54 protein-coding genes and 1 riboswitch (1 of these 55 only partly in view) are annotated in these 55,389 nt (G+C 68.2%); of the genes, 28 read left to right on the top strand and 26 right to left on the bottom strand.

The window, feature by feature from the left end:
• The 8 genes from AB6A69_RS08140 to AB6A69_RS08105 all read left to right on the top strand — a co-directional run.
• Window positions 1-318 carry the 3' portion of an NnrU family protein gene (locus AB6A69_RS08140; protein ID WP_371060702.1) on the top strand. It extends 228 nt beyond the left edge of the window, so 318 of the gene's 546 nt are visible here — the last part of the coding sequence; the start codon falls outside the window, past its left edge; its stop codon occupies window positions 316-318.
• A gap of 4 nt (window positions 319-322) precedes the next feature.
• Window positions 323-526, top strand: a complete 204-nt coding sequence (locus tag AB6A69_RS08135; protein ID WP_371037391.1) for a DUF1737 domain-containing protein — start codon at window positions 323-325, stop codon at window positions 524-526.
• Window positions 527-528: 2 nt separating this feature from the next.
• Window positions 529-1,581 (top strand): MaoC family dehydratase, encoded by a 1,053-nt coding sequence (locus AB6A69_RS08130; RefSeq protein WP_371060405.1) that lies wholly within the window; start codon window positions 529-531, stop codon window positions 1,579-1,581.
• 352 nt (window positions 1,582-1,933) lie between these two features.
• Window positions 1,934-2,317: a succinate dehydrogenase, cytochrome b556 subunit gene (gene sdhC, locus AB6A69_RS08125; protein WP_371037389.1), complete on the top strand. Its 384-nt coding sequence runs from the start codon at window positions 1,934-1,936 to the stop codon at window positions 2,315-2,317.
• An 11-nt stretch (window positions 2,318-2,328) separates the two neighbouring features.
• Complete coding sequence (gene sdhD / locus AB6A69_RS08120; RefSeq protein ID WP_371060404.1) at window positions 2,329-2,700, top strand: succinate dehydrogenase, hydrophobic membrane anchor protein; 372 nt, start codon at window positions 2,329-2,331, stop codon at window positions 2,698-2,700.
• Window positions 2,701-2,719: 19 nt separating this feature from the next.
• Complete coding sequence (gene sdhA, locus AB6A69_RS08115; RefSeq protein WP_371060403.1) at window positions 2,720-4,522, top strand: succinate dehydrogenase flavoprotein subunit; 1,803 nt, start codon at window positions 2,720-2,722, stop codon at window positions 4,520-4,522.
• Window positions 4,523-4,535: 13 nt separating this feature from the next.
• Entirely contained in the window at window positions 4,536-5,315 is a 780-nt protein-coding gene (locus AB6A69_RS08110) for a succinate dehydrogenase iron-sulfur subunit (RefSeq protein ID WP_371060402.1), read from the top strand.
• A gap of 238 nt (window positions 5,316-5,553) precedes the next feature.
• Window positions 5,554-6,402, top strand: a complete 849-nt coding sequence (locus AB6A69_RS08105; RefSeq protein ID WP_371060401.1) for an urea carboxylase-associated family protein — start codon at window positions 5,554-5,556, stop codon at window positions 6,400-6,402.
• A gap of 3 nt (window positions 6,403-6,405) precedes the next feature.
• Here AB6A69_RS08105 and deoD read toward each other — a convergent pair whose 3' ends face one another.
• The 4 genes from deoD to AB6A69_RS08085 form a co-directional block, all read right to left on the bottom strand.
• Window positions 6,406-7,110 carry a purine-nucleoside phosphorylase gene (deoD, locus tag AB6A69_RS08100; RefSeq protein WP_371060400.1) on the bottom strand — a complete coding sequence of 235 codons (705 nt, stop codon included), beginning with the start codon at window positions 7,108-7,110 and terminating at the stop codon, window positions 6,406-6,408.
• 25 nt (window positions 7,111-7,135) lie between these two features.
• Entirely contained in the window at window positions 7,136-7,414 is a 279-nt protein-coding gene (locus AB6A69_RS08095) for an acylphosphatase (protein WP_371060701.1), read from the bottom strand.
• Between the two features lie 19 nt (window positions 7,415-7,433).
• A complete protein-coding gene (locus AB6A69_RS08090) occupies window positions 7,434-7,742 on the bottom strand; it encodes an H-NS family nucleoid-associated regulatory protein (RefSeq protein WP_371055006.1) in 309 nt (102 codons plus the stop codon).
• Window positions 7,743-7,929: 187 nt separating this feature from the next.
• Window positions 7,930-9,909 (bottom strand): methylmalonyl-CoA mutase family protein, encoded by a 1,980-nt coding sequence (locus AB6A69_RS08085; protein ID WP_371060399.1) that lies wholly within the window; start codon window positions 9,907-9,909, stop codon window positions 7,930-7,932.
• Between the two features lie 161 nt (window positions 9,910-10,070).
• Between AB6A69_RS08085 and AB6A69_RS08080 the strand changes: the two genes are divergently transcribed.
• The 5 genes from AB6A69_RS08080 (at window position 10,071) to AB6A69_RS08060 (ending at window position 15,656) form a co-directional block, all read left to right on the top strand.
• Window positions 10,071-11,417, top strand: a complete 1,347-nt coding sequence (locus AB6A69_RS08080; protein WP_371060398.1) for a 1-acyl-sn-glycerol-3-phosphate acyltransferase — start codon at window positions 10,071-10,073, stop codon at window positions 11,415-11,417.
• A 135-nt stretch (window positions 11,418-11,552) separates the two neighbouring features.
• On the top strand, window positions 11,553-12,839 hold the full coding sequence (ccrA, locus tag AB6A69_RS08075) for a crotonyl-CoA carboxylase/reductase (RefSeq protein WP_371060397.1): 1,287 nt from the start codon (window positions 11,553-11,555) through the stop codon (window positions 12,837-12,839).
• Window positions 12,840-13,208: 369 nt separating this feature from the next.
• The gene (locus tag AB6A69_RS08070; RefSeq protein WP_371037379.1) at window positions 13,209-13,415 is read left to right on the top strand and encodes a hypothetical protein; all 207 of its coding nucleotides are present in this window, start codon (window positions 13,209-13,211) and stop codon (window positions 13,413-13,415) included.
• Window positions 13,357-14,073, top strand: coding sequence for an autoinducer binding domain-containing protein (locus tag AB6A69_RS08065; RefSeq protein ID WP_371060396.1), 717 nt, complete (start codon window positions 13,357-13,359; stop codon window positions 14,071-14,073). The genes AB6A69_RS08070 and AB6A69_RS08065 overlap by 59 nt, the downstream gene beginning before the upstream one ends.
• A gap of 47 nt (window positions 14,074-14,120) precedes the next feature.
• On the top strand, window positions 14,121-15,656 hold the full coding sequence (locus tag AB6A69_RS08060) for an ATP-dependent RecD-like DNA helicase (protein WP_371060395.1): 1,536 nt from the start codon (window positions 14,121-14,123) through the stop codon (window positions 15,654-15,656).
• 25 nt (window positions 15,657-15,681) lie between these two features.
• Here the strand turns inward: AB6A69_RS08060 and AB6A69_RS08055 are convergent, their stop codons facing one another.
• Window positions 15,682-16,704, bottom strand: coding sequence for an NADP-dependent oxidoreductase (locus AB6A69_RS08055; protein ID WP_371060394.1), 1,023 nt, complete (start codon window positions 16,702-16,704; stop codon window positions 15,682-15,684).
• Between the two features lie 149 nt (window positions 16,705-16,853).
• On the opposite strand from AB6A69_RS08055, the gene AB6A69_RS08050 reads away from it, so the two are divergent.
• Both AB6A69_RS08050 and guaD read left to right on the top strand, forming a co-directional pair.
• On the top strand, window positions 16,854-17,252 hold the full coding sequence (locus AB6A69_RS08050; protein ID WP_371060393.1) for a PaaI family thioesterase: 399 nt from the start codon (window positions 16,854-16,856) through the stop codon (window positions 17,250-17,252).
• Window positions 17,245-18,558: a guanine deaminase gene (guaD, locus tag AB6A69_RS08045; protein WP_371060392.1), complete on the top strand. Its 1,314-nt coding sequence runs from the start codon at window positions 17,245-17,247 to the stop codon at window positions 18,556-18,558. The genes AB6A69_RS08050 and guaD overlap by 8 nt, the downstream gene beginning before the upstream one ends.
• Here guaD and AB6A69_RS08040 read toward each other — a convergent pair.
• The 5 genes from AB6A69_RS08040 to AB6A69_RS08020 all read right to left on the bottom strand — a co-directional run bounded on the left by AB6A69_RS08040 (window position 18,548) and on the right by AB6A69_RS08020 (window position 23,385).
• Window positions 18,548-19,612 carry an ABC transporter ATP-binding protein gene (locus tag AB6A69_RS08040; RefSeq protein WP_371060391.1) on the bottom strand — a complete coding sequence of 355 codons (1,065 nt, stop codon included), beginning with the start codon at window positions 19,610-19,612 and terminating at the stop codon, window positions 18,548-18,550. The two genes, guaD and AB6A69_RS08040, sit on opposite strands and share 11 nt — an antisense overlap.
• A gap of 2 nt (window positions 19,613-19,614) precedes the next feature.
• Window positions 19,615-20,463 (bottom strand): sn-glycerol-3-phosphate ABC transporter permease UgpE, encoded by an 849-nt coding sequence (ugpE, locus tag AB6A69_RS08035; protein WP_371060390.1) that lies wholly within the window; start codon window positions 20,461-20,463, stop codon window positions 19,615-19,617.
• Window positions 20,463-21,341 (bottom strand): sn-glycerol-3-phosphate ABC transporter permease UgpA, encoded by an 879-nt coding sequence (ugpA, locus tag AB6A69_RS08030; RefSeq protein WP_371037371.1) that lies wholly within the window; start codon window positions 21,339-21,341, stop codon window positions 20,463-20,465. Before ugpA ends, ugpE begins: the two co-directional genes overlap by 1 nt.
• A 66-nt stretch (window positions 21,342-21,407) precedes the next feature.
• A complete protein-coding gene (gene ugpB / locus AB6A69_RS08025) occupies window positions 21,408-22,724 on the bottom strand; it encodes a sn-glycerol-3-phosphate ABC transporter substrate-binding protein UgpB (protein ID WP_371060389.1) in 1,317 nt (438 codons plus the stop codon).
• A 178-nt stretch (window positions 22,725-22,902) separates the two neighbouring features.
• Window positions 22,903-23,385 carry an SH3 domain-containing protein gene (locus tag AB6A69_RS08020; RefSeq protein ID WP_371060388.1) on the bottom strand — a complete coding sequence of 161 codons (483 nt, stop codon included), beginning with the start codon at window positions 23,383-23,385 and terminating at the stop codon, window positions 22,903-22,905.
• A gap of 165 nt (window positions 23,386-23,550) precedes the next feature.
• On the opposite strand from AB6A69_RS08020, the gene AB6A69_RS08015 reads away from it, so the two are divergent.
• The gene (locus AB6A69_RS08015) at window positions 23,551-24,537 is read left to right on the top strand and encodes a 2-hydroxyacid dehydrogenase (RefSeq protein ID WP_371037368.1); all 987 of its coding nucleotides are present in this window, start codon (window positions 23,551-23,553) and stop codon (window positions 24,535-24,537) included.
• Window positions 24,538-24,548: 11 nt separating this feature from the next.
• The gene (locus AB6A69_RS08010; protein ID WP_371060387.1) at window positions 24,549-25,673 is read left to right on the top strand and encodes a class I SAM-dependent RNA methyltransferase; all 1,125 of its coding nucleotides are present in this window, start codon (window positions 24,549-24,551) and stop codon (window positions 25,671-25,673) included.
• 75 nt (window positions 25,674-25,748) lie between these two features.
• On the opposite strand, the gene AB6A69_RS08005 is transcribed toward AB6A69_RS08010, so the two are convergent.
• The gene (locus tag AB6A69_RS08005; RefSeq protein WP_371060386.1) at window positions 25,749-27,317 is read right to left on the bottom strand and encodes a 2-isopropylmalate synthase; all 1,569 of its coding nucleotides are present in this window, start codon (window positions 27,315-27,317) and stop codon (window positions 25,749-25,751) included.
• Between the two features lie 272 nt (window positions 27,318-27,589).
• On the opposite strand from AB6A69_RS08005, the gene AB6A69_RS08000 reads away from it, so the two are divergent.
• A complete protein-coding gene (locus tag AB6A69_RS08000; protein ID WP_371060385.1) occupies window positions 27,590-28,261 on the top strand; it encodes an SDR family NAD(P)-dependent oxidoreductase in 672 nt (223 codons plus the stop codon).
• The gene (locus tag AB6A69_RS07995) at window positions 28,258-29,784 is read left to right on the top strand and encodes a cryptochrome/photolyase family protein (protein WP_371060384.1); all 1,527 of its coding nucleotides are present in this window, start codon (window positions 28,258-28,260) and stop codon (window positions 29,782-29,784) included. The genes AB6A69_RS08000 and AB6A69_RS07995 overlap by 4 nt, the downstream gene beginning before the upstream one ends.
• A gap of 1 nt (window position 29,785) precedes the next feature.
• On the opposite strand, the gene AB6A69_RS07990 is transcribed toward AB6A69_RS07995, so the two are convergent.
• Genes AB6A69_RS07990 through AB6A69_RS07980 form a run of 3 tightly spaced genes read right to left on the bottom strand, consistent with a single transcriptional unit; the run spans window position 29,786 to window position 32,950 of the window.
• The gene (locus AB6A69_RS07990) at window positions 29,786-31,258 is read right to left on the bottom strand and encodes a sodium:solute symporter (RefSeq protein ID WP_371060383.1); all 1,473 of its coding nucleotides are present in this window, start codon (window positions 31,256-31,258) and stop codon (window positions 29,786-29,788) included.
• 1 nt (window position 31,259) lies between these two features.
• Window positions 31,260-31,439 carry a hypothetical protein gene (locus tag AB6A69_RS07985; protein ID WP_371060382.1) on the bottom strand — a complete coding sequence of 60 codons (180 nt, stop codon included), beginning with the start codon at window positions 31,437-31,439 and terminating at the stop codon, window positions 31,260-31,262.
• A gap of 50 nt (window positions 31,440-31,489) precedes the next feature.
• Window positions 31,490-32,950 carry a 2-isopropylmalate synthase gene (locus AB6A69_RS07980; RefSeq protein ID WP_371060381.1) on the bottom strand — a complete coding sequence of 487 codons (1,461 nt, stop codon included), beginning with the start codon at window positions 32,948-32,950 and terminating at the stop codon, window positions 31,490-31,492.
• Window positions 32,951-33,105: 155 nt separating this feature from the next.
• On the opposite strand from AB6A69_RS07980, the gene AB6A69_RS07975 reads away from it, so the two are divergent.
• Entirely contained in the window at window positions 33,106-34,776 is a 1,671-nt protein-coding gene (locus AB6A69_RS07975) for an NAD+ synthase (protein ID WP_371060380.1), read from the top strand.
• A 13-nt stretch (window positions 34,777-34,789) separates the two neighbouring features.
• On the opposite strand, the gene AB6A69_RS07970 is transcribed toward AB6A69_RS07975, so the two are convergent.
• Both AB6A69_RS07970 and AB6A69_RS07965 read right to left on the bottom strand, forming a co-directional pair.
• Window positions 34,790-35,185 (bottom strand): metallopeptidase family protein, encoded by a 396-nt coding sequence (locus AB6A69_RS07970; protein WP_371054990.1) that lies wholly within the window; start codon window positions 35,183-35,185, stop codon window positions 34,790-34,792.
• Window positions 35,186-35,505: 320 nt separating this feature from the next.
• The gene (locus tag AB6A69_RS07965; protein ID WP_371060379.1) at window positions 35,506-36,435 is read right to left on the bottom strand and encodes an MBL fold metallo-hydrolase; all 930 of its coding nucleotides are present in this window, start codon (window positions 36,433-36,435) and stop codon (window positions 35,506-35,508) included.
• A 158-nt stretch (window positions 36,436-36,593) separates the two neighbouring features.
• On the opposite strand from AB6A69_RS07965, the gene gltX reads away from it, so the two are divergent.
• Window positions 36,594-37,919 carry a glutamate--tRNA ligase gene (gltX, locus tag AB6A69_RS07960; protein ID WP_371060378.1) on the top strand — a complete coding sequence of 442 codons (1,326 nt, stop codon included), beginning with the start codon at window positions 36,594-36,596 and terminating at the stop codon, window positions 37,917-37,919.
• Between the two features lie 70 nt (window positions 37,920-37,989).
• Here the strand turns inward: gltX and AB6A69_RS07955 are convergent, their stop codons facing one another.
• Window positions 37,990-38,565 carry a gamma-glutamylcyclotransferase family protein gene (locus tag AB6A69_RS07955; RefSeq protein WP_371060377.1) on the bottom strand — a complete coding sequence of 192 codons (576 nt, stop codon included), beginning with the start codon at window positions 38,563-38,565 and terminating at the stop codon, window positions 37,990-37,992.
• 95 nt (window positions 38,566-38,660) lie between these two features.
• On the opposite strand from AB6A69_RS07955, the gene AB6A69_RS07950 reads away from it, so the two are divergent.
• The 4 genes from AB6A69_RS07950 to gcvP all read left to right on the top strand — a co-directional run bounded on the left by AB6A69_RS07950 (window position 38,661) and on the right by gcvP (window position 43,861).
• Complete coding sequence (locus AB6A69_RS07950) at window positions 38,661-39,107, top strand: Rrf2 family transcriptional regulator (RefSeq protein ID WP_371054986.1); 447 nt, start codon at window positions 38,661-38,663, stop codon at window positions 39,105-39,107.
• A 47-nt stretch (window positions 39,108-39,154) separates the two neighbouring features.
• A riboswitch (glycine riboswitch) is annotated at window positions 39,155-39,243 on the top strand.
• A 160-nt stretch (window positions 39,244-39,403) separates the two neighbouring features.
• A complete protein-coding gene (gene gcvT / locus AB6A69_RS07945) occupies window positions 39,404-40,528 on the top strand; it encodes a glycine cleavage system aminomethyltransferase GcvT (RefSeq protein ID WP_371060376.1) in 1,125 nt (374 codons plus the stop codon).
• Window positions 40,529-40,558: 30 nt separating this feature from the next.
• Window positions 40,559-40,918: a glycine cleavage system protein GcvH gene (gcvH, locus tag AB6A69_RS07940; protein ID WP_371037643.1), complete on the top strand. Its 360-nt coding sequence runs from the start codon at window positions 40,559-40,561 to the stop codon at window positions 40,916-40,918.
• 99 nt (window positions 40,919-41,017) lie between these two features.
• Window positions 41,018-43,861 (top strand): aminomethyl-transferring glycine dehydrogenase, encoded by a 2,844-nt coding sequence (gene gcvP / locus AB6A69_RS07935; protein WP_371060375.1) that lies wholly within the window; start codon window positions 41,018-41,020, stop codon window positions 43,859-43,861.
• A 392-nt stretch (window positions 43,862-44,253) separates the two neighbouring features.
• Here gcvP and AB6A69_RS07930 read toward each other — a convergent pair whose 3' ends face one another.
• The gene (locus AB6A69_RS07930) at window positions 44,254-46,782 is read right to left on the bottom strand and encodes an ABC transporter permease (RefSeq protein ID WP_371060374.1); all 2,529 of its coding nucleotides are present in this window, start codon (window positions 46,780-46,782) and stop codon (window positions 44,254-44,256) included.
• Window positions 46,779-47,474: an ABC transporter ATP-binding protein gene (locus AB6A69_RS07925; RefSeq protein ID WP_371037351.1), complete on the bottom strand. Its 696-nt coding sequence runs from the start codon at window positions 47,472-47,474 to the stop codon at window positions 46,779-46,781. Before AB6A69_RS07925 ends, AB6A69_RS07930 begins: the two co-directional genes overlap by 4 nt.
• Before the next feature lie 17 nt (window positions 47,475-47,491).
• Between AB6A69_RS07925 and AB6A69_RS07920 the strand changes: the two genes are divergently transcribed.
• Window positions 47,492-48,175 carry an arylesterase gene (locus AB6A69_RS07920; RefSeq protein ID WP_371060373.1) on the top strand — a complete coding sequence of 228 codons (684 nt, stop codon included), beginning with the start codon at window positions 47,492-47,494 and terminating at the stop codon, window positions 48,173-48,175.
• 320 nt (window positions 48,176-48,495) lie between these two features.
• Window positions 48,496-48,927, top strand: coding sequence for a thioredoxin domain-containing protein (locus tag AB6A69_RS07915; RefSeq protein ID WP_371060372.1), 432 nt, complete (start codon window positions 48,496-48,498; stop codon window positions 48,925-48,927).
• Here AB6A69_RS07915 and AB6A69_RS07910 read toward each other — a convergent pair.
• The 7 genes from AB6A69_RS07910 to AB6A69_RS07880 form a co-directional block, all read right to left on the bottom strand.
• Window positions 48,924-50,126, bottom strand: coding sequence for a geranylgeranyl reductase family protein (locus AB6A69_RS07910; RefSeq protein WP_371060371.1), 1,203 nt, complete (start codon window positions 50,124-50,126; stop codon window positions 48,924-48,926). The genes AB6A69_RS07915 and AB6A69_RS07910 overlap by 4 nt on opposite strands.
• Before the next feature lie 19 nt (window positions 50,127-50,145).
• Window positions 50,146-50,388: a hypothetical protein gene (locus AB6A69_RS07905; RefSeq protein ID WP_371037347.1), complete on the bottom strand. Its 243-nt coding sequence runs from the start codon at window positions 50,386-50,388 to the stop codon at window positions 50,146-50,148.
• A gap of 103 nt (window positions 50,389-50,491) precedes the next feature.
• The gene (locus AB6A69_RS07900; protein WP_371037642.1) at window positions 50,492-51,055 is read right to left on the bottom strand and encodes a L,D-transpeptidase; all 564 of its coding nucleotides are present in this window, start codon (window positions 51,053-51,055) and stop codon (window positions 50,492-50,494) included.
• Between the two features lie 232 nt (window positions 51,056-51,287).
• On the bottom strand, window positions 51,288-51,602 hold the full coding sequence (cutA, locus tag AB6A69_RS07895; protein WP_371060370.1) for a divalent-cation tolerance protein CutA: 315 nt from the start codon (window positions 51,600-51,602) through the stop codon (window positions 51,288-51,290).
• Window positions 51,603-51,710: 108 nt separating this feature from the next.
• On the bottom strand, window positions 51,711-51,917 hold the full coding sequence (locus tag AB6A69_RS07890; RefSeq protein WP_371037345.1) for a cold-shock protein: 207 nt from the start codon (window positions 51,915-51,917) through the stop codon (window positions 51,711-51,713).
• 285 nt (window positions 51,918-52,202) lie between these two features.
• A complete protein-coding gene (locus AB6A69_RS07885) occupies window positions 52,203-52,409 on the bottom strand; it encodes a cold-shock protein (RefSeq protein WP_371037344.1) in 207 nt (68 codons plus the stop codon).
• Window positions 52,410-52,610: 201 nt separating this feature from the next.
• On the bottom strand, window positions 52,611-54,275 hold the full coding sequence (locus AB6A69_RS07880; protein ID WP_371060369.1) for an AAA family ATPase: 1,665 nt from the start codon (window positions 54,273-54,275) through the stop codon (window positions 52,611-52,613).
• 87 nt (window positions 54,276-54,362) lie between these two features.
• On the opposite strand from AB6A69_RS07880, the gene AB6A69_RS07875 reads away from it, so the two are divergent.
• Window positions 54,363-55,389, top strand: a 1,027-nt coding sequence (locus tag AB6A69_RS07875; RefSeq protein WP_371060368.1) for an IS1380 family transposase, incomplete at its 3' end; no start/stop codon positions are given.

Genomic DNA, 55,389 nt, shown 5'->3' with positions numbered 1-55,389 from the left:
GCCGTGTATCTCTTCGCCGCCTCGGGGATGAAGACGCGGATCACGGCCGGGATCCGCCACCCGCAGCTGACCGCCGTCAAGGCGTGGGCGGTGGGCCATCTGCTCGTCAACGGCGATCTTCCCTCGCTCATCCTGTTCGGCGGGCTGCTCGGCTGGGCCGTGTGGGAGGTCATCCTGATCAATCGCGCGACGGAGCGTCCGGCGCCGCCGCCGCCCGCCTCGATGGGCAAGGAGATCGGCGCCGTCGTCGGCACGCTGGTGGTCTACGGCCTGATCGCCTGGGCGCATTACTGGTTCGGCTATCCGGCATTCGGGTGACGCGATGCGCCTCTACCGCTTCCTGACCGCCGACGACACCTCCGCCTTCTGCCACAAGGTGACCGCCGCGCTGAACGCCGGTTGGGATCTCTACGGCGCCCCCGCCTACGCCTACGACGAAAGCAACGGCGTGATGCGCTGCGGGCAGGCGGTGGTGAAGGAGGTGGAAGGCACCTACCACCCCGACATGAAGCTGGGAGAGCAGTGAGCATGCCGAAGGACAAGCCCAGCCGGATGAAGACCAACCCGGGCCGCTTCTTCGAGGATTACACCGTGGGCGAGGTGATCCCCCATGCCGTGCCGCGCACGATCTCGGGCGGCGAGCGGGCGATCTACCACGCGCTCTACCCGGCGCGCCACGCGCTTTACTCGTCGGACGAGTTCGCGCGGGTCTGCGGCCTTCCGGCCAGCCCGGTGGACGATCTGGCCGCCTTTCACATCGTTTTCGGCAAGTCGGTGCCCGACATCTCGCTCAACGCCGTGGCGAATCTCGGCTATGCCGAGGCGCGCTGGCTGCGGCCGGTCTATGCCGGCGACACGCTGCGCGCTTCGTCCGAGGTGATCGGGCTGAAGCAGAACTCCTCCGGCAAGACCGGTGTGGTCTACGTGAAGACCACGGGCTTCAACCAGCACGGGCTTCCGGTGATGGAGTTCAAGCGCTGGGTCATGGTGCGCAAGAAGGACCCCGGGACGCCGGCCCCCGAAGCGGTGGTGCCCGAGACCGCGCCGCATGTCGCGCCGGGCGACCTGGTCATTCCGGCCGGGCTCGACTTCACCCAGTATGATTTCGGCCTCGCCGGAGAACCGCACCGCCTGTCGGATTACGAGGTCGGAGAAACGATCGACCACGTGGACGGCGTCACGCTGGAAGAGGCCGAGCACATGATGGCGACGCGGCTCTGGCAGAACACGTCCAAGACCCATTTCGACGCCACGCCGCGCGAGGATCGCAAGCGGCTGATCTATGGCGGGCACGTCATCTCCATGGCGCGCGCGCTTTCGTTCAACGGTCTCGCCAACGCGCAGATGATCGCGGCGATCAACGCGGGCGCGCACGCGAACCCCTGCTTCGCGGGCGACACCGTGCGCGCCTGGTCCGAGGTGCTCGACATGGCCGAGACGCCCGCGCCCGGCGTCGGCGCGATCCGGTTGCGTCTGGTGGCGACGAAAGGCGGCGCGCCCTTCACGCTCAAGGGCGAGGACGGCAAGTATCTGCCGGATGTCCTTCTGGACCTCGACTACTGGGCGTTCATGCCGATGTGATCGCCGAAGGCCGGGCCGGCGATCGGGGGCACCGGGGGATCCGGGTGCCGCCGAGACCGGTCTGGCGTGATCACAGGCTGGGCCGGCCTCCTTGAGCCGAAGGGCGGGGCCGTCCCAGGCCGCATCCGAATCCTTGCGCGCTCGGCCCGCATGCACCGCATCGTGCGCCATGGCCGCGCGAAGACGCAGATAAGACAGGTGAAAATTTGCGATCACATGATATCGCTCAGTGATCACGAACGCCCCCGAAGAGGTTGCGTTGCGCAGATTTTCCGGTCATGGCGTGGCTTTGCCCCCATGACAGCGCCGAAAAATGCGCTATCAGTTGGACAGCAGACCGAAAGGACATGCCATGGCCGACGTCAACAGAGGCAACCGCCCGCTCTCGCCCCACCTGCAGATCTACCGCCCGCAGCTCACATCGGTGACGTCCATCTTCGTGCGCATCACCGGAAATGCGCTTCTGGTGGCCGCGCTTCTGGTCGTCTGGTGGTTTCTCGCCGCCGCGACCTCTCCCGAGGCGTTCGCGCGAGCCGACGCGGTGCTGACGAGCTGGTTCGGCGATCTGGTGATGTTCCTGTCGCTCTGGGCGCTCTGGTATCACACGCTCGGGGGCATCCGGCATCTTGTCTGGGACAGCGGGCGCGGCCTCGACCTCGATAGCTCCTACATGATGGGCTATGTGATGATCGGCGGGTCGGTCGTGCTCACGCTCGCCACCGTCTTCGTGATCTGAGGGGGATCGCCATGCATATTCTGACCGCACGCAAGCGTGCCGAGGGCACGGGCGCCGCAAAGACGGGAACCGACCATCATTGGAGCATGATTGTCTCGTCGGCGGCCCTGATCGGGCTCGTGCCGCTTTTCATCTTCACCTTCGGGCAGGCGCTGGGCCGCCCCCATGCGGAGGTCGTGGCCTATTACCAGCAGCCGTTCCCGGCCATGGTGGCGATCCTCACCTTCCTCGTCGGCTTCTACCATTTCCGGGGCGGTGTTCAGACCCTGATCGAGGACTATGTCCACGGCACGCGTCAGAAGGTTCTGATCGTGGCGATGATTTGCCTCAGCTACGCGGCCGCCGCCGTCGGCATTTTCGCCGTGGCGAAGCTGGCGCTTTGAGATAACGGAGCAGCATTCCATGGCAGCATACGACTACGAGACGCACGATTACGACGTGGTTGTGGTGGGCGCCGGCGGCTCGGGGCTTCGCGCGACGCTCGGAATGGCGGAGCAGGGGCTTCGCACCGCCTGCGTCACCAAGGTCTTTCCCACCCGCTCGCACACCGTGGCCGCGCAGGGGGGCATCGCCGCCTCGCTCGGCAACATGGGGCCCGACAACTGGCAGTGGCACATGTACGACACCGTGAAGGGGTCGGACTGGCTCGGTGACGTGGACGCGATGGAATACCTGGCCCGCGAGGCGCCCAAGGCCGTCTACGAGCTCGAGCATTACGGCGTGCCCTTCTCGCGCACCGAGGACGGCAAGATCTATCAGCGCCCGTTCGGCGGCCACACCACCGAGTTCGGCGAGGGGCCGCCGGTGCAGCGGACCTGTGCGGCCGCCGACCGGACCGGCCATGCGATCCTGCACACGCTCTACGGCCAGAGCCTGAAGCAGCAGGCCCAGTTCTACATCGAGTATTTCGCCATCGACCTCCTGATGGACGAGGACGGCGCCTGCCGCGGCGTGCTCTGCTGGAAGCTCGACGACGGCAGCATGCACGTCTTTTCCGCCAAGATGGTGGTGCTGGCCACCGGCGGCTACGGGCGCGCCTATTTCTCGGCCACCTCGGCGCATACCTGCACCGGTGACGGCGGCGGCATGATCGCGCGGGCGGGCCTGCCGCTCCAGGACATGGAGTTCGTGCAGTTCCACCCCACCGGTATCTACGGCTCAGGCTGCCTCATCACCGAGGGTGCCCGTGGCGAGGGGGGGTATCTCACCAATTCCGAGGGCGAGCGGTTCATGGAACGCTACGCGCCCACCTACAAGGACCTCGCCAGCCGCGACGTGGTCAGCCGCTGCATGACGATCGAGATCCGCGAAGGGCGCGGCGTGGGCCCGAACAAGGACCACATCCACCTGCACCTCAATCACCTGCCGCCCGAGACGCTGGCCGAGCGGCTGCCGGGCATCTCCGAATCCGCGCGCATCTTCGCCGGCGTCGACGTCACGAAGGAGCCGATCCCGGTGTTGCCCACGGTGCACTACAACATGGGCGGCATCCCGACCAACTACTGGGGCGAGGTTCTGAACCCCACCGAGGTGGATCCCGACCGCATCGCGCCCGGCCTGATGGCCGTCGGCGAGGCGGGCTGCGCCTCTGTCCACGGGGCGAACCGTCTGGGCTCGAACTCGCTCATCGACCTCGTGGTGTTCGGCCGCGCCGCCGCCATCCGCGCCGGAGAGGCCGTGGAGCATGGAACGCCGGTGCCCGAGGCGCCGAAGGCCGCCATCGAGCAGGCGCTCGACCGCTTCGACGCGATGCGCCACGCCAAGGGCGGCACGCCCACGGCGGAGTTGCGGCTCGAGATGCAGAAGACCATGCAGGAGGACGCGGCCGTCTTCCGCACCGAGGAAACCCTCAAGCAGGGTCTCGAGAAGATGACGACGATCGCGGGCAAGCTCGACGATATCGCCGTCACCGACCGGTCGCTGATCTGGAACTCGGACCTCATGGAAACGCTGGAGCTTGCCAACCTCATGCCGAACGCGCTCGCGACCATCGCGAGCGCCGAGGCGCGCAAGGAAAGCCGCGGCGCCCATGCCCACGAGGACCATCCCGACCGCGACGACGAGAACTGGCGCAAGCACACGCTCGCATGGGTCAACGGCGGCGTGAAGCTCGACTATCGCCCGGTGCACCTCAACCCGCTCATGGGGCACAACGAGGGCGGCATCGACCTCGACCGTATCAAGCCCAAGGCCCGCGTGTACTGAGGAGACGACCGAGATGGTTCAACTGACGCTCCCCAAGAATTCGAAGATCCGCACCGGGAAGACCTGGCCCAAGCCCGACGGCGCGACGAACCTGCGTAAGTTCCAGATCTATCGCTGGAACCCCGACGACGGGGAGAACCCGCGCGTGGACACCTACTGGGTGGACATGGACAGCTGCGGGCCGATGGTCCTGGACGCGCTCATCAAGATCAAGAACGAGATCGACCCGACTCTGACCTTCCGCCGCTCCTGCCGCGAGGGGATCTGCGGATCCTGCGCGATGAACATCGACGGGATCAACACGCTCGCCTGCATCTACGGCATGGAAGAGATCAAGGGCGACGTGAAGATCTACCCCCTGCCGCACATGCCGGTGGTGAAGGACCTGATCCCGGATCTCACGCATTTCTACGCCCAGCACGAAAGCATCATGCCGTGGCTGGAGACGAAGTCGAACGCGCCCGCGAAGGAGTGGCGGCAGTCGATCGAGGATCGCGAAAAGCTCGACGGGCTTTACGAGTGCGTGATGTGCGCCTGCTGTTCGACGGCCTGCCCGTCCTATTGGTGGAACGGCGACCGGTACCTCGGCCCAGCTGCGCTGCTGCATGCCTATCGCTGGATCATCGACAGCCGCGACGAGGCCACGGGCGAGCGGCTGGACGACCTCGAGGATCCGTTCAAGCTTTACCGCTGCCATACCATCATGAACTGCGCGAAGACCTGCCCCAAGGGTCTGAACCCGGCGAAAGCCATCGCCAACATCAAGAAGATGATGGTGGACCGCGTGGTCTGAGGCCTTGTATCGGGCGAGCGGTCGCTGACGCCGCTCGCCCAGGCAGACCCGCAGCCCGTGAGGGTTGCAGCGCGCGGGCGATATGGCGCGATGCATTAGGCCCGGTCCGCACGGCTCGCGCCGCCCCGCTGACGCGGAGGACGCACGCCCGGCTTTGCCGGCCCACGCGATTCCGTGACAGTCCGCGCCACCGGGGCTATGCCTGCGGCGACTGAAAGCACGGGCAACGGAGTATCCAATGGCCAATCCACCCGCCGACGCCGACGCGCGCCGCGCCGTGCCCCCCGTGATCTGCTATCCGGACGACACGCTGCCCGCGCCGGACCTGGCGCTTTACCGCGCGGCGCGGCCGGGGGCGGAAAAGCTGGGCGAGGTCATCGTGCCGCCGCGCGAGGGTCGCTGCTTTCGCGTGGCCGCCGGGCAGTTCCTTCGCATCGCGAGCGTCGAGGGGCCGCAGGTGGGCGACCTGAACCTCTGGAACGCGGGCGATCTGTCCGAGCGCTTCTACTCGGGCAAGACGCGCGCGCTGCACGGCACGCATCTGACGACGGGCGACCGGATGTGGTCGGCCTTTCCGCATCTTCGCCCGATGGCGACCATCGTGGAGGACACGCTCGCCTGGTACGGCACGGATGACTTCGGCGGCCGGGTGCACGACGTGATCGGCACACGCTGCGATCCCTACACCCACGCGCTGCTCTCGGGCGGGGACGCCTACCACCATTGCTGCCACTCGAACCTGACGCGGGCGCTGGCCGGGGAAACCGGGATGGCCGTGACCGAGGCGGAGGGCCATGTGCACGACGTGTTGAACGTCTTCATGTGCACGGGCTTCATCCCCGACACGGGGCAGTATTTCATGAAGGCGAGCCCGGTGCGGCCCGGCGACTACCTCGAGTTCTTCGCCGAGATCGATCTTCTGGGCGCGCTCAGTGCCTGCCCCGGCGGGGACTGCTCAGCCGAACATTCGAGCGACGCGGCGCGTTGCCATCCGCTGCTGGTGGAGGTTTTCGCGCCGCGAACCGGCGCGCTCGAGGGGTGGAGGCCGCCCGCGCCCAACCCCTACGACCGCAGCCACGGAACATAGGGATCAGGCGAAGGCGGCCTCCAGCGCGATCTCGACCATCGCCTCGAAGCCGGTCTCGCGTTCCGCGCTCGGCAGATGCGCGCCGGTCTGGAGATGGTCGCTCACCGTGAGGACGGCGAGCGCGCGTGCGCCGAGCCGGGCGGCGACCGTGTAGAGCTCCGCCGCCTCCATCTCGACGGCGAGCGTGCCGTGACGGGTCAGGATCTCGTTCAGGTCGGGGCGCTCGTCGTAGAACACGTCCGACGAGTAGATGCCGCCGACATGATGCGTGGCGCCGCGCGCCTCGGCGGCGGCCGCGGCCGCCCGCAGAAGCGGCCAGTCGGCGCAGGGCGCGAAGGACAATTCGCGGAACGTCCCGCGCGAGGGCGTCGAGAGGCTCGACGCCGTCATTGCGAGCACGAGATCGCGAAGCGCGACCTGCGTCTGCATCGCGCCACAGGACCCGATGCGGATGAGCGTCTTCGCCCCGTAATCGCGGATCAGTTCGTTGGCGTAGATCGACAGCGACGGCATTCCCATGCCGGAGCCGTGAATCGTGACCGGCTCGCCCCGCCAGATTCCGGTGAAGCCGAGCATGCCGCGGGTTTCGTTCACGAGGCGCGGGGCATCGAGGAAACGCTCGGCCGCCCAACGGGCGCGGTAGGGATCGCCGGGCATCAACACCGTTGGCGCGATCTCGCCTTCGGCCGCGCCGATATGGATCGTCATGCGGAGCCTTTCCTTACGCCGGTTGCTAGCGACGGATCTCGAAATCCCGAAGCGCGGGATCGGCGGCAGTCTCCTCTTCGGAAACCTGCGTCACCCTTGCCGCGGGCGGCCCCTCGCGGAGCCGTTCGAGAAGGCTGGAGACGGCGTCGTCGGGCCCCTGAATCAGAGCCTCGACGCTGCCATCGGAGCGGTTGCGCACCCAGCCGGCGAGGCCGCGGCTGCGCGCCTGCTCCTGCGTCCACGCGCGGAAGGAGACGCCCTGCACCCGGCCTTCCACGCGAGCCGCGATCGCCTTTTCCGCCATCGCCACGCGCGCCCCCGCGTCAGATCGAGAGGTCTTCGAGTGTCTTGCCCGCCTTCAGCGCCTCGTTGACCCACTGCGGCTTGCGCCCGCGGCCGGTCCAGGTCTGGCGCGGATCGGCGGGGTTGGCGTATTTCGGCGGGTTCTTGCTGCCTTTCGGCCCGGCTTCCTTGAGGTCGTTGAGCGAGAAACCATAGGCTTTCGCCGCGTCTTCGGCCGCTTTCAGCGCCTCGGCCTTGCGGCGAACCTCGATCGTCTCCAGCGCCTTGTCGATATCGGCGCGAAGCTGTTTCAGTTCCTCGCCGGACATCTTGTACAAATCGATATTCATGGGCTTTTCCTTTGTTGCGTGGTCGTCTTCTGTTGCGCCACGGTCGCGTGGACATGACTCCTTACCCGCAATTTTCAAGGATACAAGAAAAAAACGGCATTGGAAAACTTTCCGCGCAAAGTCTTTGCGCGGAGTGGTTGTGGAAAAGGCGATGGCGCGCGGAGTAATCGCTGACCCTGCGTAATCCTTATTGCGCAGCGACCGCTTTGGGATCGGCCAGCTCGACGACATCCATCATGATCGCGTTCAATTCGAAATCCTTCGGCGTATAGACGCGCGCCACGCCCATGGCGCGCAGGCGCCTTGCATCCTCCTCGGGGATGATTCCGCCCACGATGACGGGAGTTTCCTCGAGTCCCGCCTCGCGCAGCCGGCCCATCATGTCTTCCACGAGCGGAATATGGCTTCCCGAAAGGATGGAAAGCCCGATGACGTGCGGGGTGTTCTCCTGCGCGGCGCGAACGATCTCTTCAGGGGTGAGGCGGATGCCCTCGTATTCGATGTCCATGCCGCAATCGCGGGCGCGGAAGGCGATCTGCTCCGCCCCGTTGGAATGGCCGTCGAGCCCCGGTTTGCCGATGAGAAAGCGCAGGCGCCGGCCGAGACGCTGGCTGACGGCATCGACCGCCTCGCGGATCTCGTCGAGTCCCTCGGTCATGTTCGAGGGGCTCTTCGACACGCCGGTCGGCCCGCGGTATTCACCGAAGGCCTTGCGCATCTCGGCGGCCCATTCGCCGGTGGTGACCCCCGCTTTCGCCGCCGCCACGGAAGGCGGCATGATGTTGCGGCCCTCGGCCGCGGCGGCGCGCAGATCGGCGAGGGCGGCCGCCACGGCGGCCTCGTCGCGCGCCGCGCGCCACGCGTTCAGCCGGTCGATCTGGTCCTGCTCCACCGCGGCGTCGACGACCATGATCCCGCCCTCCTCGTCCATGAGCGGCGAGGGTTCGCATTCCATCCACTTGTTGACGCCGACCACGACGGTCTCGCCGCGCTCGATGCGGTTGAGCCGCTCCGCGTTGGCGTCCACGAGGCGGGCCTTCATGTATTCGATGGCCGCCACGGCGCCGCCCATGGCGTCGATGCTGGCCAGTTCGTGGCGCGCGCCCGCCTTCAGCTCCTCGACCTTGGCGTCGACAGCCGGGTTCTGGTCGAAGAGGTCGTCGAATTCCAGAAGATCGGTCTCGTAGGCGAGGATCTGCTGCATCCGCAGCGACCATTGCTGGTCCCACGGGCGCGGCAGTCCCAGCGCCTCGTTCCAGGCCGGCAACTGAACCGCCCGTGCCCGCGCTTTCTTGGACAGGGTGACGGCGAGCATCTCGATCAGGATGCGATAGACGTTGTTCTCCGGCTGCTGCTCCGTCAGCCCGAGCGAATTGACCTGCACGCCGTAACGGAAACGGCGGTATTTCGGATCCTCGACGCCGTAACGCTCGCGGCAGATCTCGTCCCAGAGATCGGTGAAGGCGCGCATCTTGCACATCTCGGTGATGAAACGGATGCCGGCGTTCACGAAAAAGGAAATGCGGCCGACGAGCAGCGGGAAATCCTCGTCCGGCACCTTGCCCTTCAGGTCGTCCAGCACCGCCGTGGCGGTGGCGAGCGCGAAGGCGAGTTCCTGGTCGGGCGTCGCGCCGGCCTCCTGCAGGTGATAGGAACACACGTTCATCGGGTTCCATTTCGGAATCTCGCGGTAGCAATAGGCCGCGACGTCCGTGATGAGGCGCAATGACGGTTTCGGCGGGCAGATATATGTCCCGCGCGAGAGGTATTCCTTTATGATGTCGTTCTGCACCGTGCCCTGGAGTTTCGACACGTCGGCGCCCTGTTCCTCGGCCACCGCGACGTAAAGCGCCAGAAGCCAGGGCGCTGTCGCGTTGATGGTCATCGAGGTGTTCATCTGGTCTAGGGGAATGTCCTCGAAGAGGGTGCGCATGTCGCCCAGATGGGCGACGGGCACGCCGACCTTGCCCACCTCGCCCCGGGCGAGAACGTGATCGCTGTCGTAGCCCGTCTGCGTGGGCAGATCGAAGGCCACCGAAAGGCCGGTCTGCCCCTTGGAGAGGTTGCGGCGGTAAAGCGCGTTGGAGGCTTTCGCGGTGGAATGCCCCGCATAGGTGCGCATGAGCCAGGGTTTGTCTTTCTTGGGCGCGGATCCGGTCTCGGTCATCTGGGGCCTCTCGACTCTGTCGTGCAACTTTGTTGCGTTCGGGCGTGGATACTTGAAACTTTCTGGCCGGTCAATTCGCTGCGCCGCGGCACGGCGCGGGGCGCCATCGCGGCGTCCGTCAAGGATTTACGCGGGGCGGGGGAGCCTTCAATATCCCTGCGATGACCGCGCCCGTGACCCTTCCGCTCTGGCTCTTCCTGCTGATCCTCGCCTTCGCGGGCGTCACGTTCGCCTCGCATTTCCTGTTCCCCTCCGTGCGCTGGTTCTTTCGCCGCCGGCTCGAGCGCGCGGTCGCGCGGCTGAACGAGCGGCTGGAACGGCCGATCCGGCCCTTCAAGCTGGCCGAACGCCACGATACCATCCAGCGCCTGATCTACGACCCCGAGGTGAGCCGGGCGATCGTCGCGACCGCCGAGGCCGAGGGTGTGCCCGAGAACGTGGCCTTCGAGCGTGCGCGCCGCTACGCGCGGGAGATCGTGCCGGCCTTTTCCGCCTCGCTCTACTTCGGCCTGGCCATCCGCCTTGCGCGGTGGCTGTCGGGCAGGCTCTACGCCGTGCGGCTGGAACAGGCCGAGGTGGTCGCCCGGATCGACCGCGACGCCACGGTGGTCTTCGTGATGAACCACAGAAGCAACATGGACTACGTGCTGCTGACCCATCTCGTGGCCGAAACCTCGCCGCTGGCTTACGCGGTAGGGGAATGGGCGCGCGTCTGGCCCGTGTCACGGCTGATCCGGGCGCTGGGCGGCTACTTCATCCGCAGGCGCGAGGGCAACATGCTCTATCGCCGTGTGCTGGCGCGCTACGTCCAGTTGGCCACCGAGGGCGGCGTGACGCAGGCGCTCTACCCCGAGGGCGGGCTGAGCCTGACGGGTGGGCTGGGGCCGCCGAAGCTGGGCCTTCTGAAATACATCGCCGAGGCCGAGACGGCCGGGCGTGACGTGATCTTCGTGCCCGTGGGGCTGAACTACGACCGAGTGCTGGAGGACCGGCTGCTCACCTCTGCGGGGCAGGCCGGCACGCGGCGCTTCCGGGCGCGCCCCCTGGCGATCGCGCGCTTCGTGTTCGGGCAGCTCTGGTTCAAGATCACGGGCCGGCACCGCCGCTTCGGGCAGGCGGCGGTGCGCTTCGGGCGGCCCCTCTCGCTTGCGGACTTCCGGGGCGCGCATGACGCTGACCCGCGGGCGCTGGCCGAGGCGCTGATGCGCCGGATCGGCGCCGCGGTGCCGGTGGTCCCCGTCCCGGTCGTCGCGCATCTTCTGCGCAGCGACGGGGCGATGCCGCGCGCGGCGCTGCATCGCAGGGCCGCGGCGCTGACCGAGGGGCTGGGCGTGCCTGCTTTGACGCCTGCGGCGCTCGAACAGGCGGTGGGCCAGCTTGCCGCGCGGAAGATCGTGGTGGAACAGGGCGACACGCTCGCCCCGGCGGAGGACGAGACCGTGCTGCTCGACTTCTACGCCCGCTCCATCGCGCATCTTCTGCCCCCCGATGCTGCGGCTGCGGAATAGTTTTCTGCACACGCTCGGTCATAAAGTTTCAATCGGGCCCCGCAGGGTGTTGCATTGTTGCGCGACCGGCGCTATCCCCGAGGCGTCGCCGGCAACTCGGCAGTGCGGCGAGACTCATTTGCGAAGGAGGCCCCGATGGCTCTGGATTCCGACACCGGCATCGCCGCCTACGAGGCACCGGAAAAGGATCTCTACGAGATGGGCGAGATGCCGCCCCTCGGCTACGTGCCCGAGAAGATGCACGCCTGGGTCCTTCGCCAGGAACGCCACGGCGAGCCCGACAAGGCGCTTCAGAAGGAGGTCGTGGACGTCCCCGAGATCGACAGCCACGAAGTGCTGGTGCTCGTGATGTCCGCGGGCGTCAACTACAACGGGGTCTGGGCCTGCCTCGGCCAGCCGGTCAGCGTCTTCCTCGGCCACAAGGCGCCCTATGCCGTGATCGGCTCGGACGCCGCCGGGATCGTGTGGAAGGTGGGCGACAAGGTGAAGCGCTGGAAGGTCGGCGACGAGGTCGTGGTCCACTGCAACCAGGACGATGGCGACGACGAGGCATGCAACGGCGGCGATCCGATGCTCTCGCCCAGCCAGCGCATCTGGGGCTACGAGAGCGCCGACGGCTCCTTCGCCCAGTTCACCCGCGTGCAGGCGCAACAGCTCATGCCGCGGCCGAAGCACCTGACATGGGAAGAGTCGGGCTGCTACACGCTGACGCTCGCCACTGCCTACCGGATGCTCTTCGGGCACGAGCCGCATGATCTGAAACCGGGCCAGAACGTGCTTGTCTGGGGGGCGTCGGGCGGGCTCGGCTCCTTCGCGATCCAGCTCATCAACACCGCGGGCGCCAACGCCATCGGCGTCATCTCCGAGGAGGACAAGCGCGAGTTCGTGATGGACCTGGGCGCCAAGGGCGTCATCAACCGCAAGGATTTCAACTGCTGGGGGCGGCTGCCCGAGGTCGGCACCGAGGAGTACAAGGAATGGTTCGCCGAGGTCCGCCGGTTCGGCAAGGCGATCTGGGAGATCACCGGCAAGGGCGTGAACGTCGATATGGTCTTCGAACACCCCGGCGAGGCGACCTTTCCCGTCTCGACCTTCGTGGTGAAGCGCGGCGGCATGGTGGTGATCTGCGCCGGCACCACGGGATATAATTGCACCTTCGACGTGCGCCACATGTGGAGCCACCAGAAGCGGCTTCAGGGCAGCCACTTCGCCCATCTCAAGCAGGCGAGCGCGGCCAACAAGCTCATGCTGGAGCGACGGCTCGATCCCACGATGTCCGAGGTGTTTACCTGGGACGAGCTGCCCCAGGCGCACATGAAGATGCTGCGCAACGCCCACAAGCCCGGCAACATGGCCGTTCTGGTGCAGGCCCCGCGCACCGGGCTGCGCACCTTCGAGGACGTGCTCGAAGCCGGACGCTGACTTTCCGCGGCCGGCCGGCCTACCCGATCGTCGGGCGGGCCGGCCGATCCCTGCCCGGGCGGGCGCTGCGCGCGCCTCCCGGGCAAGGCCGCCCGCCACGCGAGGGCCCGATCGCGCATCCCCTGCCGTATTCGCCTCGCCGCGCGGCCGGTCGCAGGCTTCCTCCCACCTCGCGGCGTCGGTCCGCACCCGACATCGCCCTTCACCGAAAATTCGCTCGACAGGCTTGGCATGTTGCCGCGTCCCGCCCGCCGTGAAGATTGTCAACTCACTGGAAACGGGGAGTTGAATAGTGCGAATACAGTCGCCCGCATGGTTCGTGCTATAATTGCATTAACCATACTTTAACGTGTCGGAACGAGATTTGCGATGAAACACGACTGGATACTCGACGTACTCGCGGACCTGAAAAACTTCTCCAGGGCCAACGGGTTGCCGGCTCTGGCCGAGCGTCTGGACGACACGCGCCTGCTCGCCATGGCCGAGATCGCGTCGCAAAGCGGAAGGGCGCCGCGCGGTGACCGGCTTACGGCTGGATGGCATTCTGAAACGCCTGGAGACGGCAGCCGGGACTGACGAGCTGCAAACGGCGATCGAGGCGCTGGGCGAGCGGCTCGGGGTCGGGCAGGTCGGCTACCGCTGGGTCGGCCCGGAGGGGGAGCGCTATCGCCTGGGAACCTACTGTCCGGCCTGGCTCAAGCGCTATGCCGAGATGGGATATCTGCGGATCGATCCGGTGGTGCGGGGCTGTCTCGATCATGTCCATCCGGTCGACTGGAAGCGCCTCGACTGGCGCGGCAAGACCGCGCGCGCCTTTCTGGAAGACGCCCTGCGCCACGGGGTCGGACAGCAGGGCGTCTCGGTGCCTCTGCGCGGGCCGAACGGACAATTCGCGCTTCTCACGGTGAACCACGACTGCGACGACGTGGACTGGCGCGCCTTCAGCGAGGCGCATCGCCGCGACCTGATCCTGCTGGGACACATGGTCAACCAGAAGGCGCTGGAGCTCGACGCGTCGCGCGCGCCCGTGCGGGCCTGCGCGCTCTCCCCGCGCGAGGTCGACGCGATGACGCTGCTCGCCGCGGGCTACAGCCGGGCGCAGGTGGCCGAAACGCTCGCGATCTCCGAACACACCCTGCGGGTCTATATCGAAAGCGCGCGCTTCAAGCTGGGCGCGATCAACACCACCCATGCGGTGGCCCGCGCCATGAGCCGCGGGCTCATCATGCCCTGAGCGCGGTGGTTCTGGCGTCCGGCTCGGGGCAGGGCTAGGGTCGCGCCATGACCGCTTCTGCCCTGACCCTTTCGGCCGACCAGGCCGAGGCCCACGACCGTGTCGCCGAGCTTCTGCGCGCGGCGGGGATCGACCTCGACGCGGGCCGCCTCGCCCCTCCGCGCGAAGGTCGGGCCCAGGTCATGGCGCTGGTGGGGAAGGCGGGGTCCGGCAAGACGCTGCTTCTGGCCGAGCTTTGCCGCGCGCTCGCGGATGCGGGGGTAGAGACCGTCTCGGGCGACTGGGAAGGGCGGCGGCGCCGCGACCGGCGCACCCTTGCCGTGCTCGCGCCCACGAACAAGGCCGCGAGCGTGCTGCGCCAGCGCGGCGTGCCCGCCACCACGATCCACCGGATCCTCTATACCCCCGTCTACGATCCCGATTACGAGCGGATCGCGGAATGGCTGGCGGGCGAGGGGGAGCGCCCCGAGATCGCGGAGCTGGGCGACGCCGCGCTCGACCGGGCCGCGGCCTTCTACGCCCGCCACGCCTCGGTGCCGGGGGCGCTCGCGGCGGCCGGTTTGCGCGGGTCGGACTTCATCACCGGCTGGAAGCGCCGGGAGGATCCGCTCGACGTGGGATTCGTGGACGAGGCCTCGATGCTCGACGCGCGCCAGTTCGACGACCTGCGGGAGATATTTCCGACGCTTCTGCTGTTCGGCGATCCCGCGCAGCTCGCCCCCGTCGGGCAGTCGGGCGAGATGATCTTCGACCGGCTGGCACCGGAGCAGACGATGGAACTGCACCGCATCCACCGGCAGGAGGCCGACAACCCGATCCTCGACCTCGCCCACGCCCTGGCCGGTCCCGCCCTCGGCTTCGCGGAGTTCGAGGAGATGATCCGCGCCGCCGCCGCGCGCGACGATCGCGTCGTCTGGAGCCAGCGGGTGGAGGTGGACCTGATGGCGCGCAGCCCCGTGCTCGTCTGGCGGAACGCCACGCGCATCCGTCTCATCGATGCCTTCCGCAAGGTGCATGACGCACCCGAGGACCGGCTGCTGCCGGGCGAGCCGCTGATCTGCGATGGGATCGAGCTGCCGCTCAAGCACCGCAAGAAGCGGCTCGACCTCGAGGCGCGCGGGCTCATCAAGGGGGCGCAGGTGATCTACAAGGGGCCGGGCAAGCGTCCGGGCTTTTCGCGGCTCCATGTCGTGGGCGCGGAGGAGCCGCAGGTCTCCGCCGCCTCGATCGTGAAGATCGAGAAGCCGGGCGAGGAGGAACCCTTCCTGCCCTATGCGGCGCATATGGGCGCGGTGTTCCTGCACGGCGCGGCCGTGACGATCCACAAGGCGCAGGGCTCGCAGTGGGACACGGTGCAGGTCTTCGCGCCCGATCTTTTCGCCGCCGCGCAGGCCGGGCGCAGCGAGGCGGGCCAGCCGCTCTGGAAACGGCTGGCCTATGTCGCGATCACGCGGGCGCAGGAGCGGTTGATCTGGGTGGTGCGCAATCGCCTCGCGCGGCCTTCCGCGGCGCTCTCCGCCGAGGACCTGGAACGCCCGCCCGCCGCGCCGCTCGCCCTCGAGGCGCAGGAGGATGGCCCCTGACGGGCGCGATCCTCCGTGCGGAAGGTCAGCCGACCCGCACGAGCTGCTTGCCGGTATTTCCGCCTTTCAGCATGGCGACGAAAGCCCCCGGCGCGCTCTCGAGGCCGTCCGCCACGTCCTCGAGATGCGCGATCCGCCCCGCCTCGACCATCGGCGCGACCTCTTCGAGGAAGGCGTCGTAGCGGTCGTAGTGGTCGAAGATGATGAAGCCGTGCACCGACAGCCGGCGCACGAGGATGGACCGCCAGAGCATGGGCAGCCGGTCCTGCGCGCCGCCGGCCCCGCCGGAATACCACGCGACCGTGCCGCAAAGGGGCACGCGCGCGTGGTCGTTCAAGAGCGGCAGCACGGCGTCCAGAACCATCCCGCCCACGTTCTCGAAATAGATGTCGATGCCGTCGGGCGCGGCCTCGGCGATCGCGGCCGAGAGCGCGCCCGCCTCCTTGAAGGCGCGGTGATCGATGCAGGCGTCGAAGCCGAAGGTCTCCCGCGCGATGCGGCATTTCTCCGGCCCGCCGGCAACTCCCACGGCGCGGAGGCCCTTGAGCTTCGCGAGCTGGCCCACCATCGACCCCACCGGCCCGGTGGCGGCGGCGACGGCCAGCGTCTCGCCCTGCCGCGGGCGGCCGAATTCGGAAAGTCCGACCCAGCCGGTGAAGCCGGGCATGCCGAGCACGCCGAGGAAGAGTTCGGGCGCGAGCGTGCCGTCGAGCTTGCGCAGCGCCTCCGCGGGCAGGCAGGCGTGATCGGCCCAGCCGGTGATTCCGAGCACCCTGTCGCCCGGTGCGAAGCGGGGCGAGCGGCTCTCGATCACCTCGCCGACGCCCTGGCCGGTCATCGTCCCGCCGATCTCCACGGGGGGCGCGTAGCTTTTCGCGGCGCTCATCCGGCCGCGCATGTAGGGATCGAGCGACAGATACATGACGCGCACCAGCACCTCGCCCTCGGCCGGGCGGGGCAGGTCGGCTTCTTCCAGTCGGAAGTTGTCGGGCACGGCCTCCGCCTCGGGGCGGCTGGCCAGCACGATTCGGCGCATTTCTTCGGGCATGGGATTTCCTCCGGTCGCTCGTGCGCGAGCCTAGGCGCATCGCGCGGCGGGGAAAACCCGCGCCGCCCCCCCCCCCCGCTGGCATGGCCGCGGCGATCCCGCTATGAGGCCCTGAAACGCGGACGCAGCGAGCGAAAGGATATCCGGCCATGGACGAGCGGCTGATCGAGGATCCGTTTCCCTTCCAGCGCCATATGGGCTTCGGGATGGTGGACTGGGGGCCGGATTACGCCCGCTTCGAACAGCCGGTGAGCGACGTTCTCACGAACCGGCACGGGAACATGCATGGCGGCGTCTATGCCGCGATTCTCGACACGGCGATGGGCTATGCGGGGTGCTACACGGGCGATCCCGATCACCTTCGGATGGCGATGACCCTGTCCATGACGGTGAACTTCCTCTCGCGCCCGAAAGGCACGCGGCTCATCGCCGAGGCGCGGCGCACGGGCGGCGGGCGGCGCAGCTTCTTCGCCGAGGCCGAAGTGCGGGACGAGACCGGCGAGCGCCTCGCCACCGCCACCGGCGTCTTCCGGTACCGTGATGGCTGAGCGCGCCCGCCTGATCCGCGCCCGCACGCTGAGCTTCCGCCGCGCCCCCGAGGGGCCGGAGGACGAGGCGGCGCTCGACTACCGCGAGGACGGCGCGTTGCTGATCCGCGAGGGCCGGATCGCCGGCGCGGGGGACTTTCCCGCGATCGCGGCGGGGGCACCCGACGCAGAGGTGATCGACCACCGCCCCCATCTCGTGCTTCCGGGCTTCATCGATCCGCACATCCATTTTCCGCAGTCGCAGGTGGTCGCCTCCTGGGGCGCGGATCTTCTGGACTGGCTCGCGCGCTACACCTTCCCCGAGGAGGCGCGCTATGCCGACCCCGACCTCGCGCGGGCCATGGCGGGGCCCTTCCTAGACAGGCTCGCGGCGGCCGGCACCACGACCGCGGCGGTCTACGGCTCCTCCCATGCCGCGAGCGTGGAGGCGCTATTCGCCGAGGCCGAGCGCCGCGGCGTGCGGCTCGTCGCGGGCAAGGTGATGATGGACCGCGAGGCGCCGGAGGGCGTGCGCGACACCGCGCAATCGGCCTACGACGACAGCAAGGCGCTGATCGCGCGCTGGCACGGGCGCGGGCGGCTCGGCTACGCGATCACGCCGCGCTTCGCCATCACCTCGACGCCCGCGCAGCTCGAGGCGGCGGGCGCGCTGGCCGCCGAGCATCCCGGCTGCCTGCGCCAGACGCACATGTCCGAAAGCCTGGCGGAGATCGCCCGCGTGCGGGCGCTTTTCCCGCAGGCGCGCGACTATCTCGACATCTACGAACAGGCGGGCCTGCTCGGCCCCGAACTGCTGCTCGGGCACTGCATCCACCTGGAGTCGCGCGAGGTTTCGCGGATGGCCGAGACCGGGAGCCGCGCAGTGTTCTGCCCGACCTCGAACCTCTTCCTCGGCAGCGGGCTCTTCGACGCGGCGCGGCTGCACGGCGCGGGCGTGGCCTCGGGCATCGCCACCGACATCGGCGGCGGCACCAGCTGGTCGATGCTCGCGACCCTCGGGGAGGGCTACAAGGCGCTCGCGCTTCGCGGCCAGCGGCTCCATCCCTACGAGGCGTTTCACTGGGCGACGCGGGGAAATGCCGTGGCGATGGGGCTGGGGGATCGGATCGGGACGCTCGCCGCGGGCATGGAGGCCGATCTCGTCGTCCTCGACGCGCGCGCCACCGAACCGATGCGCCTCAGGATGGCGCGGGCGGAAACCCTCGTCGAGGAGCTTTTCGTCCTCCAGATCATGGGCGACGAGCGTGCGGTCGCGCAGTGCTACGTCGACGGGCGGCCGCAGCTCGGACCCGGCGTCACTCGTTGAGCGCCATGACCGCGGCAGCGGGCTCTACCGCGCGCCCGTCTGCGTCGAAGGCGCGGAGCGATCCGGCATCCGGGGCGAGAGAGACCCGGTCGCGCTCGGCAAGGCCGGCCATGGCATGGGCGCGCAGCACGATCGGGGCATCCAGCCCGTCGGGCAGCACATGCGCCAGCATGTCCGCGCCCAGCGCCTCGATCAGCACGACCTCGCCCGCCATGCCGGGCCCCGACGTGACCTGGAGCGCCTCGGGGCGGACGCCCAGCCACCGCGCCTCCGCGGGCGCGCGCCAGCCCGTGGCGAGCGCCTGCGCGGCGGGGCTTTCGGCGGGCAGGATGTTCATCGGGGGTGTTCCGATGAACTCGGCCACGAAGCGGCTCGCCGGACGGTCGTAAAGTTCCATCGGGGTGCCGATCTGCTCGATCCGGCCACCGTTCATCAGCACGATCCGGTCGGCGAGCGACATCGCCTCCACCTGGTCGTGGGTGACGTAGATGAAGGTCGCGCCGAGCCGGCGGTGCAGCCCCTTGATCTCGGTGCGAAGCTGGGTCCTCAGCTTCGCGTCGAGGTTCGAGAGCGGCTCGTCGAACAGGAACGCCTTGGGATCGCGCACGATGGCGCGGCCCATCGCCACCCTCTGGCGCTGCCCGCCTGACAGCTGGCGGGGCCTGCGGTCGAGGTAGTCCTGCAATTGCAGAGTGCGCGCGGCCTCCTCGATGCGGCGGGCGATCTCGTCCTTCGCCATGCCCTGATTCCTGAGCCCGTAGGACATGTTCTGCCGCACGCTCATGTGCGGGTAGAGCGCGTAGTTCTGGAACACCATCGCGATGTCGCGTTCGCCGGGCTCCAGCCGGTTGACCGGCGCGCCGCCGATCCGGACCTCGCCGCCGGTCACCGTCTCGAGCCCCGCGATCATGCGCAGTATCGTGGACTTGCCGCAGCCCGAGGGCCCGACGAGCACGACGAACTCTCCGTCGCGGATGGCGATGTCCACCGCCTCCACCGCCTGCACGCCGCCCGCGTAGGTCTTGGACAGGGCCTTCAGTTCCACCGTTGCCATCGTTATTTCTCGCTTTCCACAAGGCCTTTCACGAAGAGGCGCTGCATCGCGAGCACCACCAGGACGGGCGGGATCATGGCCAGCACCGCGGTGCCCATGATGTAGTGCCAGACCGGCAGCTGCTCGCCCGAGTTCGCCATGCGCTGGATGCCCATCACCACGGTATAGAGGCTTTCGTCCGTGGTCACGATGAGCGGCCACAGATACTGGTTCCAGCCATAGATGAAGAGGATGATGAAGAGCGCCGCGATATTCGTGCGCGAGAGCGGCAGCAGGATGTCGCGGAAGAAGCGCATCGGCCCCGCCCCGTCGATGCGCGCGGCCTCCACCAGTTCGTCAGGCACGGTCAGGAAGAACTGCCGGAAAAGGAAGGTGGCCGTGGCCGAGGCGATGAGCGGCACGATCAGCCCGTGGTAGCTGTTGAGCATGTCGAGCCGCGTGATCACGTCGAAGGTGGGCAGGATGCGCACCTCGACGGGCAGCATGAGCGTGATGAAGATCATCCAGAAGAAGCCCATGCGGAACGGGAAGCGGAAATAGACGATGGCATAGGCCGCGGTGAGCGAGATGGCGATCTTGCCCACCGCGATGCCGAGCGCCATGACGAGGCTGTTCGCCATCATCAGCCCCACCGGCACGCCGCCGGCCTCGGGCAGCCCGGTCGTCAGCAGGGCGCGGTAGTTCTCCCAGCCCCGGTCCCCGAACCACAGCGGGATCGGCGCGCGCGACAGCGCCTCGGGACCGTGGGTGGACGCGACGAGCGCCATCCACACCGGAAAGCACAGGAACGCCACGCCCGCGATCAGCACCGCGTGGGTCAGGAAGGTGCCAAGGGGGCGGTTTTCGACCATCAGTAGTTCACCCGGCGTTCGACGTATCTGAACTGGATCGCGGTCAGCGCGATCACGAGGGCCATCAGGATCACCGACTGCGCCGCGGAGGAGCCGTAGTCCTGCCCGACGAAGCCGGTGTTGTAGACCCGGAAGACCAGGATGGAGGTGGCGTCGGCCGGCCCGCCGCTCGTGGTGGCGTGGATCAGGCTGAAGGTGTCGAAGAACGCGTAGACCAGGTTGATGACGAGCAGGAAGAAGGTGGTGGGCGACAGGAGCGGAAAGGTGATCGACCAGAACCGGCGCCACGGGCTCGCCCGGTCGATCGCCGCGGCCTCCAGCATGGATTTCGGGATCGACTGAAGCCCGGCGAGGAAGAAGAGGAAGTTGTAGCTGATCTGCTTCCACGCCGCCGCGACGGTGACCATCAGAAGCGCCTCGTCGCCGTTCTGGTAGTGGTTCCAGTCATAGCCCGCGAGGTCGAGCCAGTAGGCCACGATCCCCAGCGACGGGTTCATCAGGAAGAACCAGATCACGCCCGCCAGCGCGGGCGCCACGGCATAGGGCCAGATGATGAGCGTGCGATAGGTCGTCGCCGCGTGCAGCACCCGGTTGGCCGCCACCGCGAGCGCCAGTGCGATCGACATCGCAAGGCCGGTCACGCCCAGCCCGAAGATCAGCGTGGTGCGAAAGCTCTTGAGATAGCCGGGATCGTTGAACAGCCGGACGTAGTTCTCGAACCACACGAACTGGCGCGAGAATCCGAAGGCGTCCTCGATGAAGAACGCGCTTTCGACGGCGCGAAGCGCCGGCCAGAAGAAGAAGACGAGCGTGATGGCGATCTGGGGCGCCAGCAAGGCGTAGGGCAGCCACCTCGACCGGAAGAAGACGCGTTTCATGCAGTTCCGAAGGCAAGGGGGCCCGGCCCCGCGCTTGCGGGACCGGGCGGGTGTCGTTTCAACGGATCAGCTGTTCGACTGCTCGAAGCGGCGAAGCAGGTCGTTGCCCCGCTCGACCGCGGCGTCCATCGCCTCTTCGGCCGACTTGGTGCCGGACCAGACGGCCTCCAGTTCCTCGTTGATGATGTCGCGGATCTGCACGAAATTGCCGAAGCGCAGGCCCTTGGAGTTGGGCGTGGGCTCGTTCAGCGAAAGCTGCTTGATGGCCACGTCGGTGCCCGGGTTCTCCTCGTAGAAGCCCTGTTCGCGGCTCAGCTCGTAGGCGGCGGTGGTGATCGGGACGTAGCCCGTCTCCTGGTGCCACGCGGCCTGCTGCTCGGGCTGCGAGATGTAGTCGAAGAACTGCGCGGTGCAGGTGTATTCGGGCGCTTCGTGGCCGGTCAGCACCCAGAGCGTCGCGCCGCCGATGATCGAGTTCTGCGGCGCGTCGGCGACCGCGGTGTCCAGCGGCAGCATGGCTTGCCCGAACTCGAAGTCGGTGATGTCGCTCGCGAAGCCGCCGTAATAGGCCGACGAGTTGATCCAGAGCGCGGTCTCGCCGTTCACGAACATCGAGCGCGAGTCGCCGCGGCGGCCGCCATAGGCGAAAAGCCCCTCCTCGCGCATCCTGGCGATGCGGTCGATGTGATTGACGACATTCGCGTTGTCGAAGGTGAAATCGGTGCCCAGCCCGGCAAAGCCGTTCTCCTCGCTGCCGATCGGCAGGTCGTGCCAGGCCGAATAGTTCTCGATCTGCGTCCAGGACTGCCAGCCGAAACCGAAGGGCGATTTCACGCCGTTATCCTTCAGCGCGCGCGACACCTCGACCACCTCGTCCCAGGTGGCCGGCACCTCGACGCCGGCCGCGTCGAGCGCGGTCTTGTTGTACCACAGCACCGGGGTGGAGCTGTTGAAGGGCAGCGACAGAAGGTTGCCGTCGGTGTCGGTGTAGTAGGAGATCACCGCGGGCAGGTAGTCGGACTGGTCGAAGGCGACGCCCGCGTCCTCCATCAGCTTGTAGACGGGGTAGACTGCGCCGTTGCCCTCGGCGGCCATCATGGTGGCGGTGCCGACCTCGAAGACCTGGACGATGTGCGGCTGCTCGCCGGCGCGGAAGGCCGCGATCGCCTGGGTCATGTTCTCGGTATAGTTGCCCTTGTAGATCGAATTGACCTGGCAGGCGTCCTGGGAGGCGTTGAAGTCGGTGGCGAAGCGGTCGGTGATCTCGCCGAGCTGGCCGCCCATGGCGTGCCAGAAATTCACCTGAGCGCGGTCCTGCGCAAAAAGCGGCGCAGCCGCGACGGTGCAAAGCAGCGTGGCCGCGACAATCGGTTTGCTGGTCATCGTGATCTCTCCTGGTCCCGTCGCGCGGGCCGCGCGCGGGCACATGTTGCGAGTGGTGGGCGAAGAGAGCCTCGCTCTCTGGCCGCATCCGCTAACCGCGTTTGATGACACGCGGATGACAAGCGATTCCAAATTGTTGTGGCACCGGGGGGCGGCGCGTCGCGCGGCTGCGCGTGGCTCAGTCGCGGATCTCGTCCGGGTCGACGCCCCACAGCGCGGCCTTCTCGGCCCAGCCGCGATGGCCGCCCGCGCTCAGCCGGCAATGGGTGCGGTCGCAGGCGCCGAGCCGGGCGACCACCCCCGCCTCGAGACGCGCCACCTCGGGCGCGCGGGCCTCGGGCCGGACCGTCAGCGGCAGCATGTCGTCCACGACGATGACGGTGCGCACGCCCGAAAGCAGCGAGTAGTGCATCCAGCCGCCCGCGCCCTCGCGGTCCTGCACGCGGCGCCAGTGGCCATGCTCGGCGGTAATCATAAGCGGCATGTCGCGGCGCTTGAGCACCCAGTCGATGCGATGGGTCAGCGACGGGCCGCGGCGGACATTGCCTTCGGACGCCTTGAGCGAGACGTAGCGCGGCAGGGGAAGATTGGTGACCGGGCCGCGCTCGGCCGCGACGGCCGGGACGACCGCCAGCCCGCAAAGAAGCGCCGCGATAGCCATGGCGGCCACGCCGCGGCCGCACCTCCGGAAGGATCTGATCATCGCCTGTCCGCTGCCCCGCACCCGCGACGGGTGCCGTTTTCCGGCCGGGGTTCTTGTGCCCCGGCGTCTTCTTCGACACTGTGCCACCGAGCCCGGGCGAGGGGAAGCGAGAGGAGGCGCCCTATGACATCTGAGCGGCTGAGTGTTGTCGTCACGCGACGCCTGCCGGAGCCCGTGCAGGCGCGCATGCGCGACCTCTTCGACGTGCGCCTGCGCGAGGACGACGCGCCCATGAGCAGAGAGGAACTCGCCGCCGCGATGGCCGAGGCCGACGTGCTGGTGCCGACCATCGTCGACGACATCGACGCGCGGCTCATCGCGCAGGCCGGGCCGCGGCTGAAGCTCATCGCCAATTACGGCGCCGGCGTGGACCATATCGACGTGGAAACCGCGCGCTCGCGCGGGATCCTCGTGTCGAACACGCCCGGCGTGATGACCGACGACACCGCCGACATGACCATGGCGCTGATCCTCGCCGTGACGCGGCGCATTCCCGAAGGGCTCGCGCTCATGCAGTCGGGCGAATGGGGCGGCTGGTCGCCGACCGCGCTTCTGGGCGGGCGGCTCGCCGGCCGGCGCCTCGGCATCCTCGGCATGGGGCGGATCGGGCAGGCGGTGGCGCGCCGCGCGCAGGCCTTCGGCATGCAGGTGCATTACCATAATCGGCGCCGCCTTCGCCCCGAGATCGAGGACGCCCATGGCGCCACCTACTGGGAAAGCCTCGACCAGATGGTCGCGCGGATGGACATCATCAGCGTGAACTGCCCGCACACGCCCTCCACCTTCCATCTGATGAACGCGCGGCGGCTGAAGCTCATGAAGCCGGACGCGGTGATCGTGAACACCTCGCGTGGCGAGGTGATCGACGAGAACGCGCTCACCCGGATGTTGCGCGCGGGCGAGATCGCGGGAGCAGGCCTCGACGTCTACGAGCACGGCACCGGCGTGAACCCGCGCCTGCGGCAGCTCAGGAACGTGGTGCTTCTGCCGCATATGGGCTCGGCCACGGTCGAGGGGCGGATCGAGATGGGCGAGAAGGTCATCATCAACATCAAGACCCACGCCGACGGCCACCGCCCGCCCGACCTCGTCGTGCCGGCGATGCTCTGACGCGGCGCGCGATGGCCGACGACCTCCGACCGGACGGCCCGTTCGAGATCTTTCTCGCGGCGCCGCCCGGCCTCGAACCGGTGCTCGCGGACGAGGCGCGCGAAAAGGGCTTCGACGTGACCGCGACGGTCGCGGGCGGCGTGCTGGCGCGGGGCGGATGGCAGGAGGTCTGGCGCGCCAACCTCGAGCTCAGGGGTGCGGGCCGCGTCCTGGTGCGGCTCGTCGGGTTTCCCGCGGTGCACCTTGCGCAACTCGACAAGCGTGCACGGCGCGTCCCCTGGGGCGAGGTCTTTCGCACGGACACGCCGGTGCGCGTCGAGGCAAGCTGCCGGCGCTCGCGGATCTACCACGAAAAGGCCGCGGCCCAGCGCGTGGCCCAGGCGCTGGGCGGCGCGGGCGTTCCGGTGTCGGACGAGGCGGAGTTGCGCGTCCTCGTCCGGATCGAGAACAACCTTGTCGAGATCAGCCTCGACAGTTCCGGATCGCCGCTGCACCGGCGCGGGCACAAGCAGGCGGTCGGAAAGGCGCCCCTGCGCGAGACGCTGGCGGCGCTCTTTCTCCGCGCGGCCGGGTTCGACGGCGCGGAGCCGGTGGTGGACCCGATGTGCGGCTCGGGCACCTTCGTGATCGAGGCCGCCGAGATCGCCGCCGGACTCGCGCCCGGGCGCGACCGCACCTTCGCCTTCGAAAGGCTGGCAGGCTTCGACCCCACCCGCTGGGACGCGATGCGCGCCACGCGCGCGGCGCGCGACGGGCCACTGCGCTTCCACGGCTTCGACCGCGACGCCGGCGCCGTGCGCATGAGCCTTGAAAACGCCGCGCGCGCGGGCGTCGACGGACGCTGCGCCTTCGCCCGACAGGCGATTAGCGATCTCGTCCCGCCCGAGGGGGCGCCCGGTCTCGTCATCGCGAATCCGCCCTATGGCGGGCGGATCGGCGATATGGGCGCGCTGCGCGCGCTTTACGGCCGGTTCGGAGAGGTCATGCGCGCGCGCTTCGCGGGCTGGCGGGTGGCGCTGGTGACGAGCGAGGACACGCTCGCCCGCGCGAGCGGCCTGCCGCTCGGTGCCGGCCCGCAGGTTCCCCATGGCGGGCTGCGCGTCCGGCTTTGGCAGACGGCGGGGCCGCTGGGCTGAGCGCAAGGGCCTTCGAAGGCCCTTGCAAGCCGCTTCGAAGCGGCTTGCACGCGGTCCGGAGACCGCGTGGCGCCCTCAGCCCGCGTCCTTGTAGCTGATTTCCTTCTCGTCCTGCCCCAGCCGGTCCCGGCGGACGAGCAGGCGGTTCAGCGCGTTGACGTAGGCCTTGGCGGAGGCCACGACCGTGTCGGTATCCGCCGACTGGCCGGTGGCGATGTTGCCATCCTCCTCGAGGCGCACGCTGACCGTGGCTTGCGCGTCCGTCCCCTCCGTCACGGCGTGAACCTGGTAGAGCTGGAGACGCGCGTCGTTGGGCCAGATCTCGCGCACCGCCTTGAAGGTCGCGTCCACCGGGCCGTCGCCCCGGGCCGTGGCGGATTTCTCCACGCCGTCCACCGTCATCACGAGTTCGGCCTCCGCCGGCCCGCCGGTGCCGCAGGCCACCCGCAGCGAGTGCACCACGAGATGGTCCTTCGCCGCGTCCTCGCCCGCGCGCATCAGCGCGATGAGGTCCTCGTCGTAGACCTCCTTCTTGCGGTCGGCGAGGTCCTTGAAACGGACGAAGACGTCCTTCAGCTGGTTTTCGCCCAGCTTGTAGCCGAGCTCCTCGAGCTTGGCGCGGAGCGCCGCGCGGCCCGAATGCTTGCCCATCACCAGCGAGGTGGCCGCGAGCCCGATATCCTCGGGGCGCATGATCTCGAACGTGTCGGCGCTCTTCAGCATCCCGTCCTGGTGGATGCCCGATTCATGCGCGAAGGCGTTCTTGCCCACGATCGCCTTGTTGTACTGCACGGGGAAGCCCGACACCGCGGCCACGCGGCGCGAGATGTTCATGATCTTCGTGGTGTCCACGCGGGTCTCGTAGGGCATGATGTCGCCCCGCACACGGAGCGCCATGACGATCTCCTCGAGCGCGGTGTTCCCGGCCCGCTCCCCGAGCCCGTTGATGGTGCACTCGATCTGTCGCGCGCCGCCCGCGACCGCGGCGAGGGCGTTCGCCGTCGCCATGCCCAGGTCGTTGTGGCAGTGGGTGGCGAAGACCACCTCGTCGGCGCCCGGCACCTCGGCGATCAGCCGCCGGATGAGATCGGCGGATTCGACGGGCGCGGTGTAGCCCACCGTGTCGGGAATGTTGATCGTCGTGGCGCCCGCCTTGATGGCGATCTCCACCACGCGCCTGAGATAGTCCCATTCCGTCCGCGTCGCGTCCATCGGCGACCATTGCACGTTGTCGCAGAGGTTGCGCGCGTGGGTGACCGTCTCGTGGATGCGCGCGGCCATCTGGTCCTGGTCGAGGTTCGGGATGGCGCGGTGCTGCGGCGAGGTGCCGATGAAGGTGTGGATGCGCGGGTGCTTCGCGTGGCGCACCGCCTCCCAGCAGCGGTCGATGTCGGTCGGGTTGGCCCGCGCGAGCCCGCAGATCGCCGCGTTGCGCGCGCGCTCGGCGATCTCCTTCACCGCGCGGAAGTCGCCCTCGGAGGCGATCGGGAAGCCCGCCTCGATGATGTCCACGCCCATCTCGTCGAGAAGATCCGCGATCTCGAGCTTCTCGTCGTGGGTCATGGTCGCGCCGGGGCTCTGCTCGCCGTCGCGCAGCGTCGTGTCGAAGATCAACACGCGATCTTTCGTGCTCTGGTCGGTCATGGCTTGATCTCTTCGGTTGTCCTTGGCTTCTCTCCGGCGCGGCACTGCGTCCTCTGAGCGGTCGCGCCGAGCGGCACGCTCAGAGGCGGCTAAGGAGAAGAAGGCCGAGGGCCGGCGCGACGGCACCGACGCGGGAAACGGCGATATGATCCCGGCTCGTCATGGGGGCGAACTATACGCCATTTGGCGTTCGGGAAAACCCCTGAAATGCGCCGGCCTCCCCGGGGCGGCGACGCGATTGACAGCGCGGGCGCCTGCGTTACTTCGCGGCCATGATACCTTCGAACGCACTTGTGATCGGCGCCTCGGGCGGGATCGGCGCGGGCGTTGCGGCCGAGCTGGACCGCCGCGGCGCGAACGTCACGAGCCTGTCGCGATCCGCCGACGGGTTCGACGTCACCGACGAGGCCTCGGTCGAGGCGGGATTGTCCCGGCTCGAGGGCCCCTTCGACCTGATCTTCGTGGCGACGGGCGCCCTCGAACTCGACGGGCACGGACCCGAGAAAAGCCTTCGCCACCTCGACCCCCGGGCGATGATCGACCAGTTCTCGCTCAACTGCGTCGGGCCGGCGATCGTGCTGAAGCACGCCGTCGGGCTGATGCCGCGCGAGGGGCGATCGGTCTTCGCCGCGCTTTCGGCGCGGGTGGGTTCCATCGGCGACAACCGCATGGGCGGCTGGTATTCCTACCGCGTGGCCAAGGCGGCGCTGAACCAGATGCTTCACGGCGCAGCGGTGGAGATCGCGCGCACCCGGCCCGAGGCCGTGATCGCCGCGCTGCATCCCGGCACCGTGGAGACGGCGCTCACGGCGAAATACGCCGGCGGCCATCCCACCGTCACCCCCGAGCGCGCCGCCGAGCGGCTGGCCGACGTGGTGGAGCGGTTGCAGCCGCGCCATTCGGGCGGGTTCTACGATTACGCCTTCGAGGAGATCCCGTGGTGAGCCGTCTCGTCCTCGTCCTCGGGGATCAGCTGACCGAAGAGATCGCGGCGCTGCGCGCGGCGGATCCATCGCAGGATATCGTCGTCATGGCCGAGGTGCGCGACGAGACGAGCTACGTGCGCCATCACCCCAAGAAGATCGCCTTCCTCTTCGCGTCCATGCGCAAGTTCGCCGAGCGGCTGCGCGGGGCGGGCTGGCGGGTGCTCTACACGCCCCTCGACGACCCGGAGAACGCCGGCAGCATCTGCGGCGAACTGCTGCGCCGGGCCGATGAGACCGGCGCCACAGAGGTCCTCGCCACCGAGCCCGGCGAATGGCGGCTGATCGAGACGCTGCGCCATTGCCCGGTGCCGGTCGCGCTCTGCGAGGACGACCGCTTCATCGCCTCTCACGCCGAGTTCGAGAGCTGGGCCGAGGGGCGCAAGTCGCTGCGCATGGAGTATTTCTACCGCGAGATGCGCCGCAAGACCGGTCTCTTGATGGAAGGCGACACCCCCGCGGGGGACAAGTGGAACTTCGACCACGAGAATCGCAAGCCCGCCCCGGACGAGATCGCGAACGACGGGCCGCCGCGGTTTGACCCGGACGCGACCGTGGAGGAGGTTCTGGACCTTGTCGAGCGGGAGTTCGCCAGCAATTTCGGCGATGTCCGGCCGTTCTGGTTCGCCACCGATCGCGAGGAGGCGCGTGGCGCGCTCGATCACTTCGTGACCCATGCCCTGCCGTGCTTCGGCGACTACCAGGACGCGATGCTGGACGGGCACCGGTTCCTTTACCATGCCGTGATCTCTCCCTATCTCAATGCCGGTCTGCTGTCCCCGCTCGAGGTCTGCCGGGCGGCGGAGGCGGCGTGGCGTGACGGCCGCGCGCCCATCAACGCGGTGGAAGGGTTCATTCGCCAGATCATCGGCTGGCGCGAATACGTCCGCGGCATCTACTTCCTCGAAGGTCCGGACTACACCGCGCGCAACGCGCTCGGCCACGACCGGCGGTTGCCGGATTTCTACTGGGGGGCGCGGACGCACATGCGCTGCCTCGCGCAAAGCGTGGCCCAGACGCGGGAAGAGGCCTACGCCCACCATATCCAGCGCCTGATGGTCACGGGCAATTTCGCGCTTCTGGCGGGCGTCGATCCGGCCGAGGTGCACGACTGGTACCTTGCCGTCTATGCCGACGCCTACGAATGGGTGGAGGCGCCCAACGTGATCGGCATGAGCCAGTTCGCCGACGGCGGCATCGTCGCCTCGAAGCCCTATGTCTCGTCGGGCGCCTACATCAACCGCATGTCGGACTACTGCAAGTCCTGCGACTACGCGGTCAGCCGCAAGACGGGGGAGGGGGCCTGCCCCTTCAACCTGCTTTACTGGCACTTCCTCGACAGGCATCGCGAGCGCTTCGAGGGCAACCCGCGCATGGCGCAGATGTACCGCACATGGGACCGGATGGACGAGGACCGGCGCAGGACGGTCCTGCGCGAGGCCGGGGCGTTCCTCGACCGCATGGAGGCCGGCGAGACGGTCTGACCTACCAGACGCCGTGGTCGTCGAGGTCGCGGCGCAGCGCGCGCTTGAAATCGAGCGCCCCGGCGCGCGGTTGCGTCACGAGGCTGACACCCACGAAAAGCGCGACCGTGGTCGAGATCACGCCGAGCGCGAGGCGCGGATCGAAGACGCTGACGCTCGCCCCCATGACGAGCCAGATCGCAAGCCCCGCGCCGCCCAGGAAGGAGGCCAGCACCCCTGCCGCCGTGCCGCCGCGCCAGAAGAAGGCGCCGATGGTTGCGGGCACCGTGACCACGAGCCCGGCCGCCGAAAGCGCCGCGAGCTGGTCGATGATCGGCGCGTTCCTGAGCGCGAAGACGGCCGCGAAAAGCACCACCAGCACCACGACCACGCGGCCGATCAGGATCTGCTGCGCATCGCGTCCCTCGCCCTGGCGCATGAGGTCGCGCGCCACCATTGATCCAAGCGTCAGCGCGATGGAATCGAGCGTCGAGACCGCGGCCGAGAGGATGCCGACGATCAGCAGCAGGCTGACCGGCAGCGGCACCACGCCCGAGCCCAGCAGCGCCGGGGTCGCCCCGGCGGGGTTGTCGAGCCCCGGTTCCAGCACCAGCGCCGCGAAGCCCCAGATCACCGCGATCAGCGTGAAGACGAGCCCGAAGCCCAGCACCCAGAAGATCATGCGCCGCAGCGCGCGCATGTCCTCGGTGACGAAGAGGCGCTGGCTGACCTGCGGGTTGGAGAGCGGAAAGAAGAACCACGGGATCGAAAGCGCGAGGAAGGTGCCGAGGCTCCACAACCCCGGCCCCGGCACGTCGAGCCAGGGCCCGTGTTCCGCGGCGACCCGCTCGACGAAGACGCCCACGCCACCGATCGACGCGACGACGAAGCCCACGGCGAGGAGCGCCGAGACGAGCATCACCGCCGCCTGCACCGCGTCGGTCCAGGCGACCGAGCGCAGCCCGGCGACCAGCGTCCAGAAGATCGCGAGCGCCGCGCCCACCGCGATCGCCTGCAAGAGCGTGATCGCGCCCCCCGTCACGCCCGACAGCAGAAGGCCGATACCCGCCATCTGCGTCGTGCAGTAGGGCATCAGGAAAAGCAGGCTCAGCACCGCCGCCAGCCGCGCCACGTTGCGGTCGCCGTAGCGCGCGCCGAGCATCTCGGCCGGCGTGATGAAGCCCCAGCGCCGCGCCGCGAGCCAGAAGCGCGGGCCGAAGACCACGAGAAGCGTGAGCCCCGAGAAATAGATCAGCTCGAAGCCCAGCGCGCCGACCCCGCCGCGATAGGTCAGCCCGGTGAGCACGACCAGCATGAATGCCGAGTAGGTGGTCGCGGCGTAGGACAGGCCCGACACCATGCCGCCGAAATGACGGCCGCCGAGATAGTAGTTGGCGGCTGTTCCGGTGTTTCCGCGCATGGCGGCGAAGGCGATCGCGCCGCCCAGGACGGCGAAGGCGGCGACGGTCAGCCAGATGACGACGGCCGGGATCATCTCAGAGCTTCCAGCGGGCGACACCGGCGGCGATCAGGCCGATGACGGCCGCGCCGAAGACGCACCAGAAAACGAAGATCGCGAGAGAGGGGGCGCCCCCGCTCAGAATGCCGTAGGGGACGACGATCCCCGCCAGTATGACGAGGGCCACCGCCACAAGCCAGATCCCGAAGCCTCGCATGGCATGTCCCTCGCAGGTTCGACGCGGCGACGCGTCGTTTCGCGGGTGCGCTATTGCGTCTCGTCCCCGTCGGTCAGGGCACCATTCACCCAGGTGCCGCTTTCCTCTTCGCCGGAGGCGTAGCGCATCGTTCCCTCGCCCTGGCGGCGTCCGTCGACGAACTGGCCCTCGTAGACGTCGTGGCCCACGATCTCGCCTGCGTCGTTGCGGCGGGGATAGCGCGCGGTGCCCATGCCCTCGATCTCGCCCCGCGACCAGCTGCCCTCGTAGGTGAAGCCGTCGGGCATCTCGATCCGGCCCTCGCCGTGGCGCTGCCCATCCGCGAACTGACCGACGTAGACGGTCCCGTCGGGATAGGTCGCGGTGCCCTGGCCGTGGCGCTGACCGTCCCGCCACTCGCCCTCGTAGCGGTAGCCGTCGGCATAGGTCATGACGCCCTCGCCGTGGTTGCGGGCGTTCTGGAATTCGCCCTCGTAGACCAGCCCGTTGGGATAGGTCGCGCGGCCCGCCCCCTCGATCACGCCGTCCACCCAGTCGCCCTCGTAGGTGGAGCCGTCGGGGTAGGTGATGCGGCCCTCGCCATTGGCGAGCCCCTCGCGGAAGTCGCCCGTGTAGACCGATCCGTCCGGGTAGGTGACCTTGCCCTCGCCCTCGATCCGGCCCGCGACCCAGGAGCCTTCGTAGACGTAGCCGTCGGTGCCGGTGAAGGTGCCCTGGCCGTGGCGCTGGTCGTTCTGGAACGCGCCCTCGTAGACATCGCCGTTGGCGTAGGTCACCTTGCCCATGCCTTCCCGGCGGCCATTCACCAGCTGGCCTTCGTAGATGTCGCCGTTCGGTTGGGTCAGCGTGCCCTCGCCGTTGATCTGGCCGTCTTTCCAGAGCCCTTCGTAGATCAGCCCCTCGGGCGTGGTGAGCGTGCCCACGCCCTCCCGGGAGCCGCGCACGATGGAGCCCTGGTAGACCGAGCCGTCGGGGTAGGTGATCGTGCCCTGGCCTTCCTTGACGCCGTTCACCCAGTCGCCTTCGTAGACGTAGCCGTTGGGGCTCGACATCGTTCCGCGGCCATGGTGCATGGCGTTGCGGAAGCCGCCTTCGTAGCGGGTGCCGTTGGCGTAGACCGCGATGCCCTGTCCGGTGATCTGCCCGTCCACCCAGGTGCCCTCGTAGGTGGACCCGTCGGCGAAGGTGATCTTGCCCACCCCGTCGGGCTTGCCCCGGGCGAAGGTGCCTTCGTAGACCGAGCCGTTGGGAAAGCGCGCCACGCCCTCGCCGCGGATCTCGCCCTCGACCCACTCGCCGGTGTATTCGTAGCCGTTCGGCAGGCGGTAGGTGCCGCGGCCGTGCTGCAAGCCGTCCTTGAAGGTGCCCTCGTAGACGCCGCCGTCCTCGTACTGCTTCGTGCGGACGTCGCCGTCCTGCGCCTGGAGCGCCGGGGCCCACGCCGCGGTCAGAAGCGCCGCGGCAAACGCCCCGGCGAGCGGCGCGCGTCTGCTGCCTGACTTGCCTGCCATAAGAAGTGTCCGCCCTGTCGTTCCGGATTTCGACCGGTCAGGGGAAAGGGTAAAGGAGCCTCCCGGGGGTGACAACGCCTTTTGCCGCAACCCGCTTCCCCTCGCCCCGGCATCTGCTAAGTGAGGGCCGACACGTCAATTCCGGGGACAGACCCATGGCCGACAGGTTCCGCCTGACGCTCGCGCAGTTCAACCCCACGCTCGGCGACCTCGACGGAAACGCCGCGCGGGCGCGCGAGGCGTGGAAGACCGGCAAGGCCGCGGGCGCCGACATGGTGGCGCTGCCCGAGATGTTCATTCCGGGCTACAACCCCCAGGACCTCGTCCTGCGCCCGGCGTTCCAGGCCGCGGCGATCGAGACCGTGCAGCGCCTCGCGCGGGAGTGCGCCGAGGGGCCCGCGCTCGGCGTGGGCGGGCTCTGGCTGGAGGGTGCGGAACTGCACAACGCCTGGTTCGTGCTGAAGGAAGGCCGGATCGCGGCGGTCGCGCTCAAGCACCATCTGCCGAACTACCTCGTCTTCGACGAGATGCGCACGTTCCGCCCCGGCCCGATTTCCGGACCCTACGCGGTGGGGCCGGTGCGGCTCGGCAGCCCCGTCTGCGAGGACGCGTGGTACCCGGACGTGGCCGAGACGCTGGCCGAGACGGGCGCGGAGCTCCTGCTGGTGCCGAACGGCTCGCCCTACTACCGCGACAAGCGCGACGTGCGGCTCAATCACATGGTGGCGCGGGTGGTGGAGACGGGGCTGCCGCTCGTCTACCTCAACCTCGTGGGCGGGCAGGACGACCAGGTCTTCGACGGCGGCAGCTTCGTCCTCAATCCCGGCGGCCGCCTCGCGGTGCAGATGCCGGTGATGGAGGAGGCGATCGCGCAGGTGGATTTCCGCCGCGGCGACAACGGCTGGCAGGCGGAAGAGGGCGGACGCACCCACATTCCCGACGCGATGGAGCAGGACTATCACGCCTGCGTGCTGGCGCTGCGCGATTACCTGGCGAAAAGCGGCTTCTCGAAGGTTCTGCTCGGCCTCTCGGGCGGCGTGGACAGCGCCATCGTCGCGGTGATCGCGGCCGACGCGGTGGGCGCGGAGAACGTCCGCTGCGTGATGCTGCCCTCCGAATACACCTCGGCGCTGTCGCTGGAGGACGCGGCCGCCGTGGCGCGGAATCTCGGCGCGCGGCTCGACGAGGTGCCGATCTCGGGGCCGCGGGCCGCGGTGACCGAGGCGCTCGCGCCCCTGTTCGAGGGTCTCGCGCCGGACGTGACCGAGGAGAACGTGCAGTCGCGGCTGCGCGGTCTGCTGCTGATGGCGCTGTCGAACAAGTTCGGGGAGATGCTGCTGACCACCGGAAACAAGTCCGAGGTCGCGGTCGGCTACGCCACGATCTACGGGGACATGGCGGGCGGCTACAATCCCATCAAGGATCTCTACAAGACGCGGGTCTTCGATCTGTGCCGCTGGCGGAACGCCCACCATCGCCCGTGGATGAAGGGGCCGGGCGGCACCGTCATCCCCGAGCGCGTGATCGCCAAGCCCCCCTCGGCCGAGCTTGCCGAGGATCAGAAGGACAGCGATTCGCTGCCGCCCTACGAGCGGCTCGACGAGCTTCTCGAAATCCTGGTGGACCGGGACGGCTCCATCGAGGACTGCGTGGCGGCGGGCCACGACCGCGCAGAGGCCGCGCGGGTCGAACACCTCGTCTATCTTTCGGAATACAAACGCTTCCAGTCCGCGCCGGGCGCGCGGCTTTCGAACCGCGCCTTCTGGCTCGACCGCCGCTACCCGATCGTCAACCGCTGGCGCGACGCTGCGCGCCGCGAGGACTGACCGGGGCGGACGATCATTCCCACCAGCGGTCGATCGTCGCGATGTCGGCGTCGGACCAGCCGAAATGGTGGGCCAGCTCGTGCACCAGGACATGCGCCACGAGCGCGCCGAGGGTGACATCGCCGCGGTCCGCCCACTCGTCGAGGATCGGGCGGCGGAAGAGCCAGACGGTATCGGGGCCGTGCGGTTGGTCGCCCACCGATTTCTCGGTCATCGGGATGCCGTCGTAGAGCCCGGTAAGTTCGAACGGGTCCTCGATCGCCATCTCGGAAAGCATCCAGTCCGGCGCGAACTCATCGACCCGCAGGGCCACCTGCCGCGCGGCCGGGCGGAACGCCTCGGGCAGCGCGTCGAGGGCGGCGCGTGCGAGGCGTTCGATGTCCTCGGCGGAGGGGGCGACGTGATCCATGACCGGGACAATCGCCCGGCGCCTTGCCCGGCGCAAGCGCGCCCGGTGTCCCGGCTTGCGTAAATTGCGACAGCCGGGTCGCGGTGGAACGGGCGCGCTGCGGCGGGGCGCGCAGGGCTGCGGCCTGCAGCGCCGGGGCGGGCGGGCATTTCGACTGGCATGCCGACACCGGAAACGGGCCGGCCGCGGGGGTCCGCCGCGATCCCTGCCTGCGTGCTGCACCGGGCGACGCCCATGACACGCGGGCGCCGGGTATCGTTTACACCGGCGGCGCCCGGCCCGGCCTATTGGCGCGGCCGTGCGCCCACGGGATACGCGGTTCAGAGCAGCAGCTGGTAGGAGTGCGGAACGTAGGCGAAGCCCTCGCCCCGCGTCTCGACATAGCCGAGGCCCGGCCAGGGCATGTGATACCCGATGAAGGGAATCCTGTCCGTGGCCAGCATGTCGAGGATGCGCCGCCGCGTGGCGGCGGCCGCCTCCTTGTCGCGATCGAAAAGCACCTCCCAGTCGGGATGGGCGAGCGACCAGACGTAGTGGTTGGCGAAATCCGCCGCGATCAGCAGCTGCTGGCCTGCGCTTTCCAGCATGAAGGTCATGTGTCCGGGCGTGTGACCGAAGGCCGCCATGGCGGTGACGCCGGACGCGACCGCCGCGCCGTCGTCGAGAAACGCGATCCGTCCGGCCTCGGCGAGGGGGCGCACCTTGGCCTCGAACCCCTCGTCGCCCGACATGTCCCATGCGTCGAACTCGACCGCGCCGGCGAGGTAGCGCGCGTTCGGGAAGGTCTCGACGCCGCCCTCCATCAACCCGCCGATATGGTCGCCGTGCATGTGGGTCAGGACCACCGTATCCACCTGCTCGGGCGCGTAGCCCGCGGCCGCCAATGCGGCCACGGTGCCGGCAGGCGCGAGGCCGGTGTCGAACAGGATGAGCTCGCGGCCCGTGTTGACCACCGTGGGCGTGAAGAAGAACTGCGCCGCGTCGGTGGGGATGTTCGCGGCCCGGGAGACCTCGGCGAAGCGGTCGGCCGACACGTTCATGCCGAAGATGCCCTGCGGTTCGGGCACCGCGCGCGTGCCGGCGAGGATCGTCGTCACCTCGAACTCGCCCAGCCTGACGCGGTTGAAGGCGGGCAGGTCTTCGCCCAACATCGGGGCCGAGGCGCGCGCCGGGCCGGCCGAGGCGGTGGCGAGGGGAAGCGCCGCGGCGCCCGCGAGGGCTTGGCGGCGGGTGAGGGTGCGGTCGGTCATCGTCGGGTCCTCCGGTTTGGCGCTGGTGAACCTAGAGGATATTCGGCCCCGCACGCTGTGCAAGTTCGCGCAGGCCTTGTGGAGAGCCGCGCGGAGCCCCGCAAGCTGGACAAGTTTCCGGCCCTGTGACACAGGACACGCCCGACAGGAGAGCCGTCATGACCACAACCCGTTTCGCCCCGTCGCCCACGGGCTACCTGCATGTGGGCAACCTTCGCACGGCGCTGATGAACCACCTGATCGCCCGCAAGGCCGGGGGCACCTTCATCCTGCGCATCGACGACACCGATCCCGAACGGTCGAAGGAAGAGTATGTCGAGGCGATCAAGGAGGATCTTTCCTGGCTCGGGCTGGACTGGGATCGGCTCGAACGGCAATCGGCGCGTCTCGACCGCTACGAGGCCGCCGCCGAGCGGCTGCGCGGGATGGGCCGCCTCTACGAGTGCTTCGAGACGCCCACGGAGCTCGACCTCAAGCGCAAGAAGCAACTCAACATGGGCCGCCCGCCGGTCTACGACCGCGCGGCGCTCGCGCTCTCCGAAGAGGAGAAGGCCAGGCTGCGGGCCGAGCGCGGCACCGGGCACTGGCGCTTCAAGCTCCTGCACGAGCGGATCGAGTGGGAGGACGGCATCCTGGGCCCGCTTTCCATCGACGCGGCCAGCGTCTCGGACCCGGTTCTGATCCGGGGCGATGGGCAGGTCCTCTACACGCTCGCCTCGGTGGTGGACGACACCGAGATGGGCGTCACGGACGTGGTGCGCGGCTCCGACCATGTCACCAACACCGCGACCCAGATCCAGATCATGGAGGCCCTGGGCGGGCAGGTGCCCCGTTTCGCGCATCACTCGCTGCTCACCGGCCCGCAGGGCGAGGCGCTGTCCAAGCGGCTGGGCACGCTCGCGCTGCGCGACCTGCGCGCGGCGGGGGTGGAGCCCGCAGCGCTTCTGAGCCTGCTCGCGCGGCTCGGTTCCGCCGATGCGGTGGAACTGCGCGGCGATCTCGACGCCATCGCGGCCGGCTTCGACATCTCGCGCTTCGGCGCCGCGCCGACGAAGTTCGATGTCGAGGATCTTTACCCGCTCACCGCACGATACCTGCACGGGCTGCCATTCGAGACCGTGCGCGAGGAGATCACGGCGCTCGGTGTGCCGGACGACCTGGCCGAGCAGTTCTGGGCGGTCGCGCGCGAGAACATTTCCACCCGCAAGGAACTGGCCGACTGGTGGGCGCTGTGCCGCGACGGCGCGGAGCCCGAAATCGCGCCCGAGGACGCGGAGTTCGTCGCCGAGGCCATGGAGCTTCTGCCGCCGCCGCCCTACACCGCCGAAAGCTGGGGCGCGTGGACGGCTGCGGTGAAGGAGAAGACGGGGCGCAAGGGCAAGGCACTTTTCATGCCGCTGCGCAAGGCGCTGACCGGGCGGGCGCGCGGCCCCGAGATGGCCGACCTGATGCCGCTTCTGCAGACGGTCCGGGGCAAGCGCTGATCGCGCGCCCGGGCCCCTTCATGCGCCGCCCGGGGGCACCTCCTGGCGCGGCGCTCCGCCCTCTCGGGAGTCAGGTCGTCGCGGGCAGTATCCGCGCCGAAAGGCCGCGCAGCATGGCATCCACGAAGGCGCGTTCGTCGGCTCCCAGCCCCTGGTGGCGCGGGTAGCGCGGCGCGGCGCGGTCGTCGAGGATCGGCGCCTCCCATCCCGCGGTCGTCTCGAAAAACCGCTCTGCCCCGGCCTGCCCGAATTCGCGCAGATATCCCTGGACCACGACATCGACGTAGCTGAGCAGGATCGGATGCGCCGCGCTGGGCGCGGCGTGGCCGCCATCGGGCAGGCGGTAAAGCGCAACCTCCGGCCTGTGCGGTGCCTCGTGCCGGATGCCGGTCGTCACGCGTTCGCGGCGGTAGGCGGCCTCGCGGGCGTCGAGGGCCGCCCAGTCGCCGCCCGGGACGGCCGCGATCAGCCCCTCGATTTCCACGCCGGGAGCGGGCTCCACCGACAGGAAGGCGACCGGGCGCAGCCGCGCGTGCCGCCAGACCCGCCGCCATCCTTGCACCCGCGCCCGGTGCGCTGACGGGTAGGCGTGGGTCGCCCGGTTGACGAGGCTTCCGTAGCCGAAAAAATGCGGCGCATCCTGCATGGCCGCAAAGATTGATGTACGATTGATGCATGTCAAACCCCGCGCCGCGGCTTTGTGGCACGGTCTGCTAAACATCTTGTCCGGGGAGCGACCGCTTGCGCGTCACGAAACGCACCAACATCGCCGTTCGCGTGCTCATGTACTGCGCCACCCATGACGGCCGGCTGGTCACAAAGCACGAGATCGCCACGCGCTGCAACGCGTCCGAGAATCACCTCGCGCAGGTGATCAACCAGCTTGCGCAGCTTGGCTATCTGCGCACCCAGCGCGGCCGGAACGGCGGCGTGGCGCTCGCGCGGCCGGCCGGCGAGATTTGCATCGGATCGGTCTTTCGCGCGCTCGAGGCGCCCGTGCCGATCGCCGAGTGTTTCGCCGACGCCGACAACACCTGCCCGCTCGTGGCGGGCTGCCGGCTTCGCATCGCGCTCAACGATGCGGTGGAGACATTCTTCGCGCATCTGGACGACATCACGCTCGAGGCGCTTGTCTGCAACAATCCCGCGCTCGAGGCGTTGCTCGCGCCCGCGGGGTGCCGCGGCTGACGCGCGACGGCGGGCTTGCCCGGCGTGAGGGGCTTCGCTATCTTGCCCTCGACGGATCGGGAGAACCGGCTCTTCGCCGGTGCCGAAGGAGCAACCGCCCCGGAAACTCTCAGGCCGAAAGGACCGATCCGGCAACGACACTCTGGAGAGAGATGCGCAGGCCGCATCCGCCGAAGGGATAGCGATCTCAGGCGAAAGGACAGAGGGGGCATCGCGGCGCAGGCGCTGGTCCTGCGCGATCGGGATGCCGGGCGCGTGTCGCAACCGACCACCTGGCGTAATAGGAGAGGCGGGCCATGTCCGAGGCTCAGCGCCTGACGCTTGATTCGCTGCACCGGGAACTCGGTGCGCGGATGGTGGATTTCGCAGGCTTCTCGATGCCGTTGCAGTATGCCGGCATCATGGCCGAGCACGCGCAGGCGCGCGAGCGCGCCGCGCTCTTCGATGTAAGCCACATGGGCCAGGTGCTCGTGCGCGCGGCGGATGTCGACGCGGCGGCGCGCGCGCTCGAGGGCCTCGTGCCGCAGGACGTTCTGGGCCTGCGCGACGGGCGCCAGCGCTACGGGTTCTTCACCAACGATGCGGGCGGGATCGAGGACGACCTGATGATCGCCCGGCGCGGCGATGTGCTTTTCCTGGTGGTGAACGCGTCCCGCCGGACCGAGGACGAGGCGATCCTGCGGGCCGGGCTGGAACCCGCGGGCGTCAACGTGACGGTGCTTTCGGACCGGGCGCTCCTCGCCCTTCAGGGCCCGCGCGCGCAGACGGCGCTGGCCACGCTCGATCCGCGCGCCGGCGAAATGCGCTTCATGGAAACGGCCACGCTCGATCTGGCCGGCGCCGAGGCGTGGGTCTCGCGCTCGGGCTACACCGGCGAGGACGGCTACGAGATCTCGGTGCCCGCGGGCGCCGCGGAACCGCTCGCCCGGGCGCTGCTCGATCACCCCGATGTCGCGCCGGCGGGGCTCGGTGCGCGCGATTCGCTCCGCCTCGAAGCGGGGCTTTGCCTTTACGGCCAGGACATCGACGCCGCGACGACGCCTGTGGAGGCGGGGCTCGGCTGGGCGATCCAGCCCGCCCGCCGCGAGGGCGGCGCGCGGGCGGGTGGTTTCCCGGGCGCGGCGCGCATCCTTGGGGAACTGCGGGACGGCGCGGCGCGGGCGCGGGTCGGGCTGCGCCCCGAAGGCCGCGCGCCCATGCGCGCGGGCGTCGCGCTCTACGAGGAAGAGGCCGGCGGCGAGGCCGTCGGCGCCGTGACGTCCGGCGGCTTCGGCCCCACGGTGGGCGCGCCGGTCGCCATGGGCTACGTGCCCGACCGGCTGGCGCGGCAGGGCCAGCCTCTCTGGGGAGAGGTGCGCGGACGCCGCATGCCCGTGGCCGTGAGCGACCTGCCTTTCGTGAAACCCGGATACAAGCGCTGAGACAAGCGAGGAGAACGACGCGTGACGACCATGAAATATACCGAGGAACACGAGTGGCTGCGCCCCGAGGAGGACGTGATCGTGGTGGGCATCACCCAACACGCCGCGACGCAGCTCGGCGACATCGTCTTCGTCGAGCTGCCCGAGGAGGGGACGACCGTCTCGAAGGACGACGAGGTCGTGGTGATCGAAAGCGTGAAGGCCGCCTCGGACATCCTCGCGCCGCTCGACGGGGAGATCGTCGAGGTGAACGCCGCGATCGTCGACAACCCCGCCCTCGTCAACGAGGACCCGGCCGGCGAGGGGTGGTTCTTCAAGATCGCGCCGAGCGATACCTCGCAGCTCGACGACTACATGGACGAAGCCGCCTACAAGGACCTGATCGGCTGAGTTGACCAGATCCGGGGACGGGCCCGCAGGCGCATGGCCCCGGCAGACGCTTTGGCAACATGATGTCCGGGACCGCCGCGTTCCGGCAAGGAGGATCGCATGCCGTTCGAACCGACCGATTACCTTCCCTACGATTTCGCCAATCGCCGCCATATCGGCCCGTCTCCCGCCGAGATGCAGGAGATGCTCGGCATCCTGAAGGCCGACAGCCTCGATGCCCTCATGGAAGAGACGCTGCCCGCCGCGATCCGGCAGGCGGAACCGCTCGATTTCGGCCGGGCGATGTCGGAACGCGAGCTGCTTCACCACATGCGGCAGGTCGCCTCGCGGAACAGGGTGCTGACCTCGCTGATCGGCATGGGCTATCACGGCACGGTCACGCCGCCCGCGATCCAGCGCAACATCCTGGAAAACCCCGCCTGGTACACCGCCTACACGCCCTACCAGCCCGAGATCAGCCAGGGACGGCTCGAGGCGCTGCTGAACTTCCAGACCATGGTGAGCGACCTCACCGGCCTCGAGATCGCCAACGCCTCGCTGCTCGACGAGGCCACCGCATGCGCCGAGGCGATGACGATGGCCCAGCGCGTGGCCAAGTCGAAGGCGACGGCGTTCTTCGTGGACGAGAACTGCCACCCGCAGAACATCAACGTGATGAAGACGCGCGCCGCGCCCCTCGGCATCGAGATCGTGGTCGGCCCGCCCGAGGCGCTGGACCCCGCGGCGGTCTTCGGCGCCATTTTCCAGTATCCAGGCACATACGGCCATCTCCGCGACTTCGGGCCCGAGATTGCCGCGCTGCACGAGGCGAAGGCGATCGGCGTCGTCTCTGCCGATCCGCTGGCGCTTACCCTTCTGAAGGAACCGGGTGCGATGGGCGCGGACATCGCCGTGGGCTCCACCCAGCGCTTCGGGGTGCCGGTGGGCTATGGCGGCCCGCACGCGGCCTATATCGCCACCCGCGACGCCTACAAGCGCGCGCTGCCGGGCCGGCTGGTGGGCGTGTCGGTGGACGCGCACGGCAATCGCGCCTACCGGCTCGCGCTCCAGACCCGCGAGCAGCACATCCGCCGCGAGAAGGCGACCTCGAACGTCTGCACCGCGCAGGCGCTGCTTGCCGTCATGGCGGGTTTCTACGCGGTGTTCCATGGGCCGGAGGGGCTGAAGGCGATCGCGCAGCGCATCCACCGCAAGACCGTGCGGCTCGCAAAGGGGCTCAAGGCCGCGGGCTTTTCCGTCGCACCCGTAACCTTCTTCGACACGATCACGGTCGAGGTTGGGGCGCTGCAGCGGGCGGTGATGAAATCGGCGGTGGACGAGGGCGTGAACCTGCGGCCCGTGGGCGAAACGCGCGTGGGCATCACCCTCGACGAGCGCACGACCTCCGACATAATCGAGGCGGTCTGGCGCGCGTTCGGGATCGAGCGGGCCGACGATCCGGCGCGGCCGGAGTATCGCCTGCCGGAGGGCCTGACCCGCACGAGCTCCTATCTCGATCACCCGGTCTTTCACATGAACCGCGCCGAGACGGAGATGGTGCGCTACATGCGCCGGCTCGCCGACCGCGATCTCGCGCTCGACAGGGCGATGATTCCGCTCGGGTCCTGCACGATGAAGCTCAACGCCGCGGCCGAGATGATGCCGGTCAGCTGGCGCGAATTCTCGCTGCTGCACCCCTACGCGCCGAGGGACCAGGCCGAAGGTTATACACACCTGATTGGGGATCTTTCCGAAAAGCTCTGCAAGATTACGGGTTACGACGCGATTTCGATGCAGCCGAACTCCGGTGCCCAGGGCGAGTATGCCGGGCTGCTGACGATCGCGGGCTGGCATCGGTCGCGCGGCGAAGGGCACCGGAACGTCTGCCTCATTCCGCTCTCCGCCCACGGCACGAACCCGGCGAGCGCGCATATGGTCGGCTGGGAGGTGGTGACGGTCGCCACCGCGGCGAATGGCGACATCGATCTTGACGATTTCCGTGCAAAAGCTGAAAAACACGCGGAAAATCTGGCTGGCTGCATGATCACCTACCCCTCGACCCACGGCGTGTTCGAGGAGACGGTGACCGAGGTCTGCCGGATCACCCACGCGCATGGCGGGCAGGTCTACATCGACGGTGCGAACATGAACGCCATGGTCGGGCTCTCGCGGCCGGGCGATCTGGGCGGCGACGTGAGCCATCTGAACCTGCACAAGACCTTCTGCATCCCCCATGGCGGTGGCGGCCCCGGCATGGGGCCGATCGGCGTGAAGGCGCACCTCGTGCCCTTCCTGCCCGGCGACCCGGTGTCGGGCGAGGGCGCGGTAGCCGCGGCGCCCTACGGCTCTCCGTCGCTCCTGCCGATCAGCTGGGCCTACTGCCTGATGATGGGGGGCGAGGGGCTCACCCAAGCCACCCGCGTGGCGATCCTGAACGCCAACTACATCGCCAGGCGGCTCGAAGGCGCCTTCGACGTGCTTTACAAGGGCCCGTCGGGGCGCATCGCGCATGAGTGCATCCTCGACGTGCGCCCCTTCGCCGACAGCGCCGGCGTCACGGTGGACGACATCGCCAAGCGGCTGGTGGATTGCGGCTTCCACGCGCCGACGATGAGCTGGCCGGTGGCGGGCACGCTCATGGTCGAGCCCACGGAGAGCGAGACCAAGGCGGAGCTCGACCGGTTCTGCGACGCGATGCTGGGCATCCGGGAGGAGATCCGCGCGATCGAGGATGGCCGCGTCGACCGGGAGAACAACCCGCTCAAGCAAGCGCCCCACACGGTGGAGGATCTCGTAGGCGTGTGGGAGCGGCCCTACAGCCGCGAGCAGGGCTGTTTTCCGTCGGGCGCCTTCCGGGTCGACAAGTACTGGCCGCCGGTCAACCGCGTGGACAATGTCTGGGGCGACCGGCATCTCGTCTGCACCTGCCCGCCGGTCTCGGACTATGCGGAGGCCGCGGAGTAGCGGCGCGCGTAGGCGGCCTCGGCCCGCCAGCATGTCGAAACGGTCGCGGAGCCGCGCAGAGACGCGGCACGACGGAGGCCCGGGTAAAGCGCCGCGGCCTCGCGGCGGAGCTTCTTGGGGACGGTTAGGGGGGATGACCCCCGACATCTCAACGATCAGCGCCTCGGCAGCGGTACCGGCGCGGGTCACGAGATCCTGCGGGCCGGACTTGGTCCCGATGTCGGCTTCGGACAGGCGGAGGAAGCGCGGCAGGATGTCCGCGCGCGCGGCGCGACGCACGAGGTTGATCGGCAAGGGCTGCCCTGCCGGGAAGAGGTGCATGAAGCGCCTCGGGTGGCTGTGCGGCACGGCACCGGCATGCTGTCGCCAGCCAGCCCGGACGCCGGCACCATCTATTCGCGCGCCCGCAACACCTGGGCGGGTCGGGCTGCCAGCGGCCTCCAGGCGAAGGCGAGCGTCGCCAGAAGCGTCGCCAGAACTCCGCCGGCGACGATCCCGATGGCCGAGGGCCAGATCACCGCGAAGCGCGTCTCCATCACGAAATGGCTGACGGCCCAGCCGCCGCCGATCCCGGCCGCAAGCGCCACGCCCGCCGCCGCCGCGCCCAGCAGCGCGGCGCGCAGCGCGAAACTTTGCAGGATGCGCGCGCGGCCGGCGCCCAGCGTCTTGAGAACCGCCGCCTCGTAGGTGCGCGCGCCTTCGCCCGCGGCCGCCGCGCCGATCAGGACGAGAAAGCCCGTGAGCAGCGTGGCGGAGGCGCCCCAGGCCGTGGCCGCCGCGATCCCCGCAAGCAGGTCCGAGACCCGGTCGATCGCGTCGCGCACCCGGATCGCCGTGATGTTGGGGAACTGCCCGGCAAGATCGCGCAGGATCGCGGCCTCGGCGTCGGGCTCGGCGTAGACCGTGGCGATGAAGCTGTGCGGCGCGGCCTCGAGCGCGGCGGGGTTCATCGACATGATGAAGCCGATGCCGGCGGTCGAGAAATCCACGACGCGCAGGTTGGCCACTTCGGCGGTGATGTCGCGCCCGAGGATGTTGACGGTGATGCTGTCGCCCACGGCGAGGCCGATCTCTTCCGCCTCCTCGGCGGCGAAGCTCACGAGCGGGGGCCCCGCGTACGCCTCCGGCCACCACGCCCCGGCGGTGATCACGGTGCCCTCGGGCGGCGTGGCGGAGTAGGTCACGCCGCGGTCGCCCTGGATCACCCAGTGATCGCCCGCGACCTCCCGTGCCGGCTGGCCCTCGATCCGGGTGATGATACCGCGGAGCATCGGCGCGCTTTCCACCGCGCTCACCGCCGGGTCGCCTTCGAGCCGCTCCAGGAAGGCGGGCATCTGGTCCTTCTGGATGTCCACGAAGAAGTAGCTCGGCGCCACCTCGGGCAGGTCGCGGGAGATCGCGGCGCGCAGATTGCCGTCGATCTGCCCCACCGCCGCGAGCACGGACAGGCCGAGCCCCAGCGACAGCACGACCGGCGTCGCGGCGGCGCGTGGGCCGCCGATCGCCCCGAGCGCCCAGCGCAGCGCCGGCCGTCCCCGCGCAAGCGGCGCGGCGCGGCGCGCGATCCAGCGGATCGCGAGCGCCGAGAGGGCCAGAAGCGCGAGCGCGCCGGCCAGCCCCGCGGCGGACCAGAGGGTGAGCGCCGTGGCCTCGGAGAACCACGCCGCAAGCCCGACGAGGAGCGCCACCAACGCCACCGTGATCCCCACATAGCGCCACGCCGGCAACAGCCGCGCGCCCTCCAGCGCGTCTCGGAAAAGCGTGGCGGCGCGCACCTCCTCCGTCCGCGCGAGCGGCCAAAGCGTGAAGATGAGCGCGGTCAGCGCGCCGTAAAGCGCGGCCTCGGCCAGCGGAGCGGGAAAGATCGTGAACCGTGCAGGCACCGGAAGCCGGGCCTCGATCAGCGGAGCGAGGGCGAGCGGAAGAAGCCCGCCGAGCGCGAGGCCGATGACGATGCCGAGAAGGGCCAGCGCGCCGATCTGCAGGAAGTAGACGCGGAAAACCGTCGCCCGGTCGGCGCCGAGCGTGCGCAGCGTGGCGATCACCCCGGTCTTGCCGGCGAGATAGGCGCGCACCGCCGCCGAGACCCCGATCCCGCCCACGGCGAGGCCCGACAGCCCCACGAGCACGAGGAAGGCGCCGAGACGGTCCACGAAGGCCGCGATTCCCGGCGCGCCGTTCCGGGCGTCGCGCCAGCGCAGCCCGCTCTCCTCGAAGCGCGATCGCGCATCGGCGGCAATGGCGTCGAGATCGGCCTCGTCCGGCAGATCCAGGCGGTACTTCGTGGAAAACAGCGTGCCCGCGGACAGAAGCTGCGAGTCCGCCAGCGCCCCCGTGCGCACCAGCGTGCGCGGGCCGAGACCGAACCCGTCGGCGGCCGCGTCGGGTTCGCGTTCGAGCAGGGCGGAAAGCACGAAGTCCTGCGTGCCGAGGCGGAAGACATCGCCCGGCGCAAGGCCCAGCCGGTCGGCGAGCACACGCTCCATGACCGCGCCGGGGCGCGCGTCGTCGCCCGCGAGCGCGGCGTCGAGGGACATCCCGGGCGACAGCGCGACGCTGCCGACCAGCGGGTAGGCGTCATCGACGGATTTCACCTGCGTCAGGGCGCGCTCCGTTTCCGCCCCGCGCTCGACGACCGCCATGGAGCGGAAATCGGTGACCTCGGAAATCTGCCGGGCCACGCCCTCCATCCAGGCCCGCTCCTCCTCGGTCGCGAACCGGTAGGTGAACTCGGCCTCGGCATCGCCGCCCAGAAGCACCGCGCCCTCTGCCGCGAGCCCCGCCTCGATCGCCGCGCGCACGCTGCCGACGGCCGCGATCGCCGCGACCCCGAGCGCGAGACAGGCGAGGAAGATCCTGAAACCGCGCAAGCCCCCGCGCAATTCGCGCCGGGCAAGGCGTGCCGCGACCGGCCAGCTCATTCCGCGGCCCGGGCGCGGGCGGCGTCGGCCACGCGCCCGTCGGCAAGATGCACCATCCGGTCGCAGCGCGCGGCAAGCTCTTCCGCGTGGGTCACGAGCACGAGCGTGGCGCCGTGCCGATCGCGCAGGGCGAAAAGCATGTCGATGATCGCCTCCCCGTTGGCGCTGTCGAGGTTGCCCGTGGGCTCGTCGGCAAGCAGGATCTCGGGACGTGGCGCCGCGGCGCGGGCCAGAGCCACGCGCTGCTGCTCGCCCCCCGAAAGCTGGGAGGGGTAATGATCGGTGCGGTGGCCGAGGCCGACCGAGACGAGTTCGTCGCGCGCCCTGTCGAAGGCGTCTTTCGCGCCGGCGAGTTCGAGGGGCGTCGCGACGTTCTCGAGCGCGGTCATGGTGGGGATCAGGTGAAAGGACTGGAAGACCACACCCATGTGATCGCGCCGGAACCGGGCCAGCTGGTCCTCGTCCATCGTGGTGAGGTCGCGCCCCAGCGCCGTGACGCGACCGCCGGTGGCCCGCTCGAGGCCGCCCATCAGCATCAGGAGCGACGACTTGCCCGATCCGGAGGGACCGGCGAGGCCGAGAGTTTCGCCCCGCGCCACGTCGAGGGTGATTCCGTGGAGGATTTCCACCGGCCCGGCATTGCCCGCGAGCCTCAAGGTCACATCTTGGAGGTCGAGAACCGACTCAGTCATGCGCAAGGGTCCATTTCATGCTGCCAGCCTATCGATATGGGGTTCTTCACCGGGCGAGCAAGGCGGCCGCGGTGACACTGTTCTGCATCGCGGCGCCGGTCGCCGCGATGGCCGAAACTGTGATCGTCGCGCTTGGCGACAGCCTTACGCAGGGGTACGGGTTGCCGCAGGAGGCCGGCTTCGTGCCGCGGATGCAGGACTGGCTGGATGCGCGGGACGCCGATGTCCGGCTCGTGAATGCGGGCGTCTCGGGCGACACCACGGCGGGCGGGCTCGCCCGTGTCGAGTGGACGCTCACGCCCGAGGTGGACGGGATGATCGTGGCGCTCGGCGGCAACGATCTCCTGCGCGGGATTGATCCCGCGGTGAGCCGGAAGAACCTCGATGGGATCCTCTCGGCTGCGCGGGCGCGCGAGCTGCCAGTGCTTCTGGTGGGCCTCGAGGCGTCCGGGAATTACGGGCCCGACTACAAGGCGGCCTTCGACGCGATGTATCCCGAACTCGCAGGGACATACGACACGCTCTACGTCGAAAGCTTCCTCGCGCCCATCCTGGAAAACGGCGACCCCTCCGCGGCGCGGCGTTTCCTTCAGCCCGACGGCATCCACCCGAATGCCGAAGGGGTGGCGCGCATTGTCGAGGCGCTTGGTCCGCGTGTCCTGATGCTCGCGGAACAAGCCGACGCCGCGGCGGAGGGCTGACGGCGCAAGCGGCATCCCATGCGCCACGGCGCGAAAAATTTATTGCGGACAAGGCCTTGAGGGGCGCAACTCCATCGCGTGCGGTATTGTGGATTGCGCGGCGCGGGTGGAGCCGTGCTTCCTTGGGGGTGCCTGTGGAAATATCGGAAAATGTAAAGAATTCCGGGGAAGCCACGCCTGAGCGACGTTCCATGTGCGGTTTCAGAGTATTCTTATGCGGCGGGCCGTTCCTGTCTGATATCTGTCCGTTCGGGCCCGGTCTTCAAATCGCCGTTCGGATCTCTAAGTATATCGAAAATGGAATACGAGGAGCCCGTTCCATGTCCACGCGCAAGCTTACCTGCCTCGCCTGCGGGCAGTTCAACCGGGTCACGGCGGAGCGTCCGGCGGCGGCCGCGAAATGCGGCACCTGCGGTGCCCGGCTGTTTCCGAAGAAACCGGCAGAGATCGACGCGAAGATCCTCGCCAAGGCGGCGCGCGCCGACGAGGTTCCGCTTGTCGTCGATTTCTGGGCGCCCTGGTGCGGGCCATGCCGCATGATGGCGCCCGAATTCGCGAAGGCGGCCGAGACGCTCAACGGCAGTGCGCGTTTCGCCAAGCTCAACACCCAGGACCATCCGGAGGCGAGCGCCCGCTACAACATACGCGGTATTCCCATGCTCGCAGCCTTCTCGGGCGGGCGGGAGCGCGGACGGCAGGCCGGCGTGCAGCGTGCGGAGGCCATCACCGGCTGGGTGCGCGAACTGGCCTAGTGCGCCCTTGCCGGGGCCAGAAGGCTGCGTGAGAGATGCCGGGGCAAGCGTCGCAGGAGGGCGGCCATGATGTCGGCATACTCACGCTGCCCGCCCAGCATGCGCAGATAGTCGTGGCGCAATGTCCGGGAGTCACGGAAGGCGCGGATGAAGCCCGCTTTGAGGGGCGGCGCGTAGATGACGAGGCGCAGCGCCCGCGCGTGGCGAAGGGCGCCGTGTATCGGGCCGAGCGATTTCCGGTAAAGCGGGAGCGCTGTCTCCGGCCGGTCCTCGGCCAGGGCTTCCGTTGCGGCCTCGGCCGCCATCCGTCCGCTATCGATCGCGTGGGCGAGACCCTCCCCCGTTATCGGATCGACGAGCCCGGCGGCATCGCCTGCAAGCAGCACCCGACCGTGCCCCGGTATGCGCCGAAAAGCGCCGAAGGGCAGGAACGCCCCTTTCACCTTCTGCATGGAGGGATCGACGCCAAGGCCGCGCAGATAGGTCTCGAGGGCCGCGCGCATCTCGGGGTTCCGCCCGTGCAGTCCCCCCACGCCGATCGTCGCGCTGCCCGATTTCGGGAAGTGCCAGCCATAGCCCCATTCCGCCGCGCCGAAGTCGATGCGGACCCGGTCGGGCGTGTCCTGCTCTGGCGGGGCCTCGACCTCCATCGCGAAGCCGACCTGGTGCGGGTCGTAGGCGCGGCCGAAGAGCGACCGGGCAGTGGTGCTCGCGACCCCGTCCGCGCCGATGAGGATGCGCCCCTCCAGCGTCGCGCCGCTGTCCAGTGTGACCCGGCATTTGCCGGGGTCGATGCCGGTAGGTTTCTGCCCGCTCCGGTCATCGGCGCCTGCGGCGATCGCCGTGCTTTGAAGATAGGTGTCGAAGGCCCGCCGCGTGGTAAGGTGGATCGGCGGCACGCCATCGACCGTACCGAGAGAGGCGCCATGGGCATGGAATTCGAACGTGCCGCGCTCTTCGGCAAGGTGTCCGGGCAGGGGGTGGCCGAGCAACCTCTCGAGGGCGGCGGCGCATCGGCCGGTGATCCCGCCCCCGCAAAGCTTGTCGCGTGGGAAGCGGCGCCGGTCGATCAGGGCGACGGACATCCCGTGACGGGCCGCGGTGAGTGCGGCCGCCGCCCCTGCGGGCCCCGCGCCCATGACCAGGATGTCATAGTGTTCAACCGGGCGCGCGTCGCTCGCGGCCGCGCTCTGCGTCACGTTCCGTGCCGTCAACCGATCACTGGCCCGTTCGATGGACCGCCGCGTTGTCGCAGGACGGTTGCGAAGCCTTCATCGCATCCGTGCTTTCGGCGGTGTAATCGTCACGACAGAAGGGACGGGCCAGGAGCAGCACGGTCGCTGCCGCGCCTCCGAGAGCATAGATCGCGACAGCCGCCAGCCATCCCGCCCCGAAGGCCACGGCCGCGGCGCCAAGGAAAAGGCCGGCGAGGCTTCCGATCATCAGGGCAGCCAAGGCCATGTGGGACACTCCATCATCGATCGTGGTCAAGGTGGCACAAGAGCTCTTTACGTCAGGTTAACACCACTCTCACTACGGTTCGCATGCGTGGATCCTGCTTCCGTCAAAGCAGCACGGTGACCTTCGTTCCGATCGGAACGCGCTCATACAGGTCGATCACATGCGTGTTCAGCATTCGGATGCAGCCATTCGAAACCGACGTGCCGATGGTTCGTGGCGCGTTGGTCCCGTGGATGCGGTAGAAGGTGTCCCGCCCGTTCTGGAAGAGGTAGAGCGCTCTTGCCCCGAGCGGGTTCGCCGGCCCGCCGGGCTGGACGTAATCGTTGTCCTTGAAGCGGCCATAGGCGCGGGGGTCGCGCTCGATCATCTCGTCGGTCGGGCGCCATGTCGGCCACTCCTTCTTGACGTCGATCGTCGCGGTGCCGGTGAATTCCAGCCCCGCGCGCCCGACGCCCACGCCGTAGCGCAGCGCCGTCCGCGGCGCCGTGACGTAGTAGAGGAAGTGGCTCTTCGGCAGGATGAGGATCTGGCCCGGCGCGATGTCCGCGCGGATGCGGACCTCCTGCGGAAGAAGGCGCGGGGCGAGCTGGACATCCTGGGCAAAGGCAGCGGCGGGCAGCGTCGCGGCGGCGGCGCTGGTGGCAAGGAATGAACGGCGCGTAAGCATTTCCATCACTCTTCGTTTGGCAGCAGACCCATACGGTCAGTGTGCCCGGCCGACAGATTTTATCAACCTGAGAGACGGCGATTTCGTGTCATGAACGGGTCATAATTTGGCCATCCGCGCGGCGCTGTTGCCCGAATGGCCCGTTTCGGCATCGGATCTGTCGGGAACGGTCCGTCGCGGCGAGGTTCGAACGTCCTCTGCGACCGCGGCGCGCGGGACGTCGCGGGCGGCGCTAGACGGGCGTCTCGTCGGCGATCCAGGCCAGGAAGTCGGCGTTGGCCTCCAGCGGCACGCGCAGGATAGGCGGGCAGTCGTAGGGGTGAAGGCGGCGTATCTCCGCCTCCGCGCGCTCGGCCAGCTCTGGCCGGGTCTTCAGAAGCAGCGGGATCTCGACGGTCCGCTCCACCGCGCCCTCCCAGCGGTAGAGGGAGGTGATAGGTGCATACCGGTTCGCACAGGCCGCGAGCCGCGCCAGGATGAGCCCCTCCGCGATGAGGTCCGCGGTCGCTTCGTCAGGGCAGTTGGTGAGGATGGCGAGCATCGGCATGGCGCCGAGTGTCCGAAGCGGGCGCGGGCACGTCAAGTGGCGGATGCGCACAAAAAAGGACGCGGCGGATCCCTCCGCCGCGCCCCTTGCGGTCCGGTCGGTCGCCGATCAGGCGAGGGACAGGTTCGTCGCCGACTCGCGGCCGTCGCGGCCGGATTCGACATCGTAGGTCACCTTCTGGTCGTCTGCGAGGCCGGTAAGGCCCGAACGCTCGACGGCCGAGATGTGGACGAACACGTCCTTGCCACCCGTATCGGGCGCGATGAAGCCGTAGCCTTTGGTGGTGTTGAACCATTTCACGGTGCCAGTAGCCATACCGTGGTCTCCTTCTTCATGTGCTGCCCGCGGTAGTGCGGCAGCCTGGCCTGTCTGTCCTGATCGAGACTGACGGCCGTGAAGCGAGACAGTGGTCGAGTAGGGATAGCGAAGCAGTGAAATACTTGGCATGTCGCCGCCGGAATTGCAAGGGGCAAGGGGCCATCCGGCGCCGGACGCGCGGCCTCTCGCGGCGGCGCTAGGGTGCGCGCAGGCCGGAGGGGCGAATGAAAAAGGGCGCGGCGGATCGCTCCGCCGCGCCCTCTTGCCGGATCGGTCGCCGGCTCAGGCGAGGGCGAGGTTCGATGCGGACTCGCGGCCGTCGCGGCCGGATTCCACATCGTAGGTCACCTTCTGGTCATCGGCGAGGCCGGTGAGGCCCGCACGCTCGACGGCCGAGATGTGGACGAAAACGTCCTTGCCGCCCGAAGCGGGCTGGATGAAGCCGAAGCCTTTGGTGGCGTTGAACCATTTCACGGTGCCATTGGCCATGTCCGTGGTCTCCTGTACTTAACGCTGCCCGCAGGGTGCGGCAGCCTGGCGTCAGTCTTTCCGTATCGAGTACTGAGCGCCGGTGTTAAGGGAGACAGCTGGTCGAGGTGGATAACGTTTGCAGAACGTGTGTGACAGGTCCGGAGCGGGGTGGCAAGGGAAATCGGTGGGGGGGGGTGTGCGAGCACGCTCCTTCCACTGCTAAGGGTTCTCTACTTCTCTTACGTCATCAGCAAGCTGCAACCCTGGAAGACTAACGCAGTCGCGGATTATCGCCGCAAGATTTTCCCCTTCGCGTGAGCGTAGTATCCGACCAATAAAGTCTTGTAACTCTTTGCGCGACCTTAAGCCGAGCGCTTGGGCGGCAATTTCAACGAGTGATTTCGAGTCGAACTCTCTTATGACACTTTGGTAGTCATCGGCCTCAATATACTTCGTAAAGGCGCCCTCAAAGCTATTAGCCATATCCACTGGAGAAATTCGCTTAATCGATGTCGTAAACGTTTCATCAAATTCGGTAATATCCTTTGAGTTGAAGTCAATTTGTTTGAGAAGGGTGTCGATGTGTCTCTTCGTTTTTCGCAGCGCGACCGCCGAAATTTCGTCCGTTGCCTTAGCAATGACTTTGGCCTTAACCTTCGCAACGATTGTCTCGGCTTCCGGACGCGTGTGATGCAGGCAGAGTGCTGCCTCGATTAAGACATGTGGTAATAAGAGTAGGTTTTCAGCTTCACTAACATCAAGCACCCGTACCAAGTTTTCGGAGAGGCGGCTCACTTCGGCGTCAGTTCGGTGGTCGAAGTCGACAATTCCGCAAGCTTTATATCTATGAAGATGAACTTGCCGATTGAAAGTTGTGACAGCATGAATTACTGCGCTCGCAGAACCGCAAGGAATTAATGTTAATTCTGGAAATGCCCAGCGATAAATGCCTGCGTCAAGGCTTCCTTTTTGGCCTTCCGTAAACAAGATTGCTCGACGGCTTCCGACAATTGCTGCAACAAGCTCTTCATCAAGATCCGTGTTCTCAGGCGCCTTCTGAATATCCCAACGACAATCATTGGCGTTCCTCGGGTTAGGAAACATACATGATTTAAGCGCAAATAATTTTGCGGCTTGGCGCGTGACTGCGAAGTCTAGATCATGTGTGATGTAGATAAAGGCGCAGTCCGATCTTAATGCTTCAATTTCGTCATAAACCTGCGCCAAAATTGCGCGATTGATGTGGAGTTCCGGTTCGTCAATAATTATCAGCGAGTTTTCCGGACTGAGCAGCGTTTGACCAAACATATAGAAGATCACCCGCTCCCCATCACTTAGTTCCCCTGCGTCGTAGGGTGCATGGTCTGAGTCCGAGGCCTTGATCTTCAAGTTATTCCCGCCAATATCCAGTTGCTTGTGTGGTAGCAGTCTATCCCAAGCGGCCTTCAGTAAGTCGAGTTTGCTTTCGACTTCCGGGGTGTCCGGGTCGCGACGTTTTTCTTGTCGATAGCGAACGGAGACTTCAGTTTCGTCAGCAAATAATGCTGCCAAGAGCTTGTCATAGTCATTCAATAGAGCAGTAGCAGGCTTATTCTGCCACCTAGTAATTTCTTTCTGGCTTTCCTTGCTTGAGTCTGGATGACCATAATGCAGTTCGCGGAGCGCTGTCTCAAGATTCTTTGCGGGAATTTTTGTGTTAAGTGTCAGTGCTCTTTGTGCTGCGATACGGTGACAATGAGCGGGCTTTTTTACTTGTCGCTCAATATGAACTCCTAGGCGCGTTTTCCCCGCGCCGTTCGCGCCAACCAACACCACAGACTCGCCTGGGGCGACGACAAATTGGATTTTGTCAGTCGGACCAGGGATGTCGATGTTGACCCACATTTCCCAAGTAAGGTGCTGATTTCGCTGTCATGATGGTGATATTTTGTTTATAAATCATGGCGTTGTCGGCTTCGAGGGACATGTTTCATGGATCACCCAGAGGGTGCGAGCCTGCAGCGGGCAGATCGGGTGGATTTCGACACTCGCGTGCGGCTGGAATTTCGAGGTGCGCAGCTCAGTTCGGATGGTGGCCTCCTGGTGATGCGGGAGATGGATGACGCGCTCGGGTTGTCCGATCTGGCGTCAGCGGCGCTGCGCGACACGCGACGCGGCAAGAACACGGTCCATCGTCTCGACGGGTTGTTCCGGCAATCGGTGTTCGGGCGGTTAGCCGGATACGAGGATGTGAATGACGCCGACCGCTTGGCCATTGACCCGGTCATGCGTCAGGTTGTGGGTGGCCGAGCGGTCGATGCGCAGGCGGCCTCGGCCTCACAGATGGGGCGGTTCGAGACCGAGACCCTCGCTCTGGCCGAGAACCGTGCCGCGCTGGCCGACCTGAACGGGCAATGGATTGACCGGTTCCATGACCGCAATGGGCTGAAGTACGTCGTGCTGGACATGGACAGCTCGGTCAGCCCGACCCATGGCGATCAGGAGGGCGCGGCCTGGAATGGGCATTTCGACTGCGCCTGCTATCACCCGAACTTTCTGTTCAACCAGTTCGGCATGCTGGAACGGTGCGCCCTGCGTAACGGCAACGTCCACAGCGCCGAGGGCTGGCGGGATGTCCTCGACCCCGTCATCGCCCGCTACGCGGGGCGCGACCTTGGCGGCCGGTTCTTTCGGGCCGATGCCGCCTACGCGATCCCGGCGATCTATGAGCGGCTGGAAGAAGCCCGGTTCTTCTACGCCATCCGGCTGCCTGCGAACAACGTCCTGCGCGAGAAGATCGCGCATCGGCTGACCCGACCCGTGGGGCGACCCTCGCCGACCAAGGTCAAGCGGTTCTACGAGGACTTCGAGTATCAGGCGGCGTCCTGGGACAAGCCGCGCCGCGTGGTCGCCAAGATCGAATGGCATCCGGGCGAGTTGTTCCCGCGTGTCGGCTTCATCGTCACCAACATGCCCATGGACCCGGACTGGGTGGTGCAGTTCTACAACCAGCGCGGCA

The sequence above is a fragment of the Rhodosalinus sp. 5P4 genome (genome assembly GCF_041365695.1).
In the GTDB taxonomy this organism is placed as follows: Bacteria; Pseudomonadota; Alphaproteobacteria; order Rhodobacterales; family Rhodobacteraceae; genus Rhodosalinus.
This window is presented reverse-complemented; position numbering and strand designations above follow the sequence as displayed.

Coding starts and splice junctions, on each gene's coding strand:
- AB6A69_RS08135 (WP_371037391.1), top strand. CDS start 323: ATGCGCCTCTACCGCTTCCTGACCGCCGACGACACCTCCGCCTTCTGC.
- AB6A69_RS08130 (WP_371060405.1), top strand. CDS start 529: ATGCCGAAGGACAAGCCCAGCCGGATGAAGACCAACCCGGGCCGCTTC.
- sdhC (WP_371037389.1), top strand. CDS start 1,934: ATGGCCGACGTCAACAGAGGCAACCGCCCGCTCTCGCCCCACCTGCAG.
- sdhD (WP_371060404.1), top strand. CDS start 2,329: ATGCATATTCTGACCGCACGCAAGCGTGCCGAGGGCACGGGCGCCGCA.
- sdhA (WP_371060403.1), top strand. CDS start 2,720: ATGGCAGCATACGACTACGAGACGCACGATTACGACGTGGTTGTGGTG.
- AB6A69_RS08110 (WP_371060402.1), top strand. CDS start 4,536: ATGGTTCAACTGACGCTCCCCAAGAATTCGAAGATCCGCACCGGGAAG.
- AB6A69_RS08105 (WP_371060401.1), top strand. CDS start 5,554: ATGGCCAATCCACCCGCCGACGCCGACGCGCGCCGCGCCGTGCCCCCC.
- deoD (WP_371060400.1), bottom strand. CDS start 7,110: ATGACGATCCATATCGGCGCGGCCGAAGGCGAGATCGCGCCAACGGTG.
- AB6A69_RS08095 (WP_371060701.1), bottom strand. CDS start 7,414: ATGGCGGAAAAGGCGATCGCGGCTCGCGTGGAAGGCCGGGTGCAGGGC.
- AB6A69_RS08090 (WP_371055006.1), bottom strand. CDS start 7,742: ATGAATATCGATTTGTACAAGATGTCCGGCGAGGAACTGAAACAGCTT.
- AB6A69_RS08085 (WP_371060399.1), bottom strand. CDS start 9,909: ATGACCGAGACCGGATCCGCGCCCAAGAAAGACAAACCCTGGCTCATG.
- AB6A69_RS08080 (WP_371060398.1), top strand. CDS start 10,071: ATGACCGCGCCCGTGACCCTTCCGCTCTGGCTCTTCCTGCTGATCCTC.
- ccrA (WP_371060397.1), top strand. CDS start 11,553: ATGGCTCTGGATTCCGACACCGGCATCGCCGCCTACGAGGCACCGGAA.
- AB6A69_RS08070 (WP_371037379.1), top strand. CDS start 13,209: ATGAAACACGACTGGATACTCGACGTACTCGCGGACCTGAAAAACTTC.
- AB6A69_RS08060 (WP_371060395.1), top strand. CDS start 14,121: ATGACCGCTTCTGCCCTGACCCTTTCGGCCGACCAGGCCGAGGCCCAC.
- AB6A69_RS08055 (WP_371060394.1), bottom strand. CDS start 16,704: ATGCCCGAAGAAATGCGCCGAATCGTGCTGGCCAGCCGCCCCGAGGCG.
- AB6A69_RS08050 (WP_371060393.1), top strand. CDS start 16,854: ATGGACGAGCGGCTGATCGAGGATCCGTTTCCCTTCCAGCGCCATATG.
- guaD (WP_371060392.1), top strand. CDS start 17,245: ATGGCTGAGCGCGCCCGCCTGATCCGCGCCCGCACGCTGAGCTTCCGC.
- AB6A69_RS08040 (WP_371060391.1), bottom strand. CDS start 19,612: ATGGCAACGGTGGAACTGAAGGCCCTGTCCAAGACCTACGCGGGCGGC.
- ugpE (WP_371060390.1), bottom strand. CDS start 20,463: ATGGTCGAAAACCGCCCCCTTGGCACCTTCCTGACCCACGCGGTGCTG.
- ugpA (WP_371037371.1), bottom strand. CDS start 21,341: ATGAAACGCGTCTTCTTCCGGTCGAGGTGGCTGCCCTACGCCTTGCTG.
- ugpB (WP_371060389.1), bottom strand. CDS start 22,724: ATGACCAGCAAACCGATTGTCGCGGCCACGCTGCTTTGCACCGTCGCG.
- AB6A69_RS08020 (WP_371060388.1), bottom strand. CDS start 23,385: ATGGCTATCGCGGCGCTTCTTTGCGGGCTGGCGGTCGTCCCGGCCGTC.
- AB6A69_RS08015 (WP_371037368.1), top strand. CDS start 23,551: ATGACATCTGAGCGGCTGAGTGTTGTCGTCACGCGACGCCTGCCGGAG.
- AB6A69_RS08010 (WP_371060387.1), top strand. CDS start 24,549: ATGGCCGACGACCTCCGACCGGACGGCCCGTTCGAGATCTTTCTCGCG.
- AB6A69_RS08005 (WP_371060386.1), bottom strand. CDS start 27,317: ATGACCGACCAGAGCACGAAAGATCGCGTGTTGATCTTCGACACGACG.
- AB6A69_RS08000 (WP_371060385.1), top strand. CDS start 27,590: ATGATACCTTCGAACGCACTTGTGATCGGCGCCTCGGGCGGGATCGGC.
- AB6A69_RS07990 (WP_371060383.1), bottom strand. CDS start 31,258: ATGATCCCGGCCGTCGTCATCTGGCTGACCGTCGCCGCCTTCGCCGTC.
- AB6A69_RS07985 (WP_371060382.1), bottom strand. CDS start 31,439: ATGCGAGGCTTCGGGATCTGGCTTGTGGCGGTGGCCCTCGTCATACTG.
- AB6A69_RS07980 (WP_371060381.1), bottom strand. CDS start 32,950: ATGGCAGGCAAGTCAGGCAGCAGACGCGCGCCGCTCGCCGGGGCGTTT.
- AB6A69_RS07975 (WP_371060380.1), top strand. CDS start 33,106: ATGGCCGACAGGTTCCGCCTGACGCTCGCGCAGTTCAACCCCACGCTC.
- AB6A69_RS07970 (WP_371054990.1), bottom strand. CDS start 35,185: ATGGATCACGTCGCCCCCTCCGCCGAGGACATCGAACGCCTCGCACGC.
- AB6A69_RS07965 (WP_371060379.1), bottom strand. CDS start 36,435: ATGACCGACCGCACCCTCACCCGCCGCCAAGCCCTCGCGGGCGCCGCG.
- gltX (WP_371060378.1), top strand. CDS start 36,594: ATGACCACAACCCGTTTCGCCCCGTCGCCCACGGGCTACCTGCATGTG.
- AB6A69_RS07955 (WP_371060377.1), bottom strand. CDS start 38,565: ATGCAGGATGCGCCGCATTTTTTCGGCTACGGAAGCCTCGTCAACCGG.
- gcvT (WP_371060376.1), top strand. CDS start 39,404: ATGTCCGAGGCTCAGCGCCTGACGCTTGATTCGCTGCACCGGGAACTC.
- gcvH (WP_371037643.1), top strand. CDS start 40,559: ATGAAATATACCGAGGAACACGAGTGGCTGCGCCCCGAGGAGGACGTG.
- gcvP (WP_371060375.1), top strand. CDS start 41,018: ATGCCGTTCGAACCGACCGATTACCTTCCCTACGATTTCGCCAATCGC.
- AB6A69_RS07930 (WP_371060374.1), bottom strand. CDS start 46,782: ATGAGCTGGCCGGTCGCGGCACGCCTTGCCCGGCGCGAATTGCGCGGG.
- AB6A69_RS07925 (WP_371037351.1), bottom strand. CDS start 47,474: ATGACTGAGTCGGTTCTCGACCTCCAAGATGTGACCTTGAGGCTCGCG.
- AB6A69_RS07920 (WP_371060373.1), top strand. CDS start 47,492: ATGCTGCCAGCCTATCGATATGGGGTTCTTCACCGGGCGAGCAAGGCG.
- AB6A69_RS07915 (WP_371060372.1), top strand. CDS start 48,496: ATGTCCACGCGCAAGCTTACCTGCCTCGCCTGCGGGCAGTTCAACCGG.
- AB6A69_RS07905 (WP_371037347.1), bottom strand. CDS start 50,388: ATGGCCTTGGCTGCCCTGATGATCGGAAGCCTCGCCGGCCTTTTCCTT.
- AB6A69_RS07900 (WP_371037642.1), bottom strand. CDS start 51,055: ATGCTTACGCGCCGTTCATTCCTTGCCACCAGCGCCGCCGCCGCGACG.
- cutA (WP_371060370.1), bottom strand. CDS start 51,602: ATGCCGATGCTCGCCATCCTCACCAACTGCCCTGACGAAGCGACCGCG.
- AB6A69_RS07890 (WP_371037345.1), bottom strand. CDS start 51,917: ATGGCTACTGGCACCGTGAAATGGTTCAACACCACCAAAGGCTACGGC.
- AB6A69_RS07885 (WP_371037344.1), bottom strand. CDS start 52,409: ATGGCCAATGGCACCGTGAAATGGTTCAACGCCACCAAAGGCTTCGGC.
- AB6A69_RS07880 (WP_371060369.1), bottom strand. CDS start 54,275: ATGTGGGTCAACATCGACATCCCTGGTCCGACTGACAAAATCCAATTT.